Source organism: Streptomyces sp. CB02980, assembly GCF_014451325.2.
Classification (GTDB): Bacteria; Actinomycetota; Actinomycetes; order Streptomycetales; family Streptomycetaceae; genus Streptomyces.
In genome coordinates this window covers 1-55,359 of record NZ_JACSCH020000029.1, presented here as the reverse complement: position 1 = coordinate 55,359, position 55,359 = coordinate 1, and the positions used below count along the sequence as shown (strand labels likewise).

Genomic DNA, 55,359 nt, shown 5'->3' with positions numbered 1-55,359 from the left:
CGCGCTGCTCCAGGGCCAGCGGTCGCCCGAGCTGGTGGCGCGGGCGGCGGCGGGCCTGGACCTGCCGGAGCAGGGGCGGTACGCGGTGGTGGTGCTGCGCTACGACCGGCGGGAGGAGCGGGAGCTGTTCCACCGGCAGGTGCAGGGCGAGGGCGTGCGGTTCCTGTGGCGGATGGGGGCCGACTGCGAGCTGGGGGTGGTGGCGCTCGCCGGGGACACCGGTCTGGACGCGCTGTCGGAACTCCTCGACGGGCGGTGCCCGGGTCCCGGGGGGATCAGTCCGGTGGTGGTGGGCCTGACCGAGCTGGGCCGGGCGCGGCGGCTCGCCGAGCTGGCGCTGCGGACGTGCCCGCCGGGGAGCCGCGAGATCGTACGGCTCGACCGGCGGATGGCGGGCGCGCTGGTGGTGGCCCAGCCGGAGGTGGCGAGCCTGCTGGTCTCGGACGTCCTGGGCGGCCTGCTCGAACTGGACCCGGCGGACCGGGCGGTGCTCCTGGAGACGCTGGACGCGTGGCTGGAGTGCGAGGGGTCGGCGGGGCGGGCGGCGGGACGGCTGTACTGCCACCGGAACACGGTCTTCAACCGACTGCGCCGCCTGGAGCAGCTGACGGCCCGGTCGCTGTCGCGACCGCGGGACCTCACGGAGATGACACTGGCACTGGACGCGTTCCGCTTGACGTCACCGGGGTAGGGGCCGCCGCGGGGGTGGCCCTGCCGTACGGGAACCGGCACCGGCTGAGCGCTGCCCACCGGCCTCCCCGCGGCAAGCCCACGCCCAGCTGTGCGGGACCCCCAGGGGCGGGACGGGTGGGCACACGGGACGGCGCGCCTGGCGGCGCCTCCGCCCCTTGCGCCCTGGCCCGCACCACGAGCGCGCCGCACCTGGGGTGCGGGTCAGGGCGCGGAAGCCTAGGCCCGGCAAGGGGCACCGTCCGTTGTGCCCACCCGTTCCGCCCTAGCGGAACGAATGCCCACAACGAGGGCGGTCGGCGGGGGCACGCCCTGGGCGGGTGGGCATCGCCCCGGTGGAGCGCATGCCCACAACGAGGGGGCGGCGAGGGCGCGCCCCGGGCGCAGGCCCACAGCGGGGGTGGGCGGCGGGGACGGCGGCCCGGGAGGGTGGGCATCGCCCCAGCGGAGCAGACGCCCACAACGAGGTCCGGCGTCGCGGATCGGTGGGCACCGCCCCGCCGGGGCGGAGGCCCGGGAGGCGGTGGGTGGAGGCCCGTCGGCGCGGGGGATGCCCCGGGCGGGGGTCGAAGCCCCCGGGCAGCGGGCTACACGAGGAAGTCTCGGGCGAGGTTCGCCGCCGCGTCCTCCAGGAGCGGGCCCGCGTTGGCCATGGACTTCGCCGGGTCCGGCTCCAGGGCCGAGAGCGCGTACGCGCGGCGGATGCCCGCCGTGCCCAGCGCCTCCGGCGGAAGGGCCAGGCGGCCGCAGACCGCGACGACCTCCTTGCCCGCCGCGCGCGCCGCGGCCGCGACGCCCGCCGGGGCCTTGCCGTGCAGGGTCTGCTCGTCGAGGGAGCCCTCGCCGGTGATGACCAGGGTCGCCCGCTCCAGCGCGGGCGCGAAGCCGAGGACCTCCAGCATCAGCTCGATGCCGGGGCGGAAGCTCGCGCCGAGGATGAGCGCGCCGTAGCCGATGCCGCCCGCGCCACCCGCGCCGGGGGCCGCGGCCGCCTCGGCCGCCTTGGGGCCGATGGCCTTCTCCAGGACGGTGGCGAAGTGGGCGAGGGCCGCGTCCAGGGTCCGGACGTCGTCCGGCGTGGCGCCCTTCTGCGGCCCGTAGACCGCGGGGGCCCCCTTGGGCCCGGTGAGCGGGTTGTCGACGTCGCTCGCGAGGATCAGGTCGACCGAGGCGAAGCGGGGGTCGAGGCCGGTGAGGTCGGCCGTGGCGAGGTCGGCGAGGGCCGCGCCGCCGGGGCCCACGGGCGCGCCGGACGCGTCGAGGAAGCGGGCGCCGAGCGCGGCGAGCATGCCGGCGCCGCCGTCGGTGGTGGCGCTGCCGCCGACGCCGAAGACGACGGTGGTCGCGCCGGCGTCGAGCGCCGCGCGGAGCAGCTCACCGGAGCCGTACGTGGTCGCGGTCAGCGGGGCGAAGACGCCGGCGGGGAGGAGCTGGAGCCCGGAGGCCTCGGCCATCTCGACGACCGCGGTGGTGTCGCGCAGCGCGAACGCGGCGGTGACCTGCTCGCCGATCGGCCCCGTCACCAGGACCTCGCGGCGTTCGAATCCGGCCGCGACGGCCGCCGCGACGGTGCCGTCGCCGCCGTCCGCGACGGGCAGGGTCTCCACCGTGAGCTCCGGGATCACCCGTCGCAGTCCTGCTGTGACCCGCTCCGCGACCTGCACGGCCGTGAGCGAGCCCTTGAACTTGTCGGCCGCCACGAGCACGTGAGCGACCTGAGTTGCTGCCCCGTCCGTCACCTTGCATCCCTTGCTTTCGAACGTGCAGTCGCGCCGTGGCCGACCCTATCCGTACCGCCGGACGGCGTGCCACCCCCGGATCGGCTGATATTTCGCACCATAGTGGGGTCACGTGAGCGCGGAACCGATCGGCCGGGCCCCGCAGGAGCAGCAGGAGCGGCACCCGCCCGACGGCACGGTCATCGGGATCGGGATGGCGGCGGACCCCCACCACCGGCCGCGCCGGGCGGCGAAGGCGCGCACGGACACGGATCCGCCGGAGGGCGCCGGCACCCCTCGCTGCCGGCCGGGAGCCGCTTCGGCGCGCGGGCGGCCGCCCGGTTCGGTACACCGGAGGTATGGGCCTGACACACGGGGAACGCACGCACGGCGAGCGCCCGCACGGGGAACTCCCCCGTGCGGAGCTCGCGGACCGTGTCCTGGGCGGCTGGACCGGCCGGATCGCCGGGAACATGCTGGGCAAGCCCGTGGAGCAGGGTGACCACTGGACCCGGGAGCGCATCGATGCCTATCTGCGGCTGACCGACGCGCTCCCGCTCACCGACTACCTGCCGCCCCCGCCGCCCGGCGCCACCGGCTTCGAGCTGCGCCCCGAGTGGCGGCAGTGCGTGCGCGGCGGGATCGACGGCAGCTGCCGGGACGACGACATCGACTGGTCGATCCTGGGGCTGCGCATCCTGGAGACGTACGGCTCCGCCTTCACGACCGAGCAGGTGGGCCGGGAGTGGCTGCTGCGGATGCCGTACCTCCAGACGTTCACCGCCGAGCGGGCCGCGTACCGGAACCTCGCCAACGGGCTGCGGCCGCCGCTGACGGCCACGTACGACAATCCGTACCAGGAGTGGATCGGTGCGCTGATCCGGGCCGACGTCCACGGCTGGACCAGTCCGGGGGATCCGCGCCGGGCCGCCTCGCTCGCCCGGCGGGACGCGGTCCTCTCGCACACCGGGAACGGGGTGTACGGGGCGATGTGGGCGGCGGCGCTGATCGCGGCGGCGTTCACCGCGCCGGACGTGCGGTCCGCCCTGGAGGCGTCCCTTGAGCGGATCCCGGCGAGCTGCCGGCTCGCCCGGACGGTTCGGGACACGATGGCGCTGCACGAGGCGGGCCTCGACTGGTCGGCGACGCTGACCACGCAGGCGGAGCGGACGGCGGGGCTCGGCTGGATCCACACCGTTCCCAACGCGGCCGTGCTGACCGCCGGACTCCTGTACGGGGAGGGGGACTTCACCCGCACGATCACCCTGACCGTGCGCGGCGGCCTGGACACGGACTCCAACGGCGCGACGGCCGGATCGGTGGCGGGGGTGAGGTGCGGGGCGGCGGCGATCCCGCCGCAGTGGTCGGAGCCGCTGCGTGACCGGGTGCGCAGCGCCGTCTTCGGCTTCGACGGGGTCGGAATCCGTGAACTGGCGCAGCGGACAGTGCGGTTGACCGAGTCCGCCTGACCCCCGTCAGCCCCGGGGCGGTTCCGGCCGGACGACCTCGCCGGTGCGCTCGGCCTGGTCGCGACTGACGGCTCGGGCCTCCGTGCGGTGGCCGCGGGCGATGTAGTCGCGGACCACTGCCTCGACGGCGTCCTGGAGGGTTGCCGATGCCGGCCAGGACCATGACTTCCACGACGAGTTCGGCGTCGAGACCGATGTTCACCTTGGCCATGGCGGGAACCTAGCACCGGGAAACCCGCTCGCGGGAGCGGTTCGGCGGTGCCTAGGGTCCTCGTATGACGATGGTCGCGATCCTCAGTGGCGCCGGTATCTCCACCGACTCGGGCATCCCCGACTACCGGGGTCCGAACGGCATGTGGCGGAAGGACCCCGAGGCCGAGCGGCTCGTCACGTACGGGCCGTACATGGCCGATCCGGAGATCCGCCGCCGCTCGTGGCGGATGCGGCTCGACGGTCCGGTCCTGAGCGCCGAGCCGAACGTGGCGCACCGTGCGATCGCCGCGTACGAGCGGACGAGCGGCAACCCGCTGCGGGTGATCACGCAGAACGTGGACGGACTGCACCAGGCCGCCGGGGTGCCGGCCCGGAAGGTCCTCGAACTCCACGGTTCGGCACGGTCGGTGGTGTGCACGGCCTGCCACGCGCGCTCGGCGATGGCGGAGGCGCTCGACCGGGTACGGGCCGGTGAGGACGACCCGGCGTGCCGGGTGTGCGGCGGGATCCTGAAGTCGGCGACGGTGATGTTCGGACAGCGGCTCGATCCGGTGGTGCTCGGCAACGCCGTGTCGATCGCCAAGGCCACCGCGGTGTTCGTCGTGGTCGGCAGCAGCCTCCAGGTCCAGCCGGCGGCCTCCCTCGCGGGGATCGCGGCCGAGCACGGCGCCCGGCTGATCATCGTGAACGCCGAGCCCACCCCGTACGACGCCGTCGCCGACGACGTCGTGCGCGAGCCGATCGGCACGGCGCTCCCGGCGCTCCTCGACCGGCTCCGCTAGGCGGCGGGCGGGAGTTCGACGACAGGGCCTAGAAGAGGGCGGCCGGTTCCGCCGTACCCGATTCGAAGGCGAGCAGCCGCTGCTTGCGGTCCAGGCCGCCGCCGTAGCCGGTGAGGCCGCCGCCCGCGCCGATCACCCGGTGGCAGGGGACGATGACGCTAACCGGGTTCTTGCCGTTGGCGAGGCCCACCGCGCGGGAGGCGCTCGGGCTGCCGAGCAGCTCGGCGAGTTCGCCGTACGTCCGGGTCTCCCCGTACGGAATGCGGCACAGCTCCTCCCAGACCCGGAGCTGGAAGTCGGTGCCGATCAGGCGCAGGGGCAGGTCGAACTCGGTGAGTTCGCCGGCGAAGTAGGCGTCGAGCTGGCGGATCGCCTCCCGGAAGGGGCGCGGGTCGGGCTCGCCGAAGGTCTCCTCCGGGGGACGGTGGCGCTGCCCGGTCATATGGACGCGGCTGAGGACGCCGTCGACGGCGACGAGGGTCAGCGGCTCGTACGGGCTGTCCATGACGGTGTGCCGGACGATGGGGGCCATGGCGGTTCAGTGTCCTTCGCTGGGCAGGTGGTTGATCGGGTGGTCGTCGGTCGCCCAGAGGTACTGGACGGCGTACGCGCGCCAGGGGCGCCAGTGCGCCGCGCGGGTGGTGAGGGCGGCCGGGGTGCCCGGGAGGCCGAGTCCCTCGGCGGCGCGGCGGACGCCGAGGTCACCGGGGAGGAAGGCGTCCGGGTCGCCGAGGGCGCGCATGGCGATGATCTCGGTGGTCCAGGGGCCGAATCCGGGCAGGGCGAGCAGCCGGGCGCGGGCCTCCTCGCGGTCGTCGGCGGGGCCGAGGGTGAGTGAGCCGTCGGCGAGCGCCCTGACCAGGGTGAGGAGGGTGGTGCGGCGGCTGCGGGGCAGGGCCAGCGTCTCGGGGTCGAGGGCGGCGAGTGCCTCGGGGCCCGGGAAGAGGTGGGTGAGGCCGCCCTCGGGGTCGTCGACGGGGGTGCCGTGCGCGGTGACGAGCCGGGCGGCGTGGGTGCGGGCGGCGGCGGTGGAGACCTGCTGGCCGAGGACGGCCCGGACGGCGAACTCGGCGGGGTCGACGGTCCCCGGCACCCGGCGGCCGGGGGCGGCGTCGACGATCGGCGCGAGCCGCGGATCGGCGCGCAGCCGCTCGTCGACGGCGACGGGGTCGGCGTCGAGGTCGAGGAGCCGGCGGCAGCGGCTGATGGCGTGGGTGAGGTCACGGGGGTCGGTGAGGGAGAGCCGGCAGGCGATGTGGTCGGCGCGGGGCGCGAGGGCGACGATGCCGTGTCCGTACGGGAGGGTGAGGGTCCGGCGGTAGGCCCCGTCGCGCCACTCCTCCACGCCGGGGACGGCGGTCGCGGCGAGGTGGCCGAAGAGGTTGGAGGGTTCCAGCGGGGCGCGGAACGGCAGCCGGAGGCTGATCACCCCGGGGGTGGGCGCCCGGTCGGCGGCGGGGCGGGCGGCGCGGGCGCGGAGCTCGCCCGGGGTGAGGGCGAAGACCTCGCGGACGGTGTCGTTGAAGGTGCGGATCGAGGCGAAACCGGCCGCGAAGGCGACCTCGCCGAGCGGCATCGGGGTCGTCTCGATGAGGACCCGGGCGGTCTGGGCGCGCTGGGCGCGGGCCAGGGCGAGCGGTCCCGCGCCCAGCTCGGCGAGGAGCTGGCGCTCGATCTGGCGGGTGGACCAGCCGAGCCGCCGGGCGAGCCCGGGGACGCCCTCCCGGTCGACGACGCCGTCCTGGATGAGGCGTACGGCGCGGGCGACGGCGTCGGCGCGGACGTTCCACTCGGGCGAGCCGGGGCTGGTGTCGGGCCGGCACCGCTTGCAGGCCCGGAACCCGGCGCGCTGGCAGGAGGCGGCGCTGGCGTGGAACTCCATGTTCTCGGGCTTGGGCGGGACGACCGGACAGCTGGGCCGGCAGTAGATCCGGGTGGTGCGGACGGCGGTGAAGAACACGCCGTCGAAGCGGGCGTCCTTCGACTGGACGGCCCGTACGCAGCGCTCGGTGTCGGTGTGCATGAGTCCAGCATCGGGGACGGACGGCTCACGGGCTGGCGAGAAAACGACATGGACGTCGCCGCGCCCGAGGTCCGGCCCCGACCGGGGAGGCCCACGGCGGGCTCGGGCCGCGACCGACCGGGGCGCCCCAGGCCGGGCCACGACCGACCGGGGAGCCCACGGCCGGGCCACGACCACCGGGGAGCCCACGGCGAGGCCGGGCCACGACCGGCCGGAGGCCGCCGGCGAGGTCAGACCGCGACCGACCGGTAGTGGGTGGTCAGCCTGCCGTCGTCCCCCAGGACGTGGAAGGCGAGCGCGGGCGGCTGGTCGAGGTGGATGTGCGGATGCGTCACCGGGCGCTCCCAGGGGAGGCGGATCGAGGAGACGACCCCGGGCGCGACGAGCAGCGGGCGTCCGGCGAAGGTGGTGGCGGCGGCGGTGTGGACGTGGCCCGCGAGGAAGGCGGTGAGGTGCGGGTGGCGGTCGGCGAGCGCGGCGAGCCGCTCCTCGCCGAACTGCCGGATCTCGTCCACGTACGGGGTGTGCAGCGGGACCGGCGGGTGGTGGAAGCCGACGAGGACGGGAACGTCGCGCGGGGTGGCGTCGAGGACGCCGTCCAGCCACTCCAGGGTCTCGTCCTCCAGGTATCCGTCGTGCTTGCCGGGCACGGACGAGTCGCAGAGGGCGACCACGAAGCCCTCGCCCCGGAGCACCTGGTTGACGGGGGCGTACGGACGCGTTCCGGTCGTCTCGGGGAGGAGGACCTTCCGGAGGACGGCCCGGTCGTCGTGGTTCCCCGGGCAGACGAGCAGCGGGTGACGGGAGGTCAGCAGCTCCCGAACGAGGGCGTATTCGTCGGGTGCCGCGTGGTCGGCGATGTCGCCGGTGACGACAACGGCCGCCAGGTCGTACGGCAGTTCCTCCAGGTAGCGCATGACCGCGCGGGTGCGGTCGGCGCTGCGCTGCTCCAGGTCGACATGGATGTCGCTGACATGAGCGATGACGATCACGTGGCTCGGTCCTCCGTCGGTCGGGCGGGCGGATGCCCACCCGACCGTACGGTGATCGCGGTCCGTGCCGTAAGGGCCGCTTCGCGAGCCGTGGCCCGCTCGCCCCGGGCGGTGGCCCGCTCCGGGCGCGTCCGCTACTCGAACCGCGTGGTGTCACCCGCGCCGCGGCGCAGGACCTCGGGCTCGCCGCTGGAGAAGTCGACGACGGTGGTGGGCTCGGTGCCGCAGTCGCCGGAGTCGAGGACCGCGTCCACCAGGTGGTCGAGCCGCTCCTTGATCTCCCAGCCCTGCGTCAGCGGCTCCGCCTCGTCGGGCAGCAGCAGGGTGCTGGAGAGCAGTGGTTCGCCGAGCTCGGCGAGGAGGGCCTGGGTGACGACGTGGTCGGGGATACGGACGCCGACCGTCTTCTTCTTGGGGTGGAGGAGTGCCCGGGGCACCTCCTTCGTCGCGGGCAGGATGAAGGTGTACGGGCCGGGGGTCGCCGCCTTGACCGCGCGGAAGACGTCGTTGTCGATGTGCACGAGCTGGCCCAGTTGGGCGAAGTTCGAGCACATGAGCGTGAAGTGATGCCGGTCGTCGAGGTCGCGGATCGCCCGGATGCGGCTGATGCCGTCCTTGGATCCGAGTCGGCTGCCCAGCGCGTAGCAGGAGTCGGTCGGGTACGCGACGAGCGCACCGTTCCTGATGCTGTCGGCCACCGTGCCGATGGTGCGCGGCTGGGGGTTGTCGGGGTGCACGTCGAAGTACTTCGCCATGGGGGCAGTCTATTTTCGCAGCAGGCGCCAGACGGCCTTCGCCGCGTTGTGCCCGGACATGCCGTGCACGCCGGGCCCGGGCGGGGTGGCGGAGGAGCAGAGGAAGACCGCCGGGTGCGGGGTGGCGTAGGGGCGGAGCGAGAGCGTGGGGCGCAGCACGAGCTGGAGGCCGTCGGCGGCGCCGCAGGCGATGTCGCCGCCGATGTAGTTGGCGTTGCGCTCGGCGAGTTGGGGCGGTCCCGCGGTGGCGCGGGCCAGGACGCGGTCGCGGAAGCCGGGGGCGAAGCGCTCGATCTGGCGCTCGATGGCGTCGGTGAGGTCGCCCTGCCAGCCGTTCGGCACATGGCCGTACGCCCAGAACACGTGCTTGCCCTCGGGGGCGCGGGAGGGGTCGACGACGCTGGGCTGGGCGGTGATGAGGAAGGGCACGTCGGGCGCGGTGCCGGTGGAGGCCTGGTGCAGGGCGGTGTCGATCTCGCCGGCGGTGGGGCCGATCTGGACGGTTCCGGCGCGTCCGGCCGCCTCGGCGGTCCACGGGACGGGGCCGTCCAGGGCATAGTCGATCTTGAAGGCCGCGGCGCCGTACCGGTAGCGGTCGTAGTGGCCGCCGAAGCCGGCGATCCGGGCGAGGGCCCTGGGCGAGGTGTCGAAGACGTAGGCGCGGGCGGGCGGCAGGTCGTCGAGCCGCTTGACCTCGAAGTCGGTGTGGACGGCGCCGCCGAGGTCCTTGAGGTACGCGGTGAGGGCGTCGGAGATGGACTGCGAGCCGCCCCGGGGCACGGGCCAGCCGCCGGCGTGGGCGGCGAGCGCGAAGACCAGGCCGACGGCGCCGGTGGCGAAGCCGCCGAGCGGGGCCATGACATGGGCGACCATCCCGGCGAACAGCCCCCGCGCCTTCTCTTCCTGGAAGCGGCGCATCAGCCAGGTGGACGGCGGCAGTCCGGCGAGGCCGAAGCGGGCCAGGGTGACCGGGTCGCGGGGCAGCGCCGTGAGCGGCAGCTGCATGAAGTCCCGGGCGAGGGTGTCCCATTTGCCGGCGAAGGGGGCGACGAGCCTGCGGTACGCGCCCGCGTCGCGCGGCCCGAAGGAGGCAGCGGTCTCGGCGACCGAGCGGGCGAGGACGGCGGCGGTGCCGTCGTCCCAGGGGTGGGCCATGGGCAGTTCGGGGTGGAGCCACTCAAGTCCGTACCGCTGCAAGGGCATCGTCCGGAAGACCGGTGAGCCGGCCCCGAGGGGATGCACCGCCGAGCAGGGGTCGTGGCGGAAGCCGGGGAGGGTGAGCTCCTCGGTCCTGGCGCCGCCGCCGACGGTCGGCTTCGCTTCGAAGACGGCCACGGAGAAGCCGCGGCGGGCCAGTTCGACGGCGGCGGTCAGTCCGTTGGGCCCCGCCCCCACGACGACGGCATCGAGCATCGACGTCACCTTCGACACCTTCGGACTCCTTCGTCAGCCGATGGCCAGGGCTCCCAGGATAGGCCGGTGGTTCCGAGGGCCTCACTGCCCCCTGAGGAGGGTGAGGATCCGGTTGGCGGTCGCCGTGTCCCGGGCCGCGGTGAACGGCAGGGTGTTCCCGCCGGTGATCCTGAACGGCTCGCCGGCGAGGGTCGTGTGCGTCCCGCCCGCCTCGGTGACGAGGAGCAGCCCGGCCGCGTGGTCCCACGCGTACTCCCAGGAGAACGCAGTGGCGGAGAGCGCGCCGCGCGCCACGGCCAGGTACTCCAGTCCGGCGGAGCCGCAGGGCCGGGGGGCGACACCCTCGGTGACCAGGCCGAGCAGGGCCCGCTTCTGGTCCGGGGTGGTGTAGTCGGGGTGCGAGGTGGCGACCTCGAGGACCTCACCGGGGGCGGGCGACCCGGCGTGCAGCGGCTGCCCGTTGAGCGTGGCGCCCCTGCCCCGTACGGCCACGGCGAACTCGTCGAGGGCGGGTGCGTACGTCCAGGAGGCGAGCAGCTCGCCGTGCTGGGCCAGCGCGACGAGGGTGCAGAAGCCGGGGTCGCCGTGGACGAACTGGCGGGTGCCGTCGACGGGGTCGACGATCCAGACGGGGGCGTCGCCGCGCAGGGCGTCGTAGACGGAGGGGTCGGCGTGGACCGCCTCCTCGCCGACCACCACCGAGCCGGGGAGCAGGGCGGTCAGGGACTCCGTGAGGTGGGCCTCGGCGGCCCGGTCGGCGACGGTGACCAGGTCGTGCGGACCGTTCTTCTCGACGATGTCGTCGGTGGCGAGCTGCCGGAAGCGCGGCATGATCTCGGCGGCGGCCGCCTTGCGGACCGCCTCCTCCACCTCGGTCGTACGGCCGGTCAGGACAAGGTCAAGGAACTCTTCACTCATGCGTCCAGCTAAGCACGGGGCGCTGACAACCGGACCGGCGGATTTGTCACCCTCTGTTTCCCCGGGGAGTACTCTTTGGCCGAGTTCACCCCTTACCTACAGGGAGGGTTCCGTGCACGGCGCGTACCACGGTGAGTACAAGGTCCCCGGCGGCAAGCTGGTGGTCGTCGACCTCGACGCCGAGGACGGGTTCCTGCGGAACGTCCGGGTCGCTGGCGACTTCTTCCTCGAACCGGACGAGGCGATCCTGGCGATCGACCGGGCCCTGGAGGGTGCGCCGGTCGACACCGACGCGTCCGGGCTCGCGGCGCGGATCGACGCGGCGCTGCCGCCGGGCACGCAGATGTTCGGGCTGACCGCGGAGGGCGTCGGGGTCGCGGTCCGCCGGGCGCTCGCCCACGCCACGGACTGGACCGACTACGACTGGCAGCTGATCCACGAGCCGCCGCAGTCCCCCGCCCTGCACATGGCGCTCGACGAGGTGATCACGGCCGAGGTGGCCGCGGGCCACCGGCCGCCGACCCTGCGGGTCTGGGAGTGGGGTGCCCCCGCGGTGGTCATCGGCAGCTTCCAGTCCCTCCGCAACGAGGTCGACCCGGAGGCGGCCGAGCGGCACGGCATCCAGGTGGTACGCCGGATCAGCGGCGGCGGGGCCATGTTCATCGAGCCCGGCAACACGATCACGTACTCGCTCTCCGTGCCCGACGCCCTCGTGCAGGGCCTGTCCTTCACCGACAGCTACGCCTACCTCGACGACTGGGTGCTCGGCGCGCTCGGCGACATGGGCATCCGCGCCTGGTACCAGCCGCTCAACGACATCGCCACGGACGCGGGCAAGATCGCGGGCGCGGCGCAGAAGCGGATGGTGGCGGGCCACGGGGCGGTCCTGCACCACGTGACGATGGCGTACGACATCGACGCCGACAAGATGACGGAGGTGCTGCGGATCGGCCGCGAGAAGCTCTCCGACAAGGGCACGAAGAGCGCGAAGAAGCGCGTGGACCCGCTGCGGCGCCAGACCGGCCTGCCGCGCGAGACCGTGATCGACCGGATGATCGCCTCCTTCCGGGGCCGGTACGGCCTGTCGGAGGGCCATGTCACGGAGGACGCGCTGACGCGGGCGAAGGAGCTCGCGGAGACCAAGTTCGGGACGGCGGAGTGGACGGCGCGGGTGCCGTAGGCGCGGCGCGGGCCCGTAGACACGGCGCGGGCCCCGTAGACGCGGTGCCGGGCGCCGTAGACGCGGCGCGGGTCCGTAGACGCGGCGCCAGGCGCCGTAGACACGGCGCGGGTCCGTAGACGCGGCGCCGGCCCCGTAGACGCCGCCCTGGTGCCGCGCCCCGCGGGCGGGCCCGCTGCGTAGGGTGGCGGCATGCGTGTCGAGGGGCCGGTGAAGCCGGGGTTGCGGATGGAGTGCGCCGACGGGCGACGGCTGGTGCTGATGCAGGGCGCCGCCCCCGTGCTCTTCGCCCGGCAGCGGGCCACCCATCGTGGCCTGCACTACGCGCGCAGCGGCCGGTACTCCTCCCCGTTCGCCCCGCTGCGGGCCGAACGGGCGCGAGCGGCCGCGGAGTTCGCGGCGCCGGGGTCGGCGGAGTGGTCGGAGCGCTGGGCGGCGTACGCGGAAGGGGAGCTGCGCGGGGCCGCCGAGGGGCCGCTCCACGCGGGCGAGTGGCTGTTGGTCCCGGACGTCCACCGGTGGTTCAACGCCGTCAACTGGCCCACACTCCTCGCCCACGATCCGGACCGGGGGCATCTGACCTGGTTCGGATACGGCGATCCCCTGGAGGACGCGCGCGACCTGCTGCCGCTGCGGGCGCTGTCGGCCCCGGAGGCGCCGCGGGTGAAGGCGTACCGCCGGCAGTACCGGGAGGGTGTCCTGCCACCGGTGTTCGCCTGGTGGATCAGCGGGCTCAACTCCCCCGTCGTGCTCGACGGTCACGACCGCGTGACGGCGGCGCTCGCGGAGGGCGGGCGACCGGAGGTGCTGATCCTCGCGCGGGCGGTCGCGAACCCCGAGTGGGTGGCGCTCCTCTCCGCCCGCCCCGTGGAGGAGTACGAGAAGCGGGTCGCCGCCCTGGAGGGGCCGCTCGCCGCGTCGCGGATCGCGCACCAGAGCCGCCGCCTCGCGGACGAGTTGAGGGCGATCGCCGGCGGGTACGACCTCACCCGGGCCTGGCCCTACCCCGGCGGCGCCCCCGCGTGGGACGCGGCCGTGGCGACGCACGTCCCCGGCTGGGCCCCGGACGCCGACCGCTGACTCGTCCGGTCGCCGCATCACCTGACCGCGGACGCGCCGGTCACGGCACCGGTCACCGGTCCGGCCCCGCGGGCAGGTGACCCCATCCGGCCCGCGTCGTTGAGCCCGTGCGGGCCGGGACGGCGTGCGGTGGACGTGCGGAAACGTCTCCGCACACCGGGGCCCCGGGAACACGGCGTCGACGGTACGGAGATCAGGTGGCACGGGCGAAGAGGTTTCTGGCGGCGGTCGCGGGAGCGGTGCTCACGGTGAGCCCCCTCGGGATCGCGCCGCCCGCGCAGGCGGTGGTCGGCGGACAGGAGGCACGGCCCCACCAGTACCCCTTCATGGCGGGACTCGTGGACGTCCTCGAACGCCGGGTGATGTGCGGTGGGGCGCTGATCGGCGACCGGTACGTCCTCACCGCCGCCCACTGTCTGACGGGCTCGTACAGCGATCCCACGCGGGTGGGCGTACTGCTCGGCGACCACGACCTGACGACCGGGTCCGACAGCCCCCACGCGGTCCTGGCCTCGGCGGCACGCTTCGTCCCGCACCCGGACTACGACCCCGACACCCAGCGGAACGACATCGCCCTGGTCGAGCTCGCCGAGCCGCTCGCCCTCAACCGCGACGTACGCCCGATCGGGCTGCCGGTGACGTCCGCCCCGGGCGGCGTCGACGGCACCCAGGTAGAGGTGCCGGGCTGGGGCACCACCTCGTTCGGCGGACGCACGTCCGACGTGCTGCGGACCGTGGCCCTCTCCACCATGAGCAACTCGGCCTGCGCGAGCCGGGGCATGGCGCAGATCGCCCCCACCCAGATCTGCACGTACGCCCCCGGGCGCGACACCTGCCAGTACGACTCCGGCGGCCCCCTGGTCCGGGTGGTCCGGGGGCGGCCGTACGTCGTCGGTCTGGTGTCCTACGGCAAGGAGTGCGCCACCGACACTCCCGCCGTGAACACCCGCGTGCGCTCCTATCTCAGCTGGATCGAGCGGACGACCGGCCGGCTGCCGCGCGCCGCATGAGGGCGGTGTAGAGGAGCAGCGAGGCGGCGAGGCCGACGGCCCAGCCGTAGTCGGACAGGGGTTTCAGGAAGGGGATCAGACCGTCCTCGGGGAAGGGGCCGGTGCCCGGGGCCGAGTGGGAGCCGCCGACGGCGAGGACGCCGCCGACCACGAAGGCGAGCACGGCGGCCGGGTTCCAGCCGCCCCGGTACCAGTAGGGTCCGTCGGCCCGGTAGAGCCCCGCCAGGTCGAGGACGGTACGGCGGACGAGCCAGTAGTCGGCGATCAGGATGCCCGCGACCGTACCGAGGAGACCGCCGACCAGGCCGAGCCAGGTGAAGATGTACAGCTCGGGGGTGGCGGTGAGCTTCCACGGCATGATGAGCACGCCGACGACTCCGGTGATCAGCGCGCCCGTACGGAAGTCGATCAGCTTCGGTGCGAGGTTGGCGAGGTCGTACGCCGGGGAGACGACGTTCGCCGCGATGTTCACCGACAGGGTGGCGACCAGCACCGTCACCAGGGCGAAGAGCAGTCCGAAGACGTCGTCGGTCTTGGCGGCGAGTGCCACCGGGTCCCAGACGGGCGCCCCGTACACGGCCTGCGAGCCGGAGGTGACGAGCACCGAGAGCAGCGCGAACAGGGTCATGGTGGTGGGGAGTCCGAGGGACTGGCCCAGAACCTGGGAGCGCTGGCCGGCGCCGAAGCGGGTGAAGTCGGGGATGTTGAGGCTGAGCGTCGCCCAGAAGGCGATCATGCCCATGAGGGCGGGGAAGAAGACGGGCCAGAAGTCGGCGCCCCAGCCGAGCTTCGACGGCTGGTCGAGCAGGGGGCCGAGGCCGCCGGCCTTGACGGCGATCCAGCCGAGAAGGACGAGCGCGCCGACGATGACGAAGGGCGCGGCCCAGTTCTCGAAGCGGCGCAGGGCCTCCATCCCCCGGTAGATGATGGCGAGTTCGAGGGCCCAGAAGAGGGCGAAGCAGAGCCAGAGGGTCCAGGGCTGGCCGCCGATCCTCGACGCGTCCGCCCAGCCGCCCCCGAAGACCTTGTCGAGCAGCACGAAGATGCCCTGGCCGCCGATCCAGGTCTGGATGCCGAACCAGGCGCAGGCGACCCCGGCCCGGATGAGGGCGGGCAGGTTCGCTCCGCGCAGGCCGAACGAGGCGCGGGCGAGGATGGGGAACGGGATGCCGTACTTGGGTCCGGCATGTCCGGTGAGCAGCATCGGCAGCAGGACGACGACGTTGGCGAGGGCGATGGTGAGCACCGCCTGCTTCCAGTCCATGCCGAGGGCGACGAGACCGGAGGCGAGCATCCAGGAGGGGATGTTGTGGGCCATGCCGACCCAGAGGGCGGCGAAGTTGTAGGTGGTCCAGCGGCGTTGGGCGACGGGGACGGGGAGCAGGTCCTCGTTGACGAAGCGGGGGTCGTCGGGGGCGGTGCCGGGGGCGAGTTCGACGCGGCCGCCGGGTCCGGCGGGTTCGGAGGGGCCTACGGATCTCTCCGGGGGGACGGTTGCGGTCATACGGAGGAACCCTTCGTTCGGCGGGGAGGACGGAACGAGGTGTCGCCCGGGGAGGGGCGAGGGGTGCCATGCCGGAACGGCTCCGTCGTGGTCTGTCAAGGACCACTTGCAGCCAAGGAGTGGGGGACCGATTCTTCCACTCGGCGTGGGACGCGGGTAGACCCCCGGCACCACGTCGGAGGCCGCGGGGCGCCTACGACCCTCCCCTTACGTGGAGATGGCCGTCGAGCGGGAAGGCGGGAGGCGCTGCCGGGAGGATCCCGTCGAACGCGCGAGCTCCTTGAGCAGGACGCCGCCCGCCAGCCGCTGCGGCTCCCCGCCGGACGACGCCCCGACGACGGCGAACCCGAGCCGCACGCACGCCGCACGCGCCTCCTCCTGGGCCCGCACCCATGCCAGTCCGTCGCCCTCGGTCTCGATCGGCGCGGTCGCCCAACGGCGCAGAGCGGGATCCCGGTACGCCTCGGCCAACTCCGCCACGCCGTCGACGTGCCAGGGCCGGAGGAGGAGAGCGGGGGCGGCCGGCGTCGCGGGGGTCGCGAGCAGGACGGTGGTGTTCATCGGCTGATCGTGTCCAGCGTGAGCGCGATGGCAGGCCCGGCGGAATGTGACTCCCGGACCGGACTCCACATGCCTCCACCGGCGCCGGTCCCGTGTCCGACGCTGACGACTGGGAGCGGTCACCGGGCAAGTGTGTGAAGCGTCTCGCGCAGGAGAGTCGCCGTTCGCTCTACACCTGTAGTAGCACTGTGGGGCCGCGCCGGCAGGACACCGCACCGAGCTGGAGGAGAGCGCCATGATGATCGACTTCGTTCCCGATCCGAACCTCTACCCCTTCGCATCACGATGGTTCGACTCTTCCGCAGGCCGGGTCCACTACATCGACGAGGGGTCAGGACCGCCGATCGTCTTCTGCCACGGCTCGCCCACCTGGAGCTTCCTGTACCGCCACATCGTGAAGGGCCTGCGTGACCGATACCGCTGCATCGCTGTCGACCACCTCGGCTTCGGCCTGTCCGAGCGCCCGGCCGGCTTCGGCTACACGGTCTCGGAACACACGGCGGTCATGGGCGAGTTGATCGACCACCTACGCCTCGACGGATTCGTCCTGATGGGGCAGGACTGGGGTGGCCCCATCGGTCTCGGCGCGGCAACCGCGCGGGCGGACCGCGTCAGGGGGATCGTGTTGGGCAACACGGCGTTCTGGCCGATCGAGCCGCTGGCGAACCGGGCGTTCAGCGCGATCATGAGCAGCCGCCCCATGCAACGGCGCATCCTCGAACGGAACCTTCTCGTAGAGCAGTTCCTGCTCGGCAGAACCGGTCCCGCTCTGACAGCAGCCGAAGCCGACCACTACCGCATGGTGCAACCCACGAAGGAAGCCCGCCGCGGCCTCGCGGTCATGCCCGGGGAGATCCGCGCCGCACGGCCCCTGCTGGAGGAACTCGCCCATGAGGTCCCCGCCCTCCTCGGCGACAGACCGACTCTGGCGGTCTGGGGCATGCGGGACATGGTGTTCCGGCCGAAGGCGTGCATCCCGCGCATTCGCTCCTCCTTCACCGACCTGAGCGTCGTCGAACTCGGCCGGGCGAACCACTTCGTCCAGGAAGACGCACCGGATCGGATCGTGGACGCGATCACCGCACGATTCCCCTGATTCCGGGGACCGGACGATCGAGCCACCGCTGGCGCGGGTCCGATCTTCGAAAGGAACCGCCATGACGAACTGCAGAGGGCAGGGGTGATCAAGGGGCGAGAGGAATAGCCGGCGTCAAGCGGCTCCGGGGCGGCCGGCATTCGCGGCCGCCCCCTCCGTCTCAGCGGAACGCCGGGATGATGTCGGAGCCGTAGGCGTCGATCGTGCCCTCCCGGTTGTCGTGCATGTCGTAGACGGCGAACTGGTCGACGCCGAGGTCCCGCAGGTGCCGCAGCTTCTCGATGTGGGCCTCGGCGGGTCCGAGAAGGCAGAAGCGGTCGACGATCTCGTCGGGGACGAAGGTCGTGTCGGGATTGTCGGCGCGGCCGTGGTGCGAGTAGTCGTAGCCCTGGCGGTCCTTGATGTACGCCGTCAGCTCCTCCGGCACCATCGAGGAGTGCTCGCCGTACTTGGACACCAGGTCGGCGACGTGGTTGCCGACCATGCCGCCGAACCAGCGGCACTGGTCGCGGGCGTGCGCCAGGGCCTCGGGCGAGTCGTCGGCGGTGACGTAGGCGGGGGCGGCGACGCAGATCGTCAGGGCGTCGGGGTCGCGGCCGGCCTCCCGGGCCGCCTCCCGGACGGCCTTGACCATCCACTCCGTCAGGAAGGGGTCGGCGAGCTGGAGGATGAAGCCGTCGGCCTTCTGCCCGGCGAGCGCGAGGGCCTTGGGGCCGTACGCCGCCATCCAGACGGGGAGCTTGCCGTTCTTGATCCAGGGGATGTGGATCGGGTTGCCGTCCACCTCCGTCTCCCGGCCCTCAGCGAGGTCGCGGATGACGTCGATGGCCTCACCGAGGCGGGCCAGGGTGTTGGGTCTGCGGCCGGCCACGCGCATCGCCGAGTCGCCGCGGCCGATGCCGCAGACGGTCCGGTTGCCGTACATGTCGTTCAGGGTGGCGAAGGTGGAGGCCGTGACCTCCCACGTACGCGTCCCGGGGTTGGTCACCATCGGGCCGACGTGCAGCTTCGTGGTGTTGGCGAGGATCTGGCTGTAGATGACGAAGGGTTCCTGCCACAGGACGGCGGAGTCGAAGGTCCAGCCGTAGCGGAAGCCGTTGCGTTCCGCCCGGCGCATCAGGCCGACGACCTGCGAGGCGGGCGGGTCGGTCTGCAGGACGAGTCCAAAATCCAACGTCGCTCTCCTAGTTCAGGTACTGGCAGGTGGAACGCGGCACGAACGTGCCGTGACCGGCGTGGCCGACGTACTTGCGCTGGTCGATGACGACCTCGCCCCGTGAGAGGACGGTCTCGACCTGGCCGGTGACCGTCTTCCCCTCGTACGCCGAGTAGTCGACGTTCATGTGGTGGGTCTCGGCGGACAGGGTCTGGACGGCGTGCGGGTCGTAGATCACGACGTCGGCGTCGGCGCCCGGGGCGATCGTGCCCTTCTGCGGGTAGAGGCCGAACATGCGGGCCGGTGTCGCGCAGGCGATCTCGATCCAGCGGCGCCGCGAGATGTGCCCGTCGACGACGGCCTGGTGCAGGAGGTCCATGCGGTGCTCCACCCCGGGAAGCCCGTTGGGGATCTTGGAGAAGTCGCCGCGGCCGAGGTCCTTCTGGCCGACGAAGCAGAACGGGCAGTGGTCGGTGGAGACCACCTGGAGGTCGTTGGTGCGCAGTCCGCGCCAGAGCGCCGCCTGGTGCTCCTTCGGCCGGAGCGGGGTGCTGCACACGTACTTCGCGCCCTCGAAGCCCGGCTCCGCGAGGTTGTCGGTGGACAGGAACAGGTACTGGGGGCAGGTCTCGCCGAAGACGGGCAGCCCCTTGTCGCGGGCGGTCGCGATCTCGGCGACCGCCTCCTCCGCCGAGACGTGCACGACGTAGAGCGGCGCTCCCGCCACCCGGGCGAGCTGGATCGCCCGGTGGGTGGCCTCCGCCTCCAGGAGCGCCTTGCGGACCTCCCCGTGGTAGCGGGGGTCCGTCTCGCCGCGGGCGAGTGCCTGCTCGACGAGGACGTCGATGGCGATGCCGTTCTCGGCGTGCATCATGATCAGCCCGCCGTTGTCGGCGGAGCGCTGCATGGCCCGCAGGATCTTGCCGTCGTCGCTGTAGAAGACGCCGGGGTACGCCATGAAGAGCTTGAAGGAGGTGATGCCCTCCTGGACGAGCTTGTCCATCTCCTTGAGCGTGTGCTCGTTGACGTCGGAGAGGATCATGTGGAACGCGTAGTCGACCGCGCAGTTGCCGTCGGCCTTGGCGTACCAGGCGTCGAGTCCCTCGCGCAGGCTGTGGCCGACGCTCTGCACGGCGAAGTCGACGATGGTGGTGGTGCCGCCCCAGGCGGCGGCGCGGGTGCCGGTCTCGAAGGTGTCGGAGGCGAAGGTGCCGCCGAAGGGCAACTCCATGTGGGTGTGGGCGTCGACGCCACCGGGGAGCACGTAGCGGTCGGTGGCGTCGATCGTCCGGTCGGCGGTCCAGGCGGCCGCCGCGTCGGAGCCGTGGGCCGCGAGGGCGACCACGCGGCCGTCCTCGATCAGCACGTCGGCGTGGAGTTCGTCGGCGGCGGTGACGACGAGGCCGCCCCGGATGGCGGTTCGGATGCTCACGGGACTCTCCCTGCTCGATACGGCGGGACGGTGTGGCTCTCGGTACGGCGGGACGGGTCGTCCCGGTACGGCGGGACGGTGTCGTCTCGGTACGGCCGGACGGTGTCGTCTCGGGTACGGCGGGCCGCGGTGGCTACAGCTCGCGCAGGGCCGCTTCGAGCATCGCCGCACCCTCCTCCGCCTCGGCGACGGTGAGCGAGAGCGGTGGCGCGATGCGCAGGATGCTGGTGTTGTGGCCGCCGCCCTTGCCGATCAGCAGGCCGTTCTCGCGGGCGGCCTCCAGGACGGTGGCGGCCGCGTCCGGGTTCGCCCGCTCGGTGCCCGGCTCGGTGAGCTCGATGCCGATCATGAGGCCACGGCCCCGCACCTCCCGTACCGCCTCGACTCCGGCGCAGGCCGCCCTGATCCGCTCGATGAGCAGACCGCCGACCCGGCGCGCGTTGCCCTGGAGGTCGTGCTCCAGGAGGTACGAGAGGTTGGCGAGGCCGGCGGCCATGGTGATGGGCGAACCGCCGAAGGTGGAGATCGAGTTGGCGTCGATGCAGTTCATGATGTCGGCGCGGGCGACGACTCCGCCGACGGACATGCCGTTGCCGATGCCCTTGGCGAAGGTGAGGATGTCGGGCGGCCCGGCCTGACCGTGCGCCTGCCAGCCCCAGAAGTGCTCGCCGGTACGGCCCCAGCCGGTCTGCACCTCGTCGGAGATCCACAGGATGCCGTGCCGGTCGAGGACGCGGCGGAAAGCGGCGTACAGACCGTCGGGCGGGGCCGTGAAGCCGCCGACGCCCTGGATGGGTTCGGCGATGAGCGCGGCGACGTCCCGGGTGTGGCCGAGGAGGTCCTCGAGGTCGGCGACGCAGGCCTCGATGAACCGCTCGTCGGTGTACTGGGCGTACGGACCGCGCGTCCGGACGCCGCCGTGGACGTACAGGGTCTGCAGCGGCGAGAGGCTGGTGGGCGACCAGGCGCGGTTGCCGGTGATGCCGACGGTCGAGAAGGAACGGCCGTGGTAGCTGTTCCGCATGGCGAGGATCTGGTTCGACCGGCGGTACGCGGTCGCGAGGAGCAGCGCCGTGTCGTTGGCCTCGGTGCCGGAGGTGGTGAAGAAGACGCGGGCGTCGGGGATGCCGGAGAGTCCGGCGATCCGCTCGGCGAGCTCCACCATCGGGCGGTTGAGGTAGAGCGTCGAGGAGTGGATGATCCGCCCGGCCTGCTCGGCGACGGCCTTGGTGACCTCGGGCAGGGCGTGCGCGGTCATGGTGGTGAGGATGCCGCCGAAGAAGTCGAGGTACCGGCGGCCGTCGGCGTCCCAGACGTGGCGGCCCTCGCCGTGGGTGATCTCGACGGGGTCCTTGTAGTAGAGGGCGACCCAGTCGGGGATGACGGCCCTGTGCCGGTCGAAGAGACTGCTCACGGCTGCACCAGCCCGTCGTAGGCGTCGGGGCGTCGGTCCCGGTAGAACGCCCATTGCTGGCGCACCTGCTCGATGAGACCGAAGTCGAGGTCGCGGACGAGGAGTTCCTCCGTCTTGTCGGAGGCGACGTCGCCGACGAACTTCCCGCGCGGGTCGACGAAGTAGCTCGTGCCGTAGAAGTCGTTGTCGCCGTACTCCTCGATGCCGACGCGGTTGATGGCGGCGACGAAGTACTCGTTGGCGACGGCCGCGGCGGGCTGCTCCAGCTGCCAGAGGTAGGAGGAGAGACCGCGGTGGGTGGCCGAGGGGTTGTAGACCAACTGGGCCCCGTTGAGCCCGAGTTGGCGCCAGCCCTCGGGGAAGTGCCGGTCGTAGCAGATGTAGACGCCGACGCGGCCGACGGCGGTGTCGAAGACCGGCCAGCCGGCGTTCCCCGGGCGGAAGTAGTACTTCTCCCAGAAGCCCTTGACCTGGGGGATGTGGTGCTTGCGGTACTTGCCGAGGTAGCTGCCGTCGGCGTCGATCACGGCGGCGGTGTTGTAGTAGAAGCCCTCGCTCTCGACCTCGAAGACGGGCACGACGATCACCATCCCGGTCTCCCGGGCGAGGTCCCGCATCCGGCTGACGGTGGGGCCGTCGGGGACGGGCTCGGCCCACCGGTAGTGCTCGGGCTCCTGGACCTGGCAGAAGTAGGGGGCGTTGAACACCTCCTGGAAGCCGATCACCTTGGCACCCTGACGGGCGGCCTCCCGGGCGTACTCCTCGTGTTTGGCGATCATGGATTCGGTGTCGCCGGTCCAGGTCGCCTGGACGAGCGCGGCGCGTACGACGTCGGTCATGATCTGCTCCTTCGGCACGGCGTCAGAGAGCCTCTACGCACGTAGACGCGATGCGTAGGAGGAGAACGTAAGCCCCGTCACACCTCGGAGCAAGACCGCCGCCGGGAAGCAGCGGGGTCGATCATGTTTCATACCCGAGTGGTCCACGTCGGACACGTACCGACACGTACCGGCACGTCCGGGCATGACGGAGACGTGCAGGCGCGGGCCTCCTGCGCGGGGCGGGTTCCGGGCCGGGCGAGAGGAGCTCGCCGGGCCCGGAATCCCACCCCGCAGGGAGCCCGCCCGGCCGGGTCACGCACCCGCGAGGCCGGCCACGCGGAGGGCGTGCAGCAGATCGCTCTCGCGGGACGCGGACACCGCTCGGGCGGCTTCGAGGAGTTGGGGCGCGAGCCCCCGCGGATCCTCGGCCGCGAGGCGGGCCGCGTCCTCGGGGGCGCGGACCCGGACGAAGGCGGTGAGCAGCGCGTGGGCCTCGCGGTGGTGGCCCTCGGCCCGCAGGGCGGCGCACGCCCCGGCGAGCTCCTCGACGGGGCGGGCCACGCCCTGACGGAGGAGCTGATCGCAGTCGGCGGCGCGGCCCGCGTCGGCGAGCGCCCCGGCGACGGCGGCGAGCCGGCCGGGCGGCAGCGAGGCCGCCTCCCAGAGCAGGATGGACCAGTCGGCGCCGAGGCCGGCGCGATGCAGTTCCCCGGCGAGGGCGGGCAGCCGGACGGGCGGCCCGTTGAGCGCCTCGCAGAGCAGGGCGTGGGCCTCGCCGCTGCGGCCCTGGGCGCGGAGCCGCTGGAGCGCGTAGACCGCGTTGGCCGCGGCGCGGCCCGCCTCGGCGGGGTCGGCCCCGGAGGGCACCGCCGGGTCGGCGGCGCCGGGCGCGGCGGCCTCGGCCGGCTGGGCGGCGCCCCCGAACCGGGCCCCGCGCGGCGCCGCTCCCCCGGTGGGGAGTACGGGAACGGGCACGGCCACCGGCCCCTGGTCCTCGGCAGCGGCGTCAAGCCACGCGTAGCGCGCGCCACGCGGGCGACGCTTGGCCGGTGCCGGTGCCGGTGCCGGTGCCGGTGCCGGTGCCGGCGGCGGCCCCGGCGTCGCGCCGCCCTCGCTCCGCTCCCCCAGCCGTGCGAGGCGGGCCGTCAGGTCGGCGACCCGTGCCGTCGCCCGCGCGTGGTCGTCGCGCGTCCAGGCCAGGTCGTGCTCCAGGCGGGCCGTGTCGTCCGGGCCGGGAGCCGGGGTCGCACGGAGCCGGTCGCCCAGTTCACGGGCCCGGGACTCGGCGTACCGGCGTTCGCGCTCCATGAGCTCACGGCGTTCGGTGAGCGCCTCCGCTCCGCCGGGGCGGCGGTCGTGGGCGCCGGTGGCCGCCGCGTACAGCGTCCCGCCCCGGACGGCGAACGGCCCCCCGACCGCTTCGCCGGCGTCCTGAAGCAGGGACTCGACGATGTCCCAGGGCAGGATCTCCATCCCGTCGAAGCAGGCGCGCAGCCCGTCCGGGTCGCGTTCGACGAAGACTCCGTACCAGCCGCCGCCCGACGGGATGCGGCACGCGAGCTCCGTCAACCATTGCCTGAACGTGGCGACTTCCGCCGGGAGTTGATACACCGTCATGCGATCCGCACCTGCCCCGCCGTCGACTGGAACCTTCCGGTCCGCGGGTATTGGACCGCAGTCGTGTTACGGGACGACTACGGACCGTTTTCCTGCGCGTGCCCTACCGCCCAATTCACCCGAATCGCACGACGATCCCGGTGTGCGGGCGCTTCCCGAGCCGGACGAGCATGGCGGGCACGTCGGTCAGCCAGTACTGCCAGGTGTACTTGCGCGAGAGCAGCCCCCGGATCCGGCGCAGCTCCTCCCCCGTCACCAGCCGGCCCTCCCCGGTGAAGCGCTCGGCGCCCTCGGCTACGTTGCCGCGCAGGTCGCAGACGGCGACCTCGACCCTCGGGTCGTTCCGCAGCCGCTTGACCTTCCAGGAGTCCGTGCGGGTCCAGGCGTACAGCTCGTCGCCGTCGACCGCGTACCAGACGGGTGTCGCGACCCCCGTGCCGTTCTTGCGGTAGGTGGTCAGGCTGACGTAGCGGCCGCGCCGCAGCTCTTCGGGCATCATGCCCGGGAGCCTATGCCGGGGTCGGAGTGGAGGCGGGGGGCAGGGTCTCCCGGGCGGCGAAGACGCGGTCCGCGCCGTCCGGCCGCCCCGGCGTCAGCCGCCCTGCGCGTACGCGGTCCTGGCCTCGGTGATCTCCGGGACATGGTCGCGGGCCCACGCGCAGGCGGCGTCGAGGGGATCGATCAGCGACCGGCCGAGGGCGGTCAGCGCGTACTCGACGCGCGGCGGGTTCTCGTCGTACGCGGTGCGGGTGAGGAAGCCGTCGCGCTCCATGGTGCGCAGGGTCTCGGTGAGGACCTTGGGGGTGATCCAGTGGAGCGGGACGCGCAGCTCGGAGAAGCGGCGCGGCCGTCCGTCCTCCAGACAGCGGAGCACCACGGCGGTCCACTTGCCGCCGACGCGGATGGGCTGGGCACGGTCGGAGCAGTCCGGGTCGTGGAAGAGGTCGGTGGGCAGCGGCTGGTTCATGTGCCGAAGCTAGCCCAGTACCGTTGAAGTAACCAGGCACTCCGGTTCTACGGTCCTGCCATGAACAACGACACGAGCAACGACACGAGCGGGAACGCCGTCAGCAGGAGCATCGTCGTCTTCGGAGCGGGTGGACGGGTCGGCCGCGCGGCCGTCGCGGAGGCGGTGACCCGGGGCCACCGGGTGACCGCGGTGGTCCGCGATCCTTCGAAGTACCCCGATCTGGACGGGGATTCGGTCACGCTGGTACGGGGCGACGTCACCGACCCGGCCTCGGTGGCCGCCCTGGCGGCCGGCCATGACGCCGCCGTGAACACGTCGGTCCGCCTCGACGTCTCCTCGGAGGAGTACTTCACGGCGGCGGCCAAGGCGCTGATCACGGGACTCGAAGAGGCGGGTGTGCGACGGCTGTTGACGCTGGGTATCGCCACGACGCTGGAGACGGAGCCGGGGGTGCGGGTCATGGACGCACCCGAGTTCCCGGAACAGTGGCGGGTGTTCTCGCAGGGGCACGTGGCCGAGTTCGCGCTGCTGACCGCAGAGGCGGGGCAGGAGCTCGACTGGCTGATGGTCGTACCCCCGCAGGACCTGAACGCGGAGGCCGAGGTGACCGGGGGCTACCGGACGGCCGTGGGCACGGTGATCGACGGCGCCGGCCGGATCGCCCACGCGGACCTGGCCCGGGCGCTCCTCGACGAGATCGAGCTCCCGCGCCACAGCCGCGTCCAGCTGGCGGTCTCGGTCTAGGAACCGGCTCGGCCCTGGAGCCGCCCGGCGCCCGTCACTGGCCGACCCTGCCGTCGACGCACTCGCGCAGCAGGTCGGCGTGGCCGCAGTGGCGGGCGTACTCGTCGATCCGGTGCACCATCAGCTCCCGGATCGCGATCTCGTCCTTCCCCACCCGTACGCCCAGGTCCGGATGCTCGGCCAGCTCGGCGTCGAGCGCCGCCTGCTCCCGCTCCAGATCGGCGAACGCGGCGTCGGCCACGGCCTGTTCGGCGACGGCGCCGTCGAAGTCCGCGTCCTTCCTGCCGTACAGCTTCGGCAGCGGTTCACCGTCGCTGATCCAGTTGCGCCAGTCCCGCTCCACCTCGGCGAGGTGCCGGACCAGGCCGAGCAGCGACATGGTCGACGGCGGGACCGACCGGCGGGCGAGCTGCTCCGCGTCCAGCCCCTCGCACTTCATCCGCAGGGTCAGCCGGTAGTCCCGCAGGCAGTCCTGCAAGGTCGCGAGCTCACCCTCCGAGCCGGGACCCCCGTTGCTGTTGCGGGGGTCGTCGTCCGGGTCCGCCCACATGTCGGGGTAGACGGTCGCCGTGGTCCATCGTGCGGGTGCGTCGCTCATGCGTCGCATGATCGTCCGTGCCGGTCCCCTGCGCCACCGAATTCCCGCGCACCCGGGGTCGGGGGCCGTCAGGCGGGCGCGAGCGCGCAGCGGACGACCAGCTCGTCCATGGAGAGGCCGAGGACCCGGGCGAGGGCCGCGACGGTGAAGAACGCCGGGGTGGGGGCCCGGCCCGTCTCGATCTTGCGGAGGGTCTCGGCGGACAGTCCGGCGGCGGCGGCGATCTCCACCATCGACCGCTCGCCGCGCGCTTCGCGCAGGAACAGGCCGAGGCGCTCGCCGCGCTCGCGCTCTTCGGGGGTCAGGGGTGTGCGCACCATGACGCCATACTAATACCGGTATAGTAATTGGCATGGTGGAGATCAAGACGAACGAGAACCTGGCCGCGATGCGTGAGGCGGGGCGGGTGGTCGCCCGCGCCCTGGCGGCCGTACGGGAGAAGGCGGCGCCCGGCGTGCCGCTCACCGACCTCGACCGCGCGGCGCGGGAGGTCCTCGCCGAAGCGGGCGCCGGATCGCCGTTCCTCGGCTACCGCCCCGAATGGGCGCCGGTGCCGTTCCCCGCGGTCGTGTGCGTCTCCGTGAACGACGCGATCGTCCACGGCATCCCGGACGACACCCGGCTCGCCCCGGGCGACCTGGTCTCGGCTGACTGCGGGGCCCTGCTCGGCGGCTGGGCGGGCGACTCGGCGATCAGCTTCACGGTCGGCCCGGCCCGGCCGGAGGACACCCGGCTGATCGCCGCGGCGGAGGAGGCCCTGGAGGCAGGCATCGCGGCCGCCGTCGTCGGCAACCGCATCGGCGACGTCGCGCACGCGATCGGCCGGGTGTGCCGCGCCGCCGGGTACGGCATCCCGGACGGCTTCGGCGGCCACGGCATCGGCCGCACGATGCATGAGGACCCGGGCGTCCCCAACGAGGGACGACCGGGCCGGGGCATGAAACTGCGCCACGGGATGGTGCTCGCGATCGAGCCGATGCTGATCGGGGGCGGCACGGACGACCACTACACGGCGCGCGACGGCTGGACGATCCGCACGGTCGACGGCTCACGCGCGGCGCACGCGGAGCACACGGTGGCGATCACGGACGAGGGCCCGCGGGTGCTGACGGCGCTGTAGGACGCGGAGGGCGCGCGGCAGGACACACGCCCGCCACAGGGGCGCGGCAGACGCACGGGGTGGGACGCACGTCCACTGGGGGCACGGCGGACGCACAGGGGGACGCACCGTCCACTGCGGGACGCGGCAGACGCACAGGGGGACGCACCGTCCACTGCGGGACGCGGCAGACGCACCGGGGGGACGCGCGTCCCCCCGCGGAACGCGGCAGACGCGCTGCGACGCGCGTCCGCCGCAGGACGGGGAGGGGGCACCCGTGTGCCCCCTCCCGCCGCTACTTCCCCGCCGGCCTGACCACCATCGCCGACCCGCCGCCCCTGCGCACGGTCTCGGCCGCGGCCACCCAGCGGCCGTCCGGCAGGCGCTGGACGCCGGTCGCCGCGCCGATCTCCGGGTTCTGCCGGAAGCCGTGCCCGATGGCTTCGAGCTCCGCCCTGACCGGGCTGTTCCACAGGCCGGGTTCGAGCTCGGTGGTGGCCTGGTTGCGCTGGCTGGCCCGCGGCGCGGCGATCGCGTCGACGAGCGGCAGGCCCCGGTCGACGACCCCGGTGAGGGTCTGGAGGACCGTCGTGATGATGGTCGCGCCACCCGGCGACCCGAGCGCGAGGACCGGCCGGTCGTGTCCGTCGAGGACGATCGTCGGCGAGATCGAGGAGCGCGGCCGCTTGCCGGGGCCGGGCAGGTTCGGGTCGTGCACGGCCGGGTTCGCCGGGGCGAAGGAGAAGTCGGTCAGTTCGTTGTTGAGCAGGAAGCCCCGGCCGGGCACGGTGATCCCGCTGCCGCCGGTGGACTCGATGGTGAGGGTGTAGGCGACGACGTTGCCCCACTTGTCGGCCACCGTGAGGTGGGTGGTGTTCTCCCCCTCGTACGTGGTCGGGGCCGCCGTGCCACCGCTCGCGCACGGCACCGGGCTGTTCGGGTCGCCGGGCGCGAGGGGGCTGGTCAGGGCGGCGTCGTCCCGGATCAGGCAGGCGCGCGAGTCGGCGTACCGCTGGGAGAGCAGCCCCCGTGTCGGCACGGACTCGAAGGCGGGGTCGCCGACCCAGCGGCCCCGGTCGGCGAAGGCGATGCGGCTCGACTCGATGAAGCGGTGCAGATAGCGGGCCGGGGAGGCGCTCGCGAGGTCGGTGCCCTCCAGGATGTTGAGGGCCTCGCCGACGCTCGTGCCACCGGAGGAGGACGGGGGCATCCCGTAGACGTCGAGATCCCGGTACGAAACCTTGGTGGGCTTGCGGAACACGGTGTGGTACGCGCCGAGGTCACGCTCCGTCAGGTCGCCGGCCCGCACCTTCCGGGTGGCGCCCTCGCGGACCGGGGGCGTGCGGACGGTGTTCACGATGTCCCGGGCGAGCGGACCCCGGTAGAGCGCGCCGACGCCCTCGCGCCCGAGTTTCTCGTACGTACGGGCCAGGTCGGGGTTCTTGAAGACCGAGCCGACGACGGGCAACTGCCCGCCCGGAAGAAAGAGTTCGGAGCTCGCGGGGAAGTCGCGGAACCGCGCCTCGTTGCCCGCGGTCTGCGCGCGGAAGGTGGCGTCGACGGTGAAGCCCTCGCGGGCCAGCCGCTCGGCGGGTTCGAGCAGGGTGCCGAGCCTCTTGCTGCCCCAGGCGTCGAGGGCGGTCTTCCAGGTCGCCGGGGTGCCGGGGGTGCCGACGCCACGGCCGCTGGTCATCCCCTCCTCGAAGGGGATCGGCGCGCCGTTCTCCACGAAGAGGTTCGTGTCGGCCGAGCGCGGCGCGGTCTCGCGTCCGTCGACGGTGTGGACCGTACGGCTCTTCGCGTCGTAGTAGACGAAGTAGCCGCCGCCCCCGATGCCCGCCGAGTAGGGCTCGGTGACGCCGAGCGCGGCCGCGACGGCGACGGCGGCGTCCACGGCGTTGCCGCCCTTGCGGAGCACCTCGACACCGGCGGCCGAGGCGTCGGCGTCCACACTGGCGACCGCGCCGCCGTAGCCGACGGCGACGGGTTCCTTGACGGGCGGTGGCGGTGCGGCCGGTGGGGCCGTGGGCGGAGCGGCGGCACCCATCGAGAGCACCGTCGCCGCGACGGCGAGAGCGGAGACCTTCCCAGCGGCGGAGCGACGCATTCCCTACCTCCAGTCAATGACCGTCCGCGCAGCGTAACTTCCCCCGGCCCCTCCCGTCAGGACCGCCTCGAACAGGAGGCCGTTTCCCCGCTAGCATGCGCGCCCATGGACGAAGACCTGCGCAACATCGTGCTCGGGGTGCTCGCGACGGGGGTCAGCGCGTCGCTCGGCTGGCTGGGCCGCACGTACCTCTGGCGGCGGAGGCTCCGCCGCAAGCAGGAGTTCTTCGGCCTGCCGGGGAACTCGGAGTGCCTGCTCGTGGTGAACAGGGAGTCGGGCGGCGACCGCTCGGTCCACCGGTTCGACGTGTTCGCCCTCCTTGAACTGTCCGCGCTGATCAAGGACTGCGGGGCGCAGGCCCGGATCCTCTCGCACGATCAGGCCCACCAGGGATTCGGCGACCGGACGGAGTTCTGCGTAGGCGGCCCCTACTCGAACCGGCGGATGGCCGCCCATCTGGCGACCCTGCTCCCGGGCATCGAGGTGAACGTCGAGGTCGAGCCGAGCGCGGACCGCGGGGCGTTCCTGATCGGCGGGGAGCGCTACCCCTCGGAGCCGGGGGTCAGCGAGTACGTGATCCTCGCCCGGCTCACCGCCGGGGAGGGGGGCCGGCCGGTGTTCCTCTTCTGCGGGCAGCGGGCCATCACCAACCAGGCGGCGACCCGCTATCTCGCCCGCCACTACGAGGAGTTGGCACGTCTGCACCGCTCCGGGTCCTTCGTGGTGCTCCTGAAGGTCGTCAACTCGCAGGCGTACGGCCCCGATGTGGTCGAGCTGGTGGCCGATGTCACGCGCGCGGCGCGGACGGTTCCCGTAGTCGCACCGGCAGCGACTTGATGCCGTTGATGAAGTTGGAGACGAGGCGCCGGGGCGGGCCGGCGAGCTCCAGGCCGCCGGGGCAGGCCCGGCGTACCTCCTCGTGGAGCACGCGGAGCTGAAGCCGGGCGAAGTGCGCGCCGAGGCAGACGTGCGGGCCGTCGCCGAAGGACACGTGCGGGTTCGGGCTCCGGTCGAGGTCAAGACGGTGCGGGTCGGGGAAGACGCGCTCGTCGTGGTTGGCGGAGGCGTGGAAGACGACGACCTTGTCGCCGCGCCGGATCGCCTGCCCCGCGAGTTCGGTGTCGCGGGCGGCCGTGCGCCGGAAGGAGAGCACGGGCGGGTGGACGCGGAGCAGTTCGTCCACCGCCGTGTCCGGGGAGACGTCTCCGTTCCACAACCTCCGTTGTTCGTCGGGGTGTTCGGCGAGAGCGAGGAGCCCGCCGGGGGCGGCGCTGCGGACGGTGTCGTTTCCGGCGACGGTCAGCAGGAAGAAGAACATCTCCAGTTCGGCGTCGGCCAGTTCTGAGGTGGCGAGCACGCTCATGACGTCATCGGCGGGATGCTCGCGCTTGTGGGCGGCGAGCTCCTGGGCGTAGTCGAACATCTCGGCGAGCATCGCCGGCGACCGCGGATTGACGGGCCGCCCCTCGTCGTCGAGGACGGGCGGTTCGTCGGGGTCCTGGTACGCGATGACCCGCTCGGTCCAGGTGTGCAGCAGGCCCCGGTCGCTCGGGGGCACTCCGAGCAGATCGGTGAGGTTGAGCAGCGCGTAGTCGTCGGTGACGGCGCGGACGAGGTCCACCTCGCCGCCCGCGTCGACCGCGCCCGCGAGCAGCTGCCGCGCACGCTCCCGCGCGGTGACGCCGAACCGCTCGATCCGCCCCGGGGTGAAGGCCCGGCTGACGAGGCGCCGCAACCGGCCGTGCTCCGGAGGGTCCTGATTGAGCATCATGCGCCGGATGAAGGGCAGATCGGCGGGGTCGGGGTCGCGGATCTGGGTGGCGCCGAGGTGCGAGGAGTACGTCCCGGAGTCCTTGAGCACCCGGACGACGTCGGCGTGCCGGGTGACGGCCCAGAACCCGGAACCGGCGGGCCAGCCCAGGATCTCGGGCTCCTCCTGCCACGCGACGGGCGCGTGGTCGCGCAGGGCGCGGAAGCGGTCGTGCGGGATGCCTGCGGCGTAGATCCGCGGGTCGAAGACGTCGGGTGCGACGATCCGGTTCTCCAACGGTCCTCCCGTCGAGGTGAAGACGTCACCATCATGACAGGTCAGGGCCGGTTTTCGTAGGACGGAACGCACAGTTCGCAAGCCTTGTCCGGGCCGTTCCCCGAATCCCAGAATCTCCGTCGTACATCACGCGGAGAACAGGGGGCACATGGGGAACACGGCGAAGTGGGACGAGGACGCGGTGCTGCGAGCGCGGGTACTGCTGCTCGGATCGGGGCGGCTCGGCCTCCAGGAGCAGTTGAGGGCGTACCGAGTGCTCGCGGAGGTGAGCCCCAGGGCGTATCTGCCGAAGCTGGTCGATACGCTCCTGCAGGCCGGGTACAACGCCGACGACCCGGAGGTGGAACTGGCGCTGTACACCGAAGGGGTGGCCGCGGGCCGGCGAATCGGGGCAGGCGCGCCGAACCGGATGGAGCGGCTGTTCCGCGCCCTGCACTTCCGAGAGCGCGCGCTCCTCGCCCTGGGTCGGCGGGCCGAGGCGCGGGCGGTCTGCGAGGAGATGGCGGACGCCGCGTGGGGCCCGGAGGGCCGGGAGCTGCTGACGCACTCCTGGTACGGGCCTCGGCGCCTCGCGTATGTCCTCGCCGAGGAGGGGCGCCATCGGGAGGCGGCCGATATCCACCGGCGCGTCCAGGCCACGGAGACGGAGGTCTCGGCCTGGGGTGTGTACGAACTGGCCGCCGAGCTGGCCGCCGCCGGGCTCCACGAGGAGGCCGTCGACACGTTCGCCCGGACCGTGGACGCCGGGAGACGGCGGGCCGCCGAGAACGGCATGCCACCCGCCGATCTGGTGTGGGAGCTGGTCCACCACGCCCGGCTCCTGGAGAACGCCGGGCGCCCGGCCGAGGCGGCGGCCTCCCGGCAGGAGGCGCTGGACGTGCTCGGACAGCTCGCGGAGCACGGCACGGCCACGAGCCACATGGTCACCCGGTGGGTCACGCTGTTCGTGCTGTCGGGCCGCTCCGACGAGCCCGCCGCGTCCCCGGAGGCACCGGCGCCGCCGTTCGGCGCGGACGGCATCCAGTGGTCGCCCGACACGCGGGCGGCCTACCGTGACGGGGTCACCGCCCTCGAAGCGGAGGCGGCCCGCCACTCGGCGGCCGGCGCGCTGCCGGAGCTGTACGTCGTCCGCCGCAGGCTGACCCTCCGGGCGGCACTCGCCGGGCACTCCCATGGGCGCGAGGGGCTCCTGCGGCCACTGTTCGACGAGGGTGTCGCCCTCGCCCGCCGCCTGGACGGCACCGCGACCGCCCTCCCCCAGGCCCTCACCGACCGTGCCCTGTTCCTGGTGGCCACCGGGCGCCACCAGGAGGCGCACACGGACCTCGCGGAGGCCGCCGACCTCCTGGACGGCACCGCCCGGCCATCAATCGTTACCCGCACGTAACTTACCGACCAGTTACCATGAGTAAGCCGCCCCGGTTACCGTCGGGTCACTTTCACTGCCCCCCATCAGTGCCCGTACTGCCTACCCAGCAGTACCCAGTGAGGAGTGACCCGTGCGACGCACACCCCTGGCCCTCGCCGTCTCGGCCGCCCTCGTGGCCGGGGCGGCCCTCGGGCTCGCGCCCGCCGCCCAGGCCGGAGAGACCGCCGGCGCCGGCATCCGCTTCGTCGACATCGTCGGGGAGGGCGGCACCGTCCTCAAGGCGAACGTCGTGACCCCCGCCGGGTCCACCGGCACCACCCGCCACCCCCTGATCGTGCTGCCCACCAGTTGGGCCATGCCCCAGATCGAGTACCTCGCCCAGGCCAAGCAGCTCGCCGACTCCGGTTACATCGTGGTGAGTTACAACTCGCGTGGCTTCTGGCAGTCCGGCGGGGAGATCGAGACGGCGGGGCCCAAGGACATCGCCGACGCCTCCAAGGTGATCGACTGGGCCCTCGCCAACACCGCCGCCGACCCCGCCCACATCGGCATGGCGGGCGTCTCGTACGGCGCCGGGATCAGCCTGCTCGCCGCCGCCCACGACCCGCGGATCAAGGCCGTCGCCGCGCTCAGCGGCTGGGCCGACCTCATCGAGTCCATCTACAGCGGCCGCACCCAGCACCTCCAGGCCGCCGCCCTGCTCGGTGGCGCCGGCTACCTCACCGGCCGCCCCGGTCCCGAACTCAAGCAGATCCTGGGCGACTTCCTCTCCTCCAACCTGGACAAGGAGGAGGACATGATCGCCTGGGGCCGCAAGCGCTCCCCCGCCGAGCAGCTGGACCGGATCAACACCAACGGTGCCGCGATCATGCTCGGCAACGCCTGGGGCGACACCATCTTCCCGCCCAACCAGTACGCGAGCTTCTTCGAGAAGCTCACCGGCCCCAAGCGGCTGGAGTTCCGGCCCGGCGACCACGCCACCGCCGAGGCCACCGGACTGTTCGGGCTGCCCAACGACACCTGGACCAGCGCCCACCGGTGGTTCGACCGCTACCTCAAGGGCGTCGACAACGGCATCGACCGCGAGCAGCCCGTCCAGCTCAAGTCCCGTTCCACCGGCGGATACGAGGGCTACCCCGACTGGAAGTCCGTCCACGCGAACCAGCGCACGTTCGACCTCGGCGGTACGCAGCGGGTCTGGGCGAACATCGACTCCGGCGCCAACGGCGGCATCACCCTGCTCACCAACGCCCTGGACCAGTTCCTCCGCATCCCGCCCGTCGTCTCCGTCCCCCTCCTCCCCCGCGCCTTCGCCGGCGTCTGGCAGTCGGAGCGGTACGACACTCCGCAGCGGGTGCGCGGCACCGTGAAGGTGCACACCACCGTCACCTCCACCGAGGAGAGCGGCACCCTCGTCGCGTACCTCTACGACGTGGGTCCGCTCGGCGTCGGCAAGCTCGTCGGCAATGCCCCGTACACCTTCCACGACCGGACCCCGGGCAAGGCGTTCGGCGTCGATCTGGAGCTGTTCTCCACGGCGTACGACGTCCCCGCGGGGCACCGGCTCGCGCTGGTCGTCGACACCGTCGACCCGCTCTACATCGAGCACAACCCGACCGGCGCGCAGCTGACCTTCTCCTCCCCCTCGGCCGACCCGTCGTACGTGTCGGTACCGCTGCGGAAGGAGTGATCACCGGCTGCTGCCGGGCGGGTGCGGCCCTCGCTCGCTACTGCGGTCCCGGCAGCAGCGTCTCTGGTTCGGCCGGGTCGACGTCCACGGCCTTCGTCTTCGGACTGCGGCGCTCTCTGCGGGCCACCCAGGTGGCGAACCAGGAGAGCAGCATGCACATCCCGATGTAGATCGGTGAGATCACCAGGACGACCGGGATGAACGGCAGGTCGTAGTCCAGGTTGGAGGCGATCAGTTTGCCCGCGTGGAGGAACTCCTCGTAGGTGATGAGGAATCCGAGCGAGGTGTCCTTGAGGGCGACCACCAACTGGCTGATGATGGCGGGGAGCATCGCGCGGACGGCCTGTGGCACCAGGACGTAGGTCATGACCTGCGTCTTGCGCATGCCGAGGGCGTACGCGGCCTCGCCCTGGCCGCGTGCCACGGCGTGGATGCCGGTGCGGAAGACCTCCGCGAGGACGGAACCGTTGTAGAGGGTCAGTCCGGCGACGAGTGCGGGCAGGGCCTGCACCTTGAGTGCCACGAAGATGAAGAAGATCATCACGAGGACGGGCATGGCGCGGAAGAACTCGACGAGCAGGGTGGAGATCCAGCGGAGCACCCGGTGGTCGGAGAGACGTCCGGTGGCGAGGACCGCGCCGAGGGCGAGCGACAGCACCGAGGCGTAGGCGAAGGCCTTGAGGGTGTTGCCGAGTCCTTCGAGCAGCAGCTCCTGGATGCCCTTGTAGAGGAAGGGCGACCACTTGATGGAGGTGAACTGGTCGTTGTCGAAGAGGAGATAGAGGATCCAGCCGGCCAGCGCGAGGATCACGACGGTGGACGCGAGGCCGTAGAGGAGGTGGCGCCGCCGGGCGTGCGGCCCGGGAATGTCGTAGAGGGCGGTGGAATCGGTCATCGGGCGACTCCCCAGCGCTTCTCGAGGACGTTGAAGAGGGCGCTGATGGTGAGGGTGATGATGAGGTATCCGACGGCGATCCAGACGAAGGTCCAGACGATGTTGTAGCCGAGCTCGCTCAAGGTCTTGTAGGTGCCCAGGAGTTCGGTGACGCTGAATGCTCCGGCGATGGCCGAGTTCTTGGCGAGGGCGATCAGGGTGGAGCCGATCGGCGGGATCACCGTACGGAAGGCCTGCGGCAGGACGACCGTGCCGAGGGACTGGGTGAAGTTCATCCCCAGACTGCGGGCGGCCTCGCCCTGCCCGCGCGGCACCGTGTTGATGCCGGAGCGCAGCACCTCGCAGATGAAGGCCGAGGTGTAGCAGCCGAGCGCGAGGACCGCGAACAGCTTGAAGGGCAGCACGAGTCCGAACCGGGGCAGGCCCAGCATGACGGCGAAGAAGAGCAGGGTCAGCGGGGTGTTGCGCAGGACGGTGACCCAGACCGTGCCGAAGACCCGGAAGGATCCCACCGGCGCGACCCGGAACGAGGCCATGAGGAAGCCCAGGACGAGGGCCAACGCCGAGGCGTAGACGGTGAGTTCGACGGTGCCCAGGAATCCCTCGGCGTAGAGCGAGAAGTTGTCCGTCAGGACGTCCATGTCGGGAGGCTCCTCTCGTCAGCTCGCCGGATAGCGGTCGATGGGGGGCGGTGTCGGGGCGGGGACCCCGGAGAGGCCGAGGGTGGCGTCGTAGGCCTTCTTCCAGTCGCCGTTCTTCTCGTGGGCGGCCAGGGCGTCGTCGAGGGCGAAGCGCAGGGCGTTGTCACCGCGCGGGACGCCGATGCCGTACGGCTCCTTCGAGAACGGTTTGCCGACGACCTTGAGTTCGTCCGGGACCTTGGCGGCGTAGCCCATGAGGATCGTGTCGTCGGTGGTGACCGCGTCGACCTGGTAGGTCAGCAGGTTGTCCACGCAGGCGGAGTACGTGTCGTAGGCGACGAGTTCGGCCTTCGGGTAGTCCTGCTCGATGCGTTGGTACGGGGTGGAGCCGGCGGCCGAGCAGACGCGTTTGCCGGCCAGGTCCTGGGGGCCGTTGATGTCGTTCTCGTCGGTGCGGACCAGCAGGGACTGGCCGGCCAGGTAGTAGGGCCCGGCGAAGCCGACGAGCTTCTTGCGGTTGTCGTTGATGGTGTAGGTGCCGACGTAGTAGTCGATCTGCCCGTTCTGCAGGGCGGTTTCGCGGTTGGCCGAGGCGATCGTACGGAAGTCGATGCCGGCCGGGTCGAAGCCGAGGGAGGCCGCCATCATCTTGGCGATCTCGATGTCGAAGCCGGAGTAGCGGCCGGTGGCCGGGTCCTTCTCGCCCATGTAGGGCTGGTCCTCCTTGGCGCCGACGACGAGACGGCCACGCTTCTTCGCCCGGTTCCAGGTGCTGGAGTCCGGCAGGGTGAAGCCGGACTGGACCTGGTAGACGGGGAGTCGGTCGGGCTGAGGGCCCTTGACGGGCGGGCTGCCCTCCCTGCCGCAGCCGACGAGCGCCGCCGTCAGGGCGAGCAGCAGGGCGGGCACGGCCGGGGTGCGGAGCGGGCGGTGCGTACGCGGCATGGTTCCCACCCCGCTCAGTGCTTGAGGATCTTGGAGAGGAAGTCCTTGGCGCGCTCGCTGCGCGGGGCGGTGAAGAAGTCCTCCGGAGCACGGTCCTCGACGATCTTCCCGTCGGCCATGAAGACGACCCGGTTGGCGGCGGAGCGGGCGAAGCCCATCTCGTGGGTGACGACCACCATCGTCATTCCCTCGTGGGCGAGTTGCTGCATGACCTCCAGGACCTCGTTGATCATCTCGGGGTCGAGGGCCGAGGTCGGCTCGTCGAAGAGGAGCGCCTTGGGGTCCATGGCGAGGGCGCGGGCGATGGCCACGCGCTGCTGCTGGCCGCCGGAGAGCTGGGCGGGGTACTTGTCGGCGTGCGCGGCGAGTCCGACCCGGTCGAGGAGTTCGCGCGAACGCCGGTCCGCCTCCTCCTTCTTGCGCTTGCGGACCTTGATCTGCGCGAGGGAGACGTTGGCGAGGACGGTCTTGTGCGCGAAGAGGTTGAACGACTGGAAGACCATGCCGACCTCGGCACGCAGCCGGGCGAGCGCCTTGCCCTCCTCGGGGAGGGGCTGTCCGTCGATGACGATCTCGCCCGACTCCACGCTCTCCAGTCGGTTCATCGCCCGGCAGAGGGTGGACTTGCCCGATCCGGACGGGCCGATGACGACGACCACCTCCCCCCGGCCGACGGTGAGATCGATGGACTGGAGGACGTGCAACGTGCCGTAGTGCTTGTTGACGCCACGCAGTTCGATCAGCGGATCGACGACGGCCATACGCTGCCCTGCCCCATTTCTCAGCGGTGTCGAGTCAGCGCAAACTATCCACCAGAAAAGGGACTTCACGCCCGACACGCATGAAACCGCAATAAGCCGTATTTACTGCAAAAGGGTGGCGGGAGCGGGCTGCGGGACCGGCCCGAGCGGGGCGGCGGACTCAGTACTCGGCGGCCTCGGCGTACATCTGGGAGAGCTCCGGCGAGCCCGTCACCGCCCAGTCGAGACCGGCCTCGACGACCGCGATCTCCCGGCCGGAGGAGAGCCGCACCACCAGGCCGCCGCCGGGCCAGACCTGCCAGCGCGCGCCCGGTACGTTCCGCACGATCACGGTGCCGAGGTAGAGCCCGGCGTCGTTCCCGATCCAGGGCAGCTCCTCCGGGTCGTCGCGCCAGCGGGGCGGCAGCTGGTCGAGCTCCTGGAGGGAACGCGGGGTGTCGTCGAGTGCCACCCCGGACTGCGCGACACGGGAGCGCAGCAGCTCGCACTCGGCGAGCAGATCGGCCACACCGTCGGGGTCACGGTCGAAGGCCGAGGCCAACGGGGAGTCGGCCGCCTCGGGTGCGTGCCGCTTGCGCCAGTTGTCCAGGAATGGAATGTTCATCCGAACAGCCTCGCACCGTCACCTCCCGGTCGACCACCCGGCGCGCGGAGATCGTTCCGCCGCCGGGTGGGGGCCGCATCCGCTACACGTCGAGGTCGACCACGACGGGCGCGTGGTCCGAGGCGCCCTTGCCCTTGCGCTCCTCGCGGTCCACGTAGCTGTCCGTGACGGCCTCGGCGAAGGGCTTGTTGCCGTAGACCAGGTCGATGCGCATGCCCCGGTTCTTCGGGAAGCAGAGCTGGCGGTAGTCCCAGTACGTGAAGGGGTGGTCGTACTTGAGGGGGCGCGGGACCACGTCGGACAGACCGGTCTCACGGAGGCCGGCGAGCGCGGCCCGCTCGGGCTCCGTCACGTGCGTCAGGCCCTCGAAGGCCGCCCGGTCCCAGACGTCGTCGTCGGTCGGCGCGATGTTGTAGTCGCCGAGGACCGCGAAGGGCCGGTCCCCCGCCGCGTCCTCCGCGACGGCCGCCTTCAGGGCCTCCAGCCAGCGCAGCTTGTAGGCGTAGTGCTCGTGCTCGACCTCCCGGCCGTTCGGCACGTACACCGACCAGACGCGGACCGGTCCGCAGGTCGCGGAGATCGCCCGGGGCTCCTCGGCCCCGTCGTAGTCCGGGCCGCCGGGCAGGCCCGTGACCACGTCCGCGAGGCCGACTCGGGAGACCAGGGCCACGCCGTTCCACCGGCCCGTGGCGTTGACCACGGACTCGTAGCCGAGGGCGCGCAGCTCCTCGGTGGGGAACTGCTCGGCGGTGCACTTGGTCTCCTGGATGCACAGCACGTCCGTGCCGCTGCTCTCCAGCCAGGCCAGGAGTCGGGGCAGCCGGGCGGTGATCGAATTGACGTTCCAGGTGGCGATGCGCATGGGCGCAAGCCTACGTGCGGGGTCCGACAATCGACGCCGTGCCGGGCTGGAGCGGCCTCGGATGCCCGGCGGACCGGCTCAGAGCTCGGCGGAGGCGCCGGGGGCGAGCCGCTGGTGGTCGGTGCCGCCGAGCGCGCCGATCTGGCGGTCGTAGATGGGCCGGGCGAGGTCCGTGAGCAGGGCGTCGTGGATGTCGTACGCGCGGCGCGGCTCGACCTCGCGCACGTAGTCGATGACCTCGGAGATCTTGTTCCACGGGGCCATGACGGGGAGCAGCAGCGTGTCCACGGGGTGGTCGGGCACGGTGAGCGCGTCGCCGGGGTGGAAGACGGCGCCGCCGTCGACGAGGTAGCCGACGTTGGTGACGCGCGGGATGTCGGGGTGGATCACGGCGTGCAGCTCGCCGTGCACCTGGACGTCGAACCCGGCGGCGGTGAACGTGTCGCCGTGCCCGACGGTGTGCACGCGGCCCGGGAAGGCCGCCGAGAGCTGGTCGGCGACGCTGCGCAGCGTCCAGATCTCGGCGGCCGGGTCGGCCTCCAGCGCGGCCCGCAGGCGACCCTCGTCGAAGTGGTCGGGGTGCTCGTGCGTCACGAGCAGGGCGTCGGCCCCGAGGACCGCGTCCTCCTCGGTGAACATGCCGGGGTCGAGGACGAGCGTCCGCCCGTCCTTCTCCAGCCGCACGCACGCGTGGGACTTCTTCGTCAGCTTCACGGGGCCAGGCTACGCCGGGGGCGTCGTCTCCTCCTCGACGACCCGGGCGATCACGCGCAGCGCGGTCTCGGCGGCGGGAAAGCCGCAGTACACGCCCGCGTGGAGGACGATTTCGCGGAGCTCCTCGGCGGACAGCCCGTTGCGGAGGGCCGCGCGGGTGTGGTCGGCGAGGGCCTCCCGGTGGCCTCCGGCGATGAGGGCCGTGAGGGTGACGACGCTCCGGGTGCGCCGGTCGAGACCGTCCCGGCTCCAGACCTCGCCCCAGGCGTACCGGGTGACGAGGTCCTGGAAGGCTCCGTCGGCGTCGCCGGAGAGGGCCTGGTCCACATGGGCGTCGCCGAGGACCTCGCGCCGCAGCCCGAGCCCCTTCTCGTACGGGTCGGGGCGGCCGGCCTCGGCGGGCTCGGCGTCCGGGACCGGCTCGGCCGGGGGCGCCGGGGCCGCGGGCAGCGGCGGCACGGTCAGGATGCCGCTGGTGTCCGGAGCCGTACCGGCGAAGTGCTCGATGAGCAGGTCGGTGACGGCCGCGGGCTGCTCGACGGGGGCCAGGTGCGAGGCACCGGGGACGACGGCGAGCCGGGCGTCGGCGATCCCCGCCACCAGGGTGCGGGCCTCGGCGGGGCCGGTGACCTGGTCCTCCGAGCCCACGAGGACGAGGGCCGGGATGGCGATCCGGTCGAGGGCCTCACGCACGTCGAAGACGGCGAGGGCCTCGCAGGCGGCGATGTAGCAGGCGGGGTCGGTCGTCCGGACCATCTGCACGGCCCAGTCCACGATCGCGGGCTGCGCGCCGGAGAACACCGAGGTGAACCACTGCTCGGGCGCGGTGCGGGCCATCGGCTCCAGACCGTTGGCGCGGACGATGACACCGCGCTGGCGGAACTCGTCGGCGCTGCCGAACCGGGGCGAGGTGGCGACCAGGGCGAGGGAGGCGACCCGGTGGGGCGCACGCAGGGCCAGATCGAGGCCGACGGCGCCGCCGAGGGAGCAACCCGCGTACCCGAAGCGCTGGACGCCGATCGAGTCGAGGGTGGCGAGGAGCCGGTCGCCGAGCTCGGCGACCGAGGTGAGGGGTTCGGCGGGGGCCCCGCCGTGCCCGGGAAGGTCGAATCGGACGACCCGCCAGTCCCGGGTGAGCTCCGGTATCTGCCGGTCCCACATGTGCCATGTGGTGCCCAGCGAGGGGCCCAGGACGAGGACGGGGGCCTCTTCTTGCCCGTCGACGCGGTATTGCAGGGTTTTCGGTGATGTCTCGCTCACCCGCTAGACCCTCTCATCTCTCACGACTGCCCCTTTGACCGGGGGCACGGCTGTCACGGCTGTACCGGTCCGACCGGGTCAGCCGATGATGGCGACCGGGGCGTCCCAGGCGTTGCGGTCGACGGTGATGGTGTGGCCGCCGCGGGTCTCCCTGCTGTTGGCCTTGTACTGGTGGCCGCGGCTGTGGTCGGTGTACAGCTTCGGGTCCCAGGGCCAGTCCCTGGTGGTGGTCTCCTGGCCGTTCCACAGGGCGTACCAGAGGTTTCCCGGCAGGTCCGTGCGGTTCTTGGCGGTGGCGATCGCCTTGGCGCCGGAGCTGCTGAAGCCGTACAGGCCCGCGCGGTAGGTCTTGGCGCGCAGGGTCTTGGTGAAGGAGCGCACGTAGGCCAGGGTGGCGTCGTTGCACGCCTTGTCGGCGATGTCGTACGACTCCATGTTGAGGTAGATCGGGCTTCCGGCCTTCATGCCGAGCGCCGATGCCTTGGCGATGGCGTCGTTGGCGTTGCTCGCCCCGACCGAGACGGCCGTGGCCGCGGTGAACCTCTCCTTGTTCCTGCTCTTCTGGCAGGGCGGCTGGGCCCCGACGTAGAGCGGGATGACGCGCCAGCCGAGCGTGTCCGTCGACTTCACCCAGGACCTCGTCAGGTTGGGCTGGGCACAGCCACGGTTCCTGCCGCCGATGTAGACCGCGACGCCGCCGTAGTACGCGTCCTTCTTCCACGCCTTCATCGCGGTGAGCGAGGGCGCCGTACAGGCGTCGAACGCCCGGCCCGTGTAGGTCTTCTGCGCCGGCCATGCCGGGGCCGCCATCGAGGTCTGCGCCGCGACGCCGGCACCCGCCACGACGACGGCGCCCGTCGCCGCCCACGCGATGTAGCGGCCTCTTCTGGACAACCGGTGCATTCCCCACCCCACCCGACTTCTGGCTCCGACCCCTGGAGCGGTTCACCCTATAACCCGCTCCGTGGGGGCCGAGCAGGTCACACACCTGGTCCGATCGACCGGACGACCCGATCGGTCGATAATGGGATTTATGCGCCAGAACACCGCAAACAAGCCGCACGGACCCTCGACCTTGACGGTCAAGGGGCGGGACATGCGCGTGCGCACCATCGGTTTCGTGATTCTCGCCGCCCTGGCCATCTGGTTCATCGCCGCGAACACCGGTTCGATCACCGTCCGGCTCTGGATCCCGACGGTCACCCTTCCGCTGTGGATCGTCCTCACCGTCACGCTTCTCGTGGGCATCGTCCTCGGCCTGTTCATCGCCCGGCGCCGCGCACAGCGGTGAGCCGCGCACAGCGTCACAGATCCGGCTCCGACGAGGGGGTCGCCTTCCCGTCCACCGCCCCACCCGGTGCGACGGTCCTCGGCCCGAGGTGGTGACTCAGGGGCGGTTCCTGGGCCAGTACCGCCCCGATGGTGAACGCGAACGTGATCCCCGCGCACACGACGATCAGCCAGGACAGCATCGTGAGGACGAGGCCGAGGGAGCCGTACTCCGCCAGCGCCTTGTTGAGCGCGGTAGGCATGTACAGCCGGGCCGTCAGGGCCAGGGCGCTCGTCGCCCCGGCCGCCAGGACCGCGCCGGGGAGCAGCGGCAGCCACGGAACCCGCTTCGCCAGCAGCAGGTGCTGTGTCCACATCCAGATGCCCACGCTCACGAGGAAGAAGACCGGCACCCCGAGCCAGAGGCCCGCGCCGAAGCCGTCCCGCAGCGGCCCCTGCACGAGGACCACCAGGAGCAGCGCGAGCAGCCACACCACCCACCGCCAGGCCGCGACCCGCGTCTTGGCCTTGGGCAGGGCCCAGGCCCGCTCGCAGACCCTCGCCATGGCCCGGCTGAAGCTGGTGGCGGAGGCCAGCGCGATGACCAGACCGACCGCACCGGTCGTCTCCCGCAGCTCGTCGTCGGCGGAATCGCCCAGGACCTGCTCCAGCTCGACGTCGGAGCGCCCGGTCAGCCCGAACATGGCACGCAGGGATTCCCGCAGCTGGTCACGGACGGAGGCCGGGGCGAACGCCGCGACGGCGAACAGCAGCGGTACGGCGGCCAGGAAGGCCTGAGCCGCGAGCCGGGTCCCCGCGTCCAGCAGGTTGCCGCCCAGCAGCCGGCTCGCGATCTCGGTCAGGACGGGCAGCCGCTCCTCGGCCCTGGCGCGCAGATGCCGCCCTCGGGCCGCCCAGCGCGCCATCCGGCCTCCTTCGGGCATCCGCCCGCCCTACGCCCGGACGGACGTCTTCTCGCCGTCCTCGGCGGGCTCCGCGGGCTCCGCCCCGAGGAACCTGACCACCGCGAAGGCGAACAGCAGGGCCAGCGCGAGACCGACGACCACCCAGGCGGTGGGGTGGTCCCACAGGACGTACACGAGGACCGCCAGGGCCACCAGGATCCAGGTGATCCACGTGCGGTAGCGGCGGACGAAGGGGCCGACCGGGCCCGTCCGCAGGCCGGCCCGGTCCGCCGCGGTACGGGTCGCGTCGATGCCGGAGTTCCACATGCGGCGGGTGACGACGGCGGGGCGGCTGGGGCCGGTGAGCCAGGCGGCCAGGGCGACCACCAGGCCGAGGGTCACCACCATGCGGACCGTGGTGCGCAGGAAGTGGATCAGCGCGTCGTAGACGGACCCGGCGGCGGGCTGGGAGACGGTGTCGGGCAGGGCGTTGAGGTAGACCGTACGGAACACGGTCAGAGCGATGCCGAGGATCAGGGCCGCGACGGCGACACCAATCGCCGAGGCGATCACGGTGCGACGGCGATGGGTGGACAGCAGGACTCCCGCGACCACCAGCAGCACCGCGAGCACAGGCAGCCACAGCCCCATCACCTGAAGCAGGCGGAACCCGGTCTTGACCTTGCCGATGTCATCGGACTTGACGACCGTGAAATCGGTGTGGATCTCCGGGATCTTGCCGGCCACGGTGAGTCCCGCGTCGACGAGCCGCTCCTTGACCCGCTCGATCACGGGTGCGAGATCGACGGTCACGGTGTCGTTGTTGATCTGTACGGCTCCGTCGCCGCTGCCCGTCAGGGCGCGGACGACGGAGGTGTGGACGGCCCGGTTGGCGTCGGTCCAGACGGTCTCGAAGGCGTCCGACGCGACGACGTCCTGCGCCTTGTCGTGGACGAAGCTGCTGACCGCGCTCTCCAACGAGCCGCCGAGCTTCCCCAGCGCCTTGGCGAGCAGCGGACGCTGCTCGGGGGCGACCCCCTCCAGGAGGGACTCCAGGTCGATGTGCTCCATCACCGCACCGGTGACCCGGTTGGCGACCGCCGCCTGCACGTCCTCGTCGGAGGCGAGCGGGGCGACCGTGGAGACGTACCGGTCGGTGTCTCCGACGATGTCGGAGGTCCACGCGGCGACGATGCCCAACGGAACGAGGAGGCATCCGATGATGATGAGCACGGCGGCCAGGAACGAGCGGCCGCGATGGCGACGAGCCGGCCGGGCGGCCGCCTCCCCCTCCAGCGCGGCGACCCGCGCACGCAACGCGGCCAGTTCGTTCTGATTCTCGTCGTCCGGCACGGGTGCCTCCTCACGGTGTGCGCCCAGCCAATCCCCCGCGCATGGTTCGGGCCAGGCAGGGCGGGACGAACGGGTGAGGGCACGATCACGTGCGCGACTGCCCGGCTGCTCATGAGTCCTGCCCGCCGCCCACGTACCGAGGCGCGCCCACCGTCACTCGGGACGGTGGGCGCGCCTCGTCGATGCTCGGTCGGTGATCAGTGGTGACCAGTGGCGATCAGCGTCATAGGCTGTCGTCGGCGTTCATCCGCAGCGATCAGGCGACGCCGGTGCGGCTCTTGCCGCGGAGGCACGAGCCGTAGCCCGAGTCGCCGTACCCCTGGTCGCCGTACCCCTGGTCGCCGTACCCCTCATCTCCGTATCCCTCGTCGCCGTATCCCGGGTCGCCGTAGCCCCCGTCCTCGCAGTGGTCGTCGGCTCGGCTGTTGTCCAGTCGGGCCACCACGGCCTTCTGCTCGTCGTCGATGACGTAGGGGCCCGTGACCGGGTCGGTGGGCAGGACGTAGCCGTCCGGGACGGCCGTCTCCCTCAGGTAGTAGGAGCCGTTCTCCAGCTCGCCGAAGGAGCAGAGCCCCACCACATTGGTGGTGCACGGTGTCCCGACGCGGGTGTCGGGGTCGGTGCCGCCCGTCTGCAGGCCGCTTTGCCCGTTGCTCTCCTCCCACAGCTCGAACGTCGCGCCCCTCAGCGGCAGGCCGCTGTCCGCGTCGGCCTTGAGCAGCCAGACCGAGCCGGTGCCGGGCGTGACCGGTGTGCGGCTGTTGGTCGCCGTGACGGACACGCCCGCGTCGGCGTTCGCCTCGGTCAGCACCAGCGGTCCGAACACGGCCGGCGACGGCAGGTCGTACCCGTCGGGAGCATCCGTCTCCTGCCAGTAGTACGTCCCCGTCTCCACCGTCCGCTCGCACAGACCGTCCGCACCCGTCGTGCAGAGCCCGCCGAGCGCGGTGTCCGGGTTCGTTCCGCTCGTCTGCAGACCCGACACGCCGTTCGTCTCCTCCCACAGCCGGAAGGTCGCACCCGAGAGCGCCGCACCGGACGCCGCGTCCGTCTTCAGGACCCGCACCTCGCCGGTGACCGTGTTGGTCCCGTCGCAGTCCGGAAGGTCGCCGTTGAAGGGGTAGGCGTGGAACTCCTGCCCGCCGCCGCCCGATGCCGCGCTGGTGTGGGTGAGGGAACCCGTGGTGAAGAAACGGCCGTTGATGCCGGGCAGGGTGACGGTCGTGCTCGACGTCTGGTTGCCGATGAGGAAGCTGCCCTGGAACTGTCCGGTGCCGGCGAGGTCCACCGTGGTGGCGTCGGGGAAGTTCCACAGCAGGCGTTCGCGGTAGGAGTTGAGCGGGTCGGTGTCGTCGTCGATGCCGCCGCTGTAAGTGGTGATCTTGCCCTGGTCGCCCAGGACGTTGACGAGGACCGTCGCGGTGTCGGGGATGTTCGCGAAGACGATCCCCTGCTGACCGTTCGGCCCCTCCAGGTCGAAGCCGACGTTGAACACCTGGAGTTGCGAGGTCCCGTCACCGGTGAAGAGCGTCTGGCCGCCCTGGTTCACCGCCGTACCGGTGGGCGTCCTCGGTTGGCCGTCGACCCGGGCGTAGCAGCGGCTGGCCGCGGTGAGCCGGTCACGCAGTCCGGCGTACGGCACGACGGCGTTCGCGTCCTCGACGAGGGTGCCGGTCACCGTTCCCGAGACCGGGCCCGCGTGACGGACGATCCCTTGCTCCGCCACCAGGCCGCCCTTCGTGTCGAGGGTCTGGCCCGCCGCGATGGTGACACCTCCGCCGGTGGTGAGGAAGTCCGACCCGTCGGGCGGAGGGACCCGGGATCCCACGCCGACGATGCCGAGGTTGTACGTGCCGCCGGCGGCCGCGTCCTTGTTCTGGTCGAAGTCGTCCAGGACCACGACCCGCCCCTCGGCCTCGGCCGCCCGGCCCCGGACGAGGAAGTCGTTCCCGACGAAGATGTTGATCGCGTCGTCGCGTCCGGCGATGTCGCCGTTGTCGATCTCGGGGAACTCGTCGGGACAGTCCCCGGGGACACAGGGACCGAGTCCCCCGGGAAGCGGGGCCGCGAGCGCGACGGACGCGCTCGGGCCGAGCATGAGCGCGGGGACCGCGACGAGGGACACGGCGTACGCGAGCCCGACGGCGCCGGTACGCCTCCGAGGGCGCGCCGGGCGCCGTTGAGTATCGGATTTCATGCCGCGAGTGTCCGTTCCCCCTGGTCGGAGCACCACGCACGGCCTCCGGGGTTGATCCGGTCGGGGAGGGCACTCACTGCTGGGCATGAACGACGCCTGCCGAATGGAGCAGAGGGATGACGAAGCATGACCACGGGTGCTCCCCGAGCCGGGTCGGCGGGCGGCCTCCCCGCCCGGATCTCACCGGCCGGCGTACGGCAGCAGTGCCATCTCCCGGGCGTTCTTGACGGCGGCGGCGAGCCGCCGCTGCTGCTGGGCGGTGACCCGGGTGACGCGGCGGCTGCGGATCTTGCCGCGGTCCGACACGAACGTCCGCAGCAGGTCGGTGTCCTTGTAGTCGATGTACGTGATCTTGGCGGCGTCGAGCGGGTTGGGGCGGGACTTCAGAGGCTGGCGGGGTTCCTGACGGCGGGCCATGAGGGTTTTCCTTCCGGGTCGAGTGGTGCGTGGGTCAGGCGGCGTCGAGAAGGGAGTCGAAGGCGGCGGGCAGGTGCCTCCAGCCGTCCGGCCCGGACGCGTACTCCTCGTCCGTGAGCAGGCAGGACTCGAGCAGCCGTTCCAGCCCGTCGCGGTCGAGCCCCGGCGAGGTGAAGACGAGGTGCTGGCAGCAGTCGCCGTGCTCGGGGTGCCAGTCCAGGGCGGCGGCGGCCCGGCGCATCGGTGGGACCGACTCCCAGGCGGCGTCCGGCAGGGAGGCGAGCCACGGGCTGGCGCTCTCGACGCACAGCGCACCGCCCGCGGCGTCCCAGGCCAGCAGGGTGTCGGGGCGGTCGGCCAGCCAGAACCGGCCGCGACTGCGCGCGGCGGCGCAGCACAGGTCCTCCAGCGCCGCGTACAGACGCTCGGGATGGAAGGGCCGTCGGCGGTGCCAGACGAGTGTCGTGACACCGGCGTCGTCCGCGTCCTGAGGCAGCAGCGCGCACGCGGGATGCTGCGCCGCCGCGGCGGCCTCGACGTCGAAGCCGGCGAAGGCGGCCTCGGCCAGATCGCCCGAGTCGGCCGCCACCCGGCGGGCGGTGGGGTGCAACTGGGCGAGCAGCGCACGGTCCTCGCCGTCGGCCTCCTCCCTGTCGACGAGGGCGAGGACGGGTGCGTACTCCAGCTGACGGGCGAAGGTGTCGCCGACGGTTCGCCGGTCGGTGGGGGCGGCGGCCAGACCGGCTTCGGCCAGGTCGTCGCCGTTGCCGAGATACGGCAGCACGAGAGCCGGGTCCACCGCCGTGATCACGTTGGTGAGGGTGAGGCCGTCCCCGGCGTGGGCGGCGACGACCTCGGCCATCGTCTTCGGCTCGACCGAGTCCCAGAGTTCGACCACGGCGAGCCGGGTCAGGCCGGCGCCGGCCAGCCGCTCCAGCTCCGGTACGAGGTCCTCGCGCAGCGCGCAGCACGCGCAGTCGTTGACGAGGGGCGTCCCGTCCTCGGACAGCAGTCCGCTCGCGTCACGGACGAGGCGGCGCACCGTGCCGTCCGGCGCGCCCGTCAGGTCGTGATGGAGGGCGACGCTGCCGGGAACGGCCCGCAGGAGGCGGTCGACGACCTCCTTGCGGGCGTCCGAGTGGATCCCGGCGACGATCACGACGGGCAGCCGGGAATCCCGCGCCATCAGCGGGCCCCGTAGCGGCGCTCGAAGCGCTCGACGCGTCCGGCGGTGTCCATCACACGGGCGGTGCCCGTGTAGAAGGGGTGGCTCACGGAGGAGATCTCGACGTCGACGACCGGGTACGTCTGCCCGTCCTCCCACTCGATCGTCTTCTCACTGGTGAGGGTGGAGCGCGTGAGGAACGCGGAGCCGGAGGCGGTGTCGCGGAAGACGACGGGGCCGTAGGCGGGGTGGATGCCGGGCTTCATGGCAGGACCTTTCTTCTGTGCGGCTTCTGTGCGGCTTCTGTGCGGCGGGGAGTGCTCAGCGCTCTTCGCGGAAGTCGACGTGGCGGCGGGCCGTCGGGTCGTACTTGCGCAGCACCAGCCGGTCGGGGTCGTTCCGCCGGTTCTTGCGGGTGACGTACGTGAAGCCGGTGCCCGCGGTGGAGCGCAGCTTGATGACGGGGCGGAGTTCGTTGCGTGCCATGAGGCTAGTATATGGCAACGGTTTTCATTTCCAATAAGTGATGGCCGACGACGGCCACAGAGAGAGGCAGGTACACCCATGTCCGCCCACTGCCAGCTGACCGGCGCCGAGCCCGGCTTCGGCAACGCGATCTCCCACTCCCACCGGCGCACCCCGCGCCGCTTCGACCCGAACATCCAGCACAAGCGCTACCGGCTGCCCAGCGAGGGCCGCAACGTCCGGCTGACCCTGAGCGTCCGGGCGATCAGGACGGTGGACTCGATCGGCATCGAGGCGGCCGTGGCCCGGATCCGGGCGCGCGGGGGGAAGGTCTGATGGCGAAGCAGAGCAAGATCGCGCGGAACGAGAAGCGCAAGGTGATCGTCGCGCGGCACGCCGCCAGGCGGGCCGAGCTGAAGGAGATCGTCCGCCGCCCGTCGTCGACCGCCGGGCAGCGCCTGGCCGCCCGGGAGGAACTGGACCGGCAGCCGCGCGACGCCAGCCCCACCCGGGTCCGCAACCGCGACAGCGTCGACGGCAGGCCCCGCGGCTACCTGCGCAGGTTCGGACTCTCCCGCGTCCGCACCCGGCAGCAGGCGCACGCGGGCTTCCTCCCCGGCGTGACCAAGTCCTCCTGGTAGTACGGCCACAAGGCTCCGACCTGGCACGACGCATGCGCCGTGGACCGGTACGACGCCCCTGGACGGCCCCCGAGCGGTGCACGGCAAAAAAACTTCGGCCGGAGCTGAATCCTCTTGGGGGGTCGCCGTCTCTTATGTGTGTACCGGCCGAACGCGCCGGCGGAGCAACAGGAGGAACACAATGGTCACGGCCCTCGTAGTCATCGGAGTCCTGCTCGTGGGCGCGTGCAGCTGGCACCTCATGCGGCGCTACAACAAGAGCCGAAGCTGACGAGTGCCTGCACGCGGGGCGCCCGCCGGGTATGAGTAGCACATGAACCAACGTTTCTCCTGGCCGGACGAGCGGCTGATCAAGGCTGCCCAGGACGGCGACGTCACGTCGCTCACCACCGTCGTCATGGAATCGCAGCCTCATGTGCGCAAGTTCGCCAGGTCGCTGTGCGCCTCGCCTCAGGACGCCGAGGACGCCGCGCAGGAGGCGCTGATCATCCTCTACCGGAAGATCGGCACCCTGCGGGCCACCGGTGCGCTCGCCTCGTGGATGTTCCGGATCGTGCGCAACGAATGCCTCCGGCAGGTGCGGTTTCTCGTCCATCGCAACGACGAGCCGCCGGCCGAGCCGGAGGCGTCCGCGGAGCCGTCCGCCGAAGAAGCGGTGCTGCACAGGCTGGAAGTGGAGCGGATCGCGGCCGCGGTCGGCGCACTGCCCCGCGACCAGCGGCAGGTCCTGATCATGCGGGACGTCCAGGGTCTGCCCGGCAGGACCGTCGCTCATTCCCTCGGTCTGAGCAACGCCGCGATGAAGTCCCGGCTGCACCGAGCCCGCGCGGCGGTACGTCAGTCACTGGAAGCGATCGACCAAGCACCCGAACAGGCCACCGACCAGGCGGCTTGATCGAGCCATCGACCACCCCGTCGGAGGAGAGTCACGACCGTGAACATCGTGAAGCCCGCACAGGGCGACCAGATCCGGGTCACCACGAAGGCCCCGGCGAACGACATGAACTTCGCCAGCAAGTCCGTCCCGCGTCACCTGGCGCGCGGTGTCATCGGTTTCGGGCTGATCATCGGCTCGATCGCCATGGTGCCCGTCGCCGGTCCGGCCACTCTGCTCGCGGCGCCGCTCGCGCTGATCGCCTTCCGTGGCTGCCCCACCTGCTGGATGGTCGGCCTGGCGCAGACGATCTCGCGCGGTCGGCTGGAGCGCCAGTGCGTGGACGGCGTCTGCACCCTCACCAAGGCGGACCCGGCGGCGAAGACCGCGGGCGAGCCGGCGGCCGAAAGAAACATCGCGGCCGCCTCCCGGTGACCGGTCCACGGCCAGACCGTGGACCGCGTGCACTTCACGCCCGCCCCGCCGGCTTCCCCGTGGTCTCGGCCCCAGGGTTCCGGACTTTCGGCCCGGCTGGTTCTCGCCCTTGTCGACCGACCTGGGTGAGGCCGCCGGGCCGGAAGGCATGGGCTGTCGGAGGGCCCGCCGCTCTCCGACGGCATATGCCTTCCGTGGCGAGAAAGCGCGTGCTGCACAAGTACGCGCTGTTTCCGCATGGTTAACTGCGCGGTTACGCGAGACAGGTCCTCGACGCCGGTCCCCCCGATTACCGGCATATTGATTCTTGGATCAACTCCCGCGCCCTGGCCATTGGTTTACGGAGCGCCGACTCGATGCTAGGGTCCAAATTGAGATTGACTCAGGCTGGGCCGCCGAGTCGGCCATGCCGTTGATCGTGCTTCACGGGGGGAGCAAGAACATCATGATCCGCCATGCCCAAATTCAGGCGGCAGCAACGCCATCAGACGACGCGGTACGAGGCCCTTCAGGCGGTGCGGCGGAAAAGCGGGAACCGACGGTCCAGGATGGACCGTCGCAGCTGGTGCCGGGCGGGATCGACGACCGGACGGTCGCCGTCGTCGGACTTTCCTGCCGTTTTCCCGGCGGGGCGAACCCCGCCGAATTCTGGGATCTCCTCAGGACCGGCCGAGACGCCATAGCCGAGCCGCCCGCAGATCGCGCACACCTTGCCTCCATGGCCGACGGATCGCCGCGTCCCGGTGGTTTCCTGCCCAGGGTCGACACCTTCGATGCCGAATTCTTCGGCATTTCCCCGCGTGAAGCCGCCGCGATGGACCCGCAGCAGCGACTCGTCCTCGAACTCGCCTGGGAGGCGCTCGAGGACTCCGGCATCGTCCCGGCCACTCTCGCCGACACCGCCACCGGCGTCTTCATGGGCGCGATCGCCGACGACTACACGGCCGTCACGCACGCGGCCGGACCCGACGCCACCTCCGCGCACACCGTGACCGGGCTGCACCGGGGCATCATCGCCAACCGGGTCTCGTACGCCCTCGGGCTCCGGGGCCCCAGCATGGTGGTCGACACCGCACAGTCATCCGCGCTGGTCGCGGTGCATCTGGCCTGCGAGAGCCTGCGCCGCGGCGAGTCCGTCGTGGCACTCGCCGGCGGCGTCAACCTCAACCTCGCGCCGGAGAGCACCCACGCCCTGGCCGCCTTCGGCAGCCTCTCGCCCGACGGTCGATGTTACGCACTCGACGCCCGGGCGAACGGCTATGTCCGGGGCGAGGGCGGCGGCGTGGTGACGCTGAAGCTCCTCAGCCGGGCCCTGGCCGACGGGGACCGCATCCACTGCGTGCTGCACGGTGGAGCCGTCGGCAGCGACGGCGCGAGCGACACCCTTCCCACCCCGAATGGAAAAGCCCAGGAACGCGTCATACGCGATGCCTGGGATAACGCGCGAATACCGCTGGAACAAGCACAGTACGTAGAAATACACGGATCGGGCACCCGGGTCGGCGACCCCATCGAAGCATCTGCTCTGGGCGCTGTTTTCGCCTCGTCCCGCTCTTCGGATAATCCCCTCAGGCTCGGATCCGTCAAGACGAATATCGGCCACCTCGAAGGCGCGTCGGGCATCGCAGGGCTTGTCAAGACGATTCTCTGCCTCGCCGAACGGGAACTCGTCCCGACCCTGAACTACGAGACCCCGAATCCGCAGATTCCTTTCGCCGATCTCCGGCTCACCGCCGCCACCGAAACCGGACCGTGGCCGAATCCAGACGGGCCGCTCGTCGCCGGTGTGACCTCGGTCGGAATGGGCGGAACCAACTGCCATCTGGTGCTCGGCTCATGGCCGGAGGAGACCGCTCCGGCCGCCGAGACCACGCCACACCAGCCGCACCAGCGGGATGATTCGGACGGTTCCGAATCCCTCGCCTGGGTCCTGTCCGGGCGCGGTGACAAGGCGCTGCGCGCCCAGGCAGGCCGTTTACGCGAATTCCTCGCCGCGCACCAGAATTTCGGTGCCGCGGAGATCGCCCGGGCCCTCGCGCACGACCGGACCACCTTCAGCCACCGGGCCGTCCTCGTCGGCGCCGACCGGAACGAGCTGCTGGCCGCCCTGGACGCGGTCGCCGACGCCGGCGTCGACCGGGGCGCGGTGCAGGGCAGCAGCCACCAGGCCGTTCGCGAGGCCGTGTTCGTCTTCCCCGGCCAGGGCTCCCAGTGGGCCGGCATGGCCGCCGAACTCCTCGACGGCGCCCCCGTCTTCGCCCGGGTCGTCGAGGACTGCGAGCGCGCCCTGCGCCCGTACCGCGACTGGTCGCTGACGGATGTGCTGCGCGGCCGCCCCGGCGCGCCCGCCCTCGATCGTGACGACGTCGTGCAGCCCGCGCTGTGGGCCGTGATGGTCGGTCTTGCCGCGCTGTGGCGCGCGGCGGGTGTCGAACCGGCCGCGGTCGTCGGCCACTCGCAGGGCGAGATCGCCGCCGCCACCGTCAGCGGCGCCCTCTCCCTGGACGACGCGGCCCGACTGGTCGCCGTACGAAGCGCCGCCCTCGGCGCGCTGGCCGGACGCGGCGGCGGCATGCTCACCGTGTCGCTGCCCGCCGACCGGGTGCGCGAAGACCTCGCGGTGTACCCGGGGTTGAGCGTGGCCGCCGTCAACTCGCCCGGCATGACCGTGGTCGCCGGTGACGGGGCCGCCCTGGACGCCCTGGCCGCCCGGTACGGCGAGGACGTCCGTACCCGGCGCGTGCCGGTCGCGTACGCCTCGCACAGCCCGCACGTCGACGCCGTACGCGACACCCTGCCGACGGAGCTGGCCGGAATCGCACCGCGCACCGGAAGCGTGCCGCTGCACTCGACCGTGACCGCCACGGCGCTCGACGGGTCCGAGCTGGACGTCGACTACTGGTACCGCAACCTGCGGGAACCCGTGCAGTTCGAGCCCGCCGTACGCGCGCTGCTCGACGCGGGGCACGAGCTGTTCATCGAGATGAGTCCGCACCCCGTGCTCGCGCTCGCCGTCCAGCAGACTGCGGAGGCCGCGGACCTGCCGGTCGCCGCGCTGGGCACCCTGCGCCGCGACGAGGGCGGCCCGCAGCGGCTGCTGCTCGCGTTCGGCGAGGCGTTCTGCCACGGCGCGGACGTGGACTGGTCCGCTGTCCTGCCCTCCGGCGGCCCGCGCGCCGAGCTGCCGACGTACGCCTTCCAGCGGCGCCGCCACTGGATCGCCGGGTCGTCCGACACCGCCCGCGCGCTGCCGCCGGCCGGCACCGCGCCGACGCCGATGGCTTCCGTCGGGGCCCTGGAGGACACCGAGGACGCGCAGGACGCCGAGCCGACCCGCTCGCTGACCGGCCCGGCCGCCCTTGAGCTGGTGCGGGCGCACACCGCCGCCGTGCTCCGCTACGACTCCGCCGCCGAGATCGAGCCTCGGCGGACGTTCAAGGAGCTGGGCATCGACTCGGTGATGGTCGTCGAGCTGCGCAACCGGCTCGTCTCCGCCACCGGGCGCAAGCTCCCCACGACCGTGGTGTACGACCACCCCAGCCCCGCCGCCCTGGCCGCGGTGCTGGCCGACGGGCGGCATGACGCGGCGGCTCCCGAGGACCGTGCCGACCAGGACGACGATCCGATCGTGATCGTCGGCATGGGCTGCCGTTTCCCGGGCGGGGTGGACTCCCCCGAGGCGCTGTGGCGGGTCGTCGCCGAGCAGCGCGACGTCATCTCGGGCTTCCCGGCGGACCGGGGCTGGGACCTCGACGGTCTCTACCACCCCGACCCCGCCCATGTGGGCACCACGTATGTGCGCAACGGTGGCTTCCTGGAGGGCGCGGCGGAGTTCGACGCCGAGCTGTTCGGGATCTCGCCGCGTGAGGCGCTGGCGATGGACCCGCAGCAGCGCGCCTTCCTCGAAACGTGCTGGGAGGCCCTGGAGCGGGCCGGCATCGCCCCGGACTCGCTGCGCGGCACCCAGGCGGGCGTGTTCGCCGGTGTCATGGCCCAGGAGTACGGTCCGCGGCTCGGTGAGGCGGGTGCGGGTGCCGCCGGGTTCGGTCTGACGGGCACGACGTCGAGCGTGGCCTCGGGCCGGGTGGCCTACACCCTGGGCCTGCAGGGCCCCGCGCTCACGGTCGACACGGCGTGCTCCTCGTCGCTCGTCGCACTGCACCTGGCCGTACGGGCCCTGCGGTCCGGCGAGTGCTCGCTCGCCCTCGCGGGCGGTGTGACGGTCATGTCGACGCCCGGCATCTTCGTCGAGTTCTCGCGTCAGCGCGGACTCGCGACCGACGGCCGCTGCAAGTCGTTCTCCGCGGACGCGGACGGCACGGCGTGGGCCGAGGGCGTCGGTGTCCTGGTCGTCGAGCGGCTGTCCGACGCCCGTCGGCTGGGGCATGAGGTCCTTGCCGTGGTCGCCGGTACGGCCGTCAACCAGGACGGCGCGTCCAACGGACTCACCGCACCCAGCGGCCCCGCACAGGAACGCGTGATCCGGGC

At 72.2% G+C, this 55,359-nt stretch carries 54 protein-coding genes and 1 pseudogene (1 of these 55 only partly in view); 18 read left to right on the top strand and 37 right to left on the bottom strand.

The features are described from left to right. Positions 1 to 691, top strand: the 3' portion of a protein-coding gene (locus E0F75_RS37760; RefSeq protein WP_229315531.1) for a CdaR family transcriptional regulator. It extends 509 nt beyond the left edge of the window; the window shows 691 of its 1,200 coding nt (coding positions 510-1,200); its start codon lies beyond the left edge, outside the window; it ends in the stop codon at positions 689 to 691. 586 nt (positions 692 to 1,277) lie between these two features. Here E0F75_RS37760 and E0F75_RS37755 read toward each other — a convergent pair. Then, positions 1,278 to 2,429: a glycerate kinase gene (locus E0F75_RS37755; RefSeq protein ID WP_229315530.1), complete on the bottom strand. Its 1,152-nt coding sequence runs from the start codon at positions 2,427 to 2,429 to the stop codon at positions 1,278 to 1,280. Between the two features lie 338 nt (positions 2,430 to 2,767). Here E0F75_RS37755 and E0F75_RS37750 point away from each other — a divergent pair, with 338 nt between their 5' ends. Further along, positions 2,768 to 3,877, top strand: a complete 1,110-nt coding sequence (locus E0F75_RS37750; protein WP_267500020.1) for an ADP-ribosylglycohydrolase family protein — start codon at positions 2,768 to 2,770, stop codon at positions 3,875 to 3,877. Positions 3,878 to 3,883: 6 nt separating this feature from the next. On the opposite strand, the pseudogene E0F75_RS37745 reads toward E0F75_RS37750, so the two are convergent. Further along, positions 3,884 to 4,088 (bottom strand): annotated as a pseudogene (locus E0F75_RS37745) (DUF2191 domain-containing protein). A gap of 64 nt (positions 4,089 to 4,152) precedes the next feature. Between E0F75_RS37745 and E0F75_RS37740 the strand changes: the two are divergent. Continuing rightward, the gene (locus E0F75_RS37740; protein WP_229315529.1) at positions 4,153 to 4,872 is read left to right on the top strand and encodes a Sir2 family NAD-dependent protein deacetylase; all 720 of its coding nucleotides are present in this window, start codon (positions 4,153 to 4,155) and stop codon (positions 4,870 to 4,872) included. 28 nt (positions 4,873 to 4,900) lie between these two features. Here E0F75_RS37740 and E0F75_RS37735 read toward each other — a convergent pair whose 3' ends face one another. From E0F75_RS37735 to E0F75_RS37710, 6 genes are all read right to left on the bottom strand, one after another. After that, a complete protein-coding gene (locus tag E0F75_RS37735) occupies positions 4,901 to 5,404 on the bottom strand; it encodes a methylated-DNA--[protein]-cysteine S-methyltransferase (protein WP_267500019.1) in 504 nt (167 codons plus the stop codon). 6 nt (positions 5,405 to 5,410) lie between these two features. Further along, on the bottom strand, positions 5,411 to 6,895 hold the full coding sequence (locus tag E0F75_RS37730) for a DNA-3-methyladenine glycosylase 2 (RefSeq protein ID WP_229315528.1): 1,485 nt from the start codon (positions 6,893 to 6,895) through the stop codon (positions 5,411 to 5,413). A 230-nt stretch (positions 6,896 to 7,125) separates the two neighbouring features. Beyond that, the gene (locus E0F75_RS37725) at positions 7,126 to 7,887 is read right to left on the bottom strand and encodes a metallophosphoesterase (protein WP_229315527.1); all 762 of its coding nucleotides are present in this window, start codon (positions 7,885 to 7,887) and stop codon (positions 7,126 to 7,128) included. Positions 7,888 to 8,021: 134 nt separating this feature from the next. Continuing rightward, entirely contained in the window at positions 8,022 to 8,642 is a 621-nt protein-coding gene (locus tag E0F75_RS37720; protein WP_229315526.1) for an L-threonylcarbamoyladenylate synthase, read from the bottom strand. A gap of 9 nt (positions 8,643 to 8,651) precedes the next feature. Then, positions 8,652 to 10,064, bottom strand: a complete 1,413-nt coding sequence (locus tag E0F75_RS37715) for an NAD(P)/FAD-dependent oxidoreductase (protein ID WP_229315552.1) — start codon at positions 10,062 to 10,064, stop codon at positions 8,652 to 8,654. A 72-nt stretch (positions 10,065 to 10,136) separates the two neighbouring features. Next, positions 10,137 to 10,973: an inositol monophosphatase family protein gene (locus E0F75_RS37710; protein ID WP_229315525.1), complete on the bottom strand. Its 837-nt coding sequence runs from the start codon at positions 10,971 to 10,973 to the stop codon at positions 10,137 to 10,139. Between the two features lie 112 nt (positions 10,974 to 11,085). Here E0F75_RS37710 and E0F75_RS37705 point away from each other — a divergent pair, with 112 nt between their 5' ends. From E0F75_RS37705 to E0F75_RS37695, 3 genes are all read left to right on the top strand, one after another. Continuing rightward, positions 11,086 to 12,153, top strand: coding sequence for a biotin/lipoate A/B protein ligase family protein (locus E0F75_RS37705; protein WP_229315524.1), 1,068 nt, complete (start codon positions 11,086 to 11,088; stop codon positions 12,151 to 12,153). A gap of 192 nt (positions 12,154 to 12,345) precedes the next feature. After that, complete coding sequence (locus tag E0F75_RS37700) at positions 12,346 to 13,233, top strand: hypothetical protein (RefSeq protein ID WP_229315522.1); 888 nt, start codon at positions 12,346 to 12,348, stop codon at positions 13,231 to 13,233. A gap of 197 nt (positions 13,234 to 13,430) precedes the next feature. Beyond that, positions 13,431 to 14,243, top strand: coding sequence for a serine protease (locus E0F75_RS37695; protein ID WP_229315521.1), 813 nt, complete (start codon positions 13,431 to 13,433; stop codon positions 14,241 to 14,243). Here the strand turns inward: E0F75_RS37695 and E0F75_RS37690 are convergent. Continuing rightward, positions 14,197 to 15,747: an NCS1 family nucleobase:cation symporter-1 gene (locus E0F75_RS37690; protein ID WP_229315520.1), complete on the bottom strand. Its 1,551-nt coding sequence runs from the start codon at positions 15,745 to 15,747 to the stop codon at positions 14,197 to 14,199. The two genes, E0F75_RS37695 and E0F75_RS37690, sit on opposite strands and share 47 nt — an antisense overlap. Before the next feature lie 207 nt (positions 15,748 to 15,954). Further along, entirely contained in the window at positions 15,955 to 16,308 is a 354-nt protein-coding gene (locus E0F75_RS37685; protein ID WP_308189646.1) for a hypothetical protein, read from the bottom strand. A gap of 235 nt (positions 16,309 to 16,543) precedes the next feature. Between E0F75_RS37685 and E0F75_RS37680 the strand changes: the two genes are divergently transcribed. Further along, the gene (locus E0F75_RS37680) at positions 16,544 to 17,404 is read left to right on the top strand and encodes a haloalkane dehalogenase (RefSeq protein WP_229315519.1); all 861 of its coding nucleotides are present in this window, start codon (positions 16,544 to 16,546) and stop codon (positions 17,402 to 17,404) included. Positions 17,405 to 17,564: 160 nt separating this feature from the next. On the opposite strand, the gene E0F75_RS37675 is transcribed toward E0F75_RS37680, so the two are convergent. The 7 genes from E0F75_RS37675 to E0F75_RS37645 all read right to left on the bottom strand — a co-directional run bounded on the left by E0F75_RS37675 (position 17,565) and on the right by E0F75_RS37645 (position 24,811). Beyond that, positions 17,565 to 18,578, bottom strand: a complete 1,014-nt coding sequence (locus E0F75_RS37675) for a TIGR03842 family LLM class F420-dependent oxidoreductase (RefSeq protein ID WP_229315518.1) — start codon at positions 18,576 to 18,578, stop codon at positions 17,565 to 17,567. Positions 18,579 to 18,588: 10 nt separating this feature from the next. Beyond that, complete coding sequence (gene hydA / locus E0F75_RS37670) at positions 18,589 to 19,992, bottom strand: dihydropyrimidinase (protein WP_229315517.1); 1,404 nt, start codon at positions 19,990 to 19,992, stop codon at positions 18,589 to 18,591. Between the two features lie 133 nt (positions 19,993 to 20,125). Continuing rightward, positions 20,126 to 21,406 carry an aspartate aminotransferase family protein gene (locus tag E0F75_RS37665; RefSeq protein WP_229315516.1) on the bottom strand — a complete coding sequence of 427 codons (1,281 nt, stop codon included), beginning with the start codon at positions 21,404 to 21,406 and terminating at the stop codon, positions 20,126 to 20,128. After that, positions 21,403 to 22,245, bottom strand: coding sequence for a nitrilase-related carbon-nitrogen hydrolase (locus tag E0F75_RS37660; RefSeq protein WP_229315515.1), 843 nt, complete (start codon positions 22,243 to 22,245; stop codon positions 21,403 to 21,405). The genes E0F75_RS37665 and E0F75_RS37660 overlap by 4 nt, the downstream gene beginning before the upstream one ends. A gap of 294 nt (positions 22,246 to 22,539) precedes the next feature. Beyond that, a complete protein-coding gene (locus E0F75_RS37655; protein WP_229315514.1) occupies positions 22,540 to 23,844 on the bottom strand; it encodes a UL36 very large tegument protein in 1,305 nt (434 codons plus the stop codon). Positions 23,845 to 23,959: 115 nt separating this feature from the next. After that, positions 23,960 to 24,343, bottom strand: a complete 384-nt coding sequence (locus tag E0F75_RS37650) for a PPOX class F420-dependent oxidoreductase (RefSeq protein ID WP_229315513.1) — start codon at positions 24,341 to 24,343, stop codon at positions 23,960 to 23,962. Positions 24,344 to 24,436: 93 nt separating this feature from the next. Continuing rightward, complete coding sequence (locus E0F75_RS37645; protein ID WP_229315512.1) at positions 24,437 to 24,811, bottom strand: helix-turn-helix domain-containing protein; 375 nt, start codon at positions 24,809 to 24,811, stop codon at positions 24,437 to 24,439. A gap of 60 nt (positions 24,812 to 24,871) precedes the next feature. Here E0F75_RS37645 and E0F75_RS37640 point away from each other — a divergent pair, with 60 nt between their 5' ends. Further along, positions 24,872 to 25,558, top strand: coding sequence for an NAD(P)-dependent oxidoreductase (locus tag E0F75_RS37640; RefSeq protein WP_229315511.1), 687 nt, complete (start codon positions 24,872 to 24,874; stop codon positions 25,556 to 25,558). Positions 25,559 to 25,592: 34 nt separating this feature from the next. Here the strand turns inward: E0F75_RS37640 and E0F75_RS37635 are convergent, their stop codons facing one another. Together E0F75_RS37635 and E0F75_RS37630 are read right to left on the bottom strand one after the other, a co-directional pair. Continuing rightward, entirely contained in the window at positions 25,593 to 26,165 is a 573-nt protein-coding gene (locus tag E0F75_RS37635) for a DinB family protein (RefSeq protein ID WP_229315510.1), read from the bottom strand. Between the two features lie 59 nt (positions 26,166 to 26,224). After that, the gene (locus E0F75_RS37630; protein ID WP_229315509.1) at positions 26,225 to 26,476 is read right to left on the bottom strand and encodes a helix-turn-helix domain-containing protein; all 252 of its coding nucleotides are present in this window, start codon (positions 26,474 to 26,476) and stop codon (positions 26,225 to 26,227) included. Between the two features lie 32 nt (positions 26,477 to 26,508). Here E0F75_RS37630 and map point away from each other — a divergent pair, with 32 nt between their 5' ends. Further along, complete coding sequence (gene map, locus E0F75_RS37625) at positions 26,509 to 27,276, top strand: type I methionyl aminopeptidase (protein ID WP_229315508.1); 768 nt, start codon at positions 26,509 to 26,511, stop codon at positions 27,274 to 27,276. A 274-nt stretch (positions 27,277 to 27,550) separates the two neighbouring features. Here the strand turns inward: map and ggt are convergent, their stop codons facing one another. Then, positions 27,551 to 29,362, bottom strand: coding sequence for a gamma-glutamyltransferase (ggt, locus tag E0F75_RS37620; RefSeq protein WP_229315507.1), 1,812 nt, complete (start codon positions 29,360 to 29,362; stop codon positions 27,551 to 27,553). 105 nt (positions 29,363 to 29,467) lie between these two features. Here ggt and E0F75_RS37615 point away from each other — a divergent pair, with 105 nt between their 5' ends. Next, complete coding sequence (locus E0F75_RS37615) at positions 29,468 to 30,199, top strand: hypothetical protein (protein ID WP_229315504.1); 732 nt, start codon at positions 29,468 to 29,470, stop codon at positions 30,197 to 30,199. Here the strand turns inward: E0F75_RS37615 and E0F75_RS37610 are convergent. Further along, positions 30,150 to 31,409, bottom strand: a complete 1,260-nt coding sequence (locus tag E0F75_RS37610; protein WP_229315502.1) for a cytochrome P450 — start codon at positions 31,407 to 31,409, stop codon at positions 30,150 to 30,152. The genes E0F75_RS37615 and E0F75_RS37610 overlap by 50 nt on opposite strands. Before the next feature lie 148 nt (positions 31,410 to 31,557). On the opposite strand from E0F75_RS37610, the gene E0F75_RS37605 reads away from it, so the two are divergent. Beyond that, positions 31,558 to 32,796 (top strand): hypothetical protein, encoded by a 1,239-nt coding sequence (locus E0F75_RS37605; protein ID WP_229315501.1) that lies wholly within the window; start codon positions 31,558 to 31,560, stop codon positions 32,794 to 32,796. A gap of 112 nt (positions 32,797 to 32,908) precedes the next feature. After that, positions 32,909 to 34,468 (top strand): alpha/beta fold hydrolase, encoded by a 1,560-nt coding sequence (locus tag E0F75_RS37600; protein ID WP_229315499.1) that lies wholly within the window; start codon positions 32,909 to 32,911, stop codon positions 34,466 to 34,468. 37 nt (positions 34,469 to 34,505) lie between these two features. Here the strand turns inward: E0F75_RS37600 and E0F75_RS37595 are convergent, their stop codons facing one another. The 9 genes from E0F75_RS37595 to E0F75_RS37555 all read right to left on the bottom strand — a co-directional run bounded on the left by E0F75_RS37595 (position 34,506) and on the right by E0F75_RS37555 (position 42,053). Continuing rightward, positions 34,506 to 35,363, bottom strand: coding sequence for an amino acid ABC transporter permease (locus tag E0F75_RS37595; RefSeq protein WP_229315497.1), 858 nt, complete (start codon positions 35,361 to 35,363; stop codon positions 34,506 to 34,508). Continuing rightward, a complete protein-coding gene (locus E0F75_RS37590) occupies positions 35,360 to 36,004 on the bottom strand; it encodes an amino acid ABC transporter permease (protein ID WP_229315495.1) in 645 nt (214 codons plus the stop codon). Before E0F75_RS37590 ends, E0F75_RS37595 begins: the two co-directional genes overlap by 4 nt. Before the next feature lie 18 nt (positions 36,005 to 36,022). Continuing rightward, entirely contained in the window at positions 36,023 to 36,949 is a 927-nt protein-coding gene (locus E0F75_RS37585; protein ID WP_229315493.1) for a glutamate ABC transporter substrate-binding protein, read from the bottom strand. Positions 36,950 to 36,963: 14 nt separating this feature from the next. Continuing rightward, complete coding sequence (locus E0F75_RS37580; protein ID WP_229315492.1) at positions 36,964 to 37,710, bottom strand: amino acid ABC transporter ATP-binding protein; 747 nt, start codon at positions 37,708 to 37,710, stop codon at positions 36,964 to 36,966. 160 nt (positions 37,711 to 37,870) lie between these two features. Continuing rightward, positions 37,871 to 38,314, bottom strand: a complete 444-nt coding sequence (locus tag E0F75_RS37575) for a DUF6278 family protein (RefSeq protein ID WP_229315491.1) — start codon at positions 38,312 to 38,314, stop codon at positions 37,871 to 37,873. A gap of 82 nt (positions 38,315 to 38,396) precedes the next feature. Further along, on the bottom strand, positions 38,397 to 39,176 hold the full coding sequence (locus tag E0F75_RS37570; RefSeq protein WP_229315487.1) for an exodeoxyribonuclease III: 780 nt from the start codon (positions 39,174 to 39,176) through the stop codon (positions 38,397 to 38,399). Positions 39,177 to 39,254: 78 nt separating this feature from the next. Further along, entirely contained in the window at positions 39,255 to 39,890 is a 636-nt protein-coding gene (locus tag E0F75_RS37565; RefSeq protein WP_229315485.1) for an MBL fold metallo-hydrolase, read from the bottom strand. A gap of 9 nt (positions 39,891 to 39,899) precedes the next feature. Beyond that, positions 39,900 to 41,150 (bottom strand): alpha/beta fold hydrolase, encoded by a 1,251-nt coding sequence (locus tag E0F75_RS37560; protein WP_229315481.1) that lies wholly within the window; start codon positions 41,148 to 41,150, stop codon positions 39,900 to 39,902. Positions 41,151 to 41,228: 78 nt separating this feature from the next. After that, positions 41,229 to 42,053 (bottom strand): glycoside hydrolase domain-containing protein, encoded by an 825-nt coding sequence (locus E0F75_RS37555; protein ID WP_229315480.1) that lies wholly within the window; start codon positions 42,051 to 42,053, stop codon positions 41,229 to 41,231. A 193-nt stretch (positions 42,054 to 42,246) separates the two neighbouring features. Between E0F75_RS37555 and E0F75_RS37550 the strand changes: the two genes are divergently transcribed. Next, complete coding sequence (locus E0F75_RS37550) at positions 42,247 to 42,441, top strand: LapA family protein (RefSeq protein WP_229315478.1); 195 nt, start codon at positions 42,247 to 42,249, stop codon at positions 42,439 to 42,441. Positions 42,442 to 42,454: 13 nt separating this feature from the next. Here the strand turns inward: E0F75_RS37550 and E0F75_RS37545 are convergent, their stop codons facing one another. The 7 genes from E0F75_RS37545 to rpmG all read right to left on the bottom strand — a co-directional run bounded on the left by E0F75_RS37545 (position 42,455) and on the right by rpmG (position 48,942). Further along, positions 42,455 to 43,345 carry a YhjD/YihY/BrkB family envelope integrity protein gene (locus tag E0F75_RS37545; RefSeq protein ID WP_229315477.1) on the bottom strand — a complete coding sequence of 297 codons (891 nt, stop codon included), beginning with the start codon at positions 43,343 to 43,345 and terminating at the stop codon, positions 42,455 to 42,457. Positions 43,346 to 43,372: 27 nt separating this feature from the next. Next, a complete protein-coding gene (locus E0F75_RS37540) occupies positions 43,373 to 44,677 on the bottom strand; it encodes a hypothetical protein (protein ID WP_229315476.1) in 1,305 nt (434 codons plus the stop codon). Between the two features lie 256 nt (positions 44,678 to 44,933). Further along, positions 44,934 to 46,874, bottom strand: coding sequence for a choice-of-anchor A family protein (locus E0F75_RS37535; protein ID WP_229315474.1), 1,941 nt, complete (start codon positions 46,872 to 46,874; stop codon positions 44,934 to 44,936). A 180-nt stretch (positions 46,875 to 47,054) separates the two neighbouring features. After that, the gene (gene rpsR / locus E0F75_RS37530; RefSeq protein ID WP_229315472.1) at positions 47,055 to 47,291 is read right to left on the bottom strand and encodes a 30S ribosomal protein S18; all 237 of its coding nucleotides are present in this window, start codon (positions 47,289 to 47,291) and stop codon (positions 47,055 to 47,057) included. Between the two features lie 34 nt (positions 47,292 to 47,325). Continuing rightward, positions 47,326 to 48,477 (bottom strand): GTP-binding protein, encoded by a 1,152-nt coding sequence (locus tag E0F75_RS37525; RefSeq protein ID WP_229315470.1) that lies wholly within the window; start codon positions 48,475 to 48,477, stop codon positions 47,326 to 47,328. Then, complete coding sequence (locus E0F75_RS37520; RefSeq protein WP_229315468.1) at positions 48,477 to 48,722, bottom strand: type B 50S ribosomal protein L31; 246 nt, start codon at positions 48,720 to 48,722, stop codon at positions 48,477 to 48,479. The genes E0F75_RS37525 and E0F75_RS37520 overlap by 1 nt, the downstream gene beginning before the upstream one ends. A 55-nt stretch (positions 48,723 to 48,777) precedes the next feature. Beyond that, a complete protein-coding gene (gene rpmG, locus E0F75_RS37515) occupies positions 48,778 to 48,942 on the bottom strand; it encodes a 50S ribosomal protein L33 (RefSeq protein ID WP_030320026.1) in 165 nt (54 codons plus the stop codon). Positions 48,943 to 49,020: 78 nt separating this feature from the next. On the opposite strand from rpmG, the gene rpmB reads away from it, so the two are divergent. The 5 genes from rpmB to E0F75_RS37490 all read left to right on the top strand — a co-directional run. Further along, positions 49,021 to 49,257 carry a 50S ribosomal protein L28 gene (gene rpmB, locus E0F75_RS37510; protein WP_229315466.1) on the top strand — a complete coding sequence of 79 codons (237 nt, stop codon included), beginning with the start codon at positions 49,021 to 49,023 and terminating at the stop codon, positions 49,255 to 49,257. Further along, a complete protein-coding gene (rpsN, locus tag E0F75_RS37505; protein WP_229315465.1) occupies positions 49,257 to 49,562 on the top strand; it encodes a 30S ribosomal protein S14 in 306 nt (101 codons plus the stop codon). The genes rpmB and rpsN overlap by 1 nt, the downstream gene beginning before the upstream one ends. Before the next feature lie 313 nt (positions 49,563 to 49,875). After that, positions 49,876 to 50,457 (top strand): RNA polymerase sigma factor, encoded by a 582-nt coding sequence (locus E0F75_RS37500; protein WP_229315463.1) that lies wholly within the window; start codon positions 49,876 to 49,878, stop codon positions 50,455 to 50,457. Positions 50,458 to 50,496: 39 nt separating this feature from the next. Next, positions 50,497 to 50,871: a hypothetical protein gene (locus tag E0F75_RS37495; RefSeq protein WP_374115505.1), complete on the top strand. Its 375-nt coding sequence runs from the start codon at positions 50,497 to 50,499 to the stop codon at positions 50,869 to 50,871. 406 nt (positions 50,872 to 51,277) lie between these two features. Then, a partial coding sequence (locus tag E0F75_RS37490; protein ID WP_308189645.1) for a beta-ketoacyl synthase N-terminal-like domain-containing protein occupies positions 51,278 to 55,359 on the top strand: 4,082 nt, incomplete at its 3' end.

Excerpts from the sequence above, each read along its gene's own strand:
- E0F75_RS37685 (WP_308189646.1), bottom strand. The coding sequence starts at position 16,308 with ATGAACACCACCGTCCTGCTCGCGACCCCCGCGACGCCGGCCGCCCCC.
- E0F75_RS37550 (WP_229315478.1), top strand. The coding sequence starts at position 42,247 with ATGCGCGTGCGCACCATCGGTTTCGTGATTCTCGCCGCCCTGGCCATC.
- E0F75_RS37735 (WP_267500019.1), bottom strand. The coding sequence starts at position 5,404 with ATGGCCCCCATCGTCCGGCACACCGTCATGGACAGCCCGTACGAGCCG.
- ggt (WP_229315507.1), bottom strand. The coding sequence starts at position 29,362 with ATGCGTCGCTCCGCCGCTGGGAAGGTCTCCGCTCTCGCCGTCGCGGCG.
- E0F75_RS37615 (WP_229315504.1), top strand. The coding sequence starts at position 29,468 with ATGGACGAAGACCTGCGCAACATCGTGCTCGGGGTGCTCGCGACGGGG.
- E0F75_RS37720 (WP_229315526.1), bottom strand. The coding sequence starts at position 8,642 with ATGGCGAAGTACTTCGACGTGCACCCCGACAACCCCCAGCCGCGCACC.
- E0F75_RS37690 (WP_229315520.1), bottom strand. The coding sequence starts at position 15,747 with ATGACCGCAACCGTCCCCCCGGAGAGATCCGTAGGCCCCTCCGAACCC.
- E0F75_RS37535 (WP_229315474.1), bottom strand. The coding sequence starts at position 46,874 with ATGAAATCCGATACTCAACGGCGCCCGGCGCGCCCTCGGAGGCGTACC.
- E0F75_RS37555 (WP_229315480.1), bottom strand. The coding sequence starts at position 42,053 with ATGCACCGGTTGTCCAGAAGAGGCCGCTACATCGCGTGGGCGGCGACG.
- E0F75_RS37595 (WP_229315497.1), bottom strand. The coding sequence starts at position 35,363 with ATGACCGATTCCACCGCCCTCTACGACATTCCCGGGCCGCACGCCCGG.
- rpsN (WP_229315465.1), top strand. The coding sequence starts at position 49,257 with ATGGCGAAGCAGAGCAAGATCGCGCGGAACGAGAAGCGCAAGGTGATC.
- E0F75_RS37700 (WP_229315522.1), top strand. The coding sequence starts at position 12,346 with ATGCGTGTCGAGGGGCCGGTGAAGCCGGGGTTGCGGATGGAGTGCGCC.
- map (WP_229315508.1), top strand. The coding sequence starts at position 26,509 with ATGGTGGAGATCAAGACGAACGAGAACCTGGCCGCGATGCGTGAGGCG.
- E0F75_RS37580 (WP_229315492.1), bottom strand. The coding sequence starts at position 37,710 with ATGGCCGTCGTCGATCCGCTGATCGAACTGCGTGGCGTCAACAAGCAC.
- E0F75_RS37585 (WP_229315493.1), bottom strand. The coding sequence starts at position 36,949 with ATGCCGCGTACGCACCGCCCGCTCCGCACCCCGGCCGTGCCCGCCCTG.
- rpsR (WP_229315472.1), bottom strand. The coding sequence starts at position 47,291 with ATGGCCCGCCGTCAGGAACCCCGCCAGCCTCTGAAGTCCCGCCCCAAC.
- E0F75_RS37605 (WP_229315501.1), top strand. The coding sequence starts at position 31,558 with ATGGGGAACACGGCGAAGTGGGACGAGGACGCGGTGCTGCGAGCGCGG.
- E0F75_RS37570 (WP_229315487.1), bottom strand. The coding sequence starts at position 39,176 with ATGCGCATCGCCACCTGGAACGTCAATTCGATCACCGCCCGGCTGCCC.
- E0F75_RS37520 (WP_229315468.1), bottom strand. The coding sequence starts at position 48,722 with ATGAAGCCCGGCATCCACCCCGCCTACGGCCCCGTCGTCTTCCGCGAC.
- E0F75_RS37650 (WP_229315513.1), bottom strand. The coding sequence starts at position 24,343 with ATGATGCCCGAAGAGCTGCGGCGCGGCCGCTACGTCAGCCTGACCACC.
- E0F75_RS37740 (WP_229315529.1), top strand. The coding sequence starts at position 4,153 with ATGACGATGGTCGCGATCCTCAGTGGCGCCGGTATCTCCACCGACTCG.
- E0F75_RS37630 (WP_229315509.1), bottom strand. The coding sequence starts at position 26,476 with ATGGTGCGCACACCCCTGACCCCCGAAGAGCGCGAGCGCGGCGAGCGC.
- E0F75_RS37680 (WP_229315519.1), top strand. The coding sequence starts at position 16,544 with ATGATGATCGACTTCGTTCCCGATCCGAACCTCTACCCCTTCGCATCA.
- E0F75_RS37750 (WP_267500020.1), top strand. The coding sequence starts at position 2,768 with ATGGGCCTGACACACGGGGAACGCACGCACGGCGAGCGCCCGCACGGG.
- E0F75_RS37525 (WP_229315470.1), bottom strand. The coding sequence starts at position 48,477 with ATGGCGCGGGATTCCCGGCTGCCCGTCGTGATCGTCGCCGGGATCCAC.
- rpmB (WP_229315466.1), top strand. The coding sequence starts at position 49,021 with ATGTCCGCCCACTGCCAGCTGACCGGCGCCGAGCCCGGCTTCGGCAAC.
- E0F75_RS37660 (WP_229315515.1), bottom strand. The coding sequence starts at position 22,245 with ATGACCGACGTCGTACGCGCCGCGCTCGTCCAGGCGACCTGGACCGGC.
- E0F75_RS37640 (WP_229315511.1), top strand. The coding sequence starts at position 24,872 with ATGAACAACGACACGAGCAACGACACGAGCGGGAACGCCGTCAGCAGG.
- E0F75_RS37590 (WP_229315495.1), bottom strand. The coding sequence starts at position 36,004 with ATGGACGTCCTGACGGACAACTTCTCGCTCTACGCCGAGGGATTCCTG.
- E0F75_RS37655 (WP_229315514.1), bottom strand. The coding sequence starts at position 23,844 with ATGACGGTGTATCAACTCCCGGCGGAAGTCGCCACGTTCAGGCAATGG.
- E0F75_RS37635 (WP_229315510.1), bottom strand. The coding sequence starts at position 26,165 with ATGCGACGCATGAGCGACGCACCCGCACGATGGACCACGGCGACCGTC.
- E0F75_RS37730 (WP_229315528.1), bottom strand. The coding sequence starts at position 6,895 with ATGCACACCGACACCGAGCGCTGCGTACGGGCCGTCCAGTCGAAGGAC.
- E0F75_RS37575 (WP_229315491.1), bottom strand. The coding sequence starts at position 38,314 with ATGAACATTCCATTCCTGGACAACTGGCGCAAGCGGCACGCACCCGAG.
- E0F75_RS37710 (WP_229315525.1), bottom strand. The coding sequence starts at position 10,973 with ATGAGTGAAGAGTTCCTTGACCTTGTCCTGACCGGCCGTACGACCGAG.
- rpmG (WP_030320026.1), bottom strand. The coding sequence starts at position 48,942 with ATGGCACGCAACGAACTCCGCCCCGTCATCAAGCTGCGCTCCACCGCG.
- E0F75_RS37500 (WP_229315463.1), top strand. The coding sequence starts at position 49,876 with ATGAACCAACGTTTCTCCTGGCCGGACGAGCGGCTGATCAAGGCTGCC.
- E0F75_RS37645 (WP_229315512.1), bottom strand. The coding sequence starts at position 24,811 with ATGAACCAGCCGCTGCCCACCGACCTCTTCCACGACCCGGACTGCTCC.
- E0F75_RS37545 (WP_229315477.1), bottom strand. The coding sequence starts at position 43,345 with ATGGCGCGCTGGGCGGCCCGAGGGCGGCATCTGCGCGCCAGGGCCGAG.